At 30.2% G+C, this 57,671-nt stretch carries 58 protein-coding genes, 2 riboswitches and 2 other annotated features (1 of these 62 running past the window's edge); of the genes, 5 read left to right on the top strand and 53 right to left on the bottom strand.

Annotation, left to right across the window (positions count from 1 at the left end; translation table 11 throughout):
• Positions 1-139: 139 nt before the first annotated feature.
• From JWYL7_RS02215 to infC, 6 genes are all read right to left on the bottom strand, one after another.
• The gene (locus tag JWYL7_RS02215; RefSeq protein WP_066068293.1) at positions 140-1,150 is read right to left on the bottom strand and encodes an electron transfer flavoprotein subunit alpha/FixB family protein; all 1,011 of its coding nucleotides are present in this window, start codon (positions 1,148-1,150) and stop codon (positions 140-142) included.
• A gap of 18 nt (positions 1,151-1,168) precedes the next feature.
• A complete protein-coding gene (locus JWYL7_RS02210) occupies positions 1,169-1,951 on the bottom strand; it encodes an electron transfer flavoprotein subunit beta/FixA family protein (RefSeq protein WP_066068289.1) in 783 nt (260 codons plus the stop codon).
• Positions 1,952-1,973: 22 nt separating this feature from the next.
• Positions 1,974-3,113: an acyl-CoA dehydrogenase gene (locus JWYL7_RS02205; protein ID WP_066068286.1), complete on the bottom strand. Its 1,140-nt coding sequence runs from the start codon at positions 3,111-3,113 to the stop codon at positions 1,974-1,976.
• 119 nt (positions 3,114-3,232) lie between these two features.
• Positions 3,233-3,592, bottom strand: coding sequence for a 50S ribosomal protein L20 (gene rplT, locus JWYL7_RS02200; RefSeq protein ID WP_066068283.1), 360 nt, complete (start codon positions 3,590-3,592; stop codon positions 3,233-3,235).
• A 29-nt stretch (positions 3,593-3,621) separates the two neighbouring features.
• Positions 3,622-3,819 (bottom strand): 50S ribosomal protein L35, encoded by a 198-nt coding sequence (gene rpmI / locus JWYL7_RS02195; protein WP_066068280.1) that lies wholly within the window; start codon positions 3,817-3,819, stop codon positions 3,622-3,624.
• Positions 3,820-3,844: 25 nt separating this feature from the next.
• Positions 3,845-4,396, bottom strand: a complete 552-nt coding sequence (infC, locus tag JWYL7_RS02190; protein WP_334292119.1) for a translation initiation factor IF-3 — start codon at positions 4,394-4,396, stop codon at positions 3,845-3,847.
• Positions 4,372-4,508 (bottom strand) — a sequence feature (ribosomal protein L20 leader region). Its footprint overlaps the gene before it by 25 nt.
• Before the next feature lie 143 nt (positions 4,509-4,651).
• Here infC and ftsH point away from each other — a divergent pair.
• Positions 4,652-6,052, top strand: coding sequence for an ATP-dependent zinc metalloprotease FtsH (ftsH, locus tag JWYL7_RS02185; RefSeq protein WP_066068277.1), 1,401 nt, complete (start codon positions 4,652-4,654; stop codon positions 6,050-6,052).
• A 10-nt stretch (positions 6,053-6,062) separates the two neighbouring features.
• Here the strand turns inward: ftsH and thrS are convergent, their stop codons facing one another.
• The 27 genes from thrS to queG all read right to left on the bottom strand — a co-directional run bounded on the left by thrS (position 6,063) and on the right by queG (position 34,521).
• Entirely contained in the window at positions 6,063-7,976 is a 1,914-nt protein-coding gene (gene thrS / locus JWYL7_RS02180; RefSeq protein WP_066068273.1) for a threonine--tRNA ligase, read from the bottom strand.
• 43 nt (positions 7,977-8,019) lie between these two features.
• Positions 8,020-8,240, bottom strand: a binding site (T-box leader).
• 52 nt (positions 8,241-8,292) lie between these two features.
• On the bottom strand, positions 8,293-8,889 hold the full coding sequence (locus JWYL7_RS02175) for a DUF445 domain-containing protein (protein ID WP_149683729.1): 597 nt from the start codon (positions 8,887-8,889) through the stop codon (positions 8,293-8,295).
• A 97-nt stretch (positions 8,890-8,986) separates the two neighbouring features.
• Entirely contained in the window at positions 8,987-9,784 is a 798-nt protein-coding gene (gene ytxC / locus JWYL7_RS02170) for a putative sporulation protein YtxC (protein ID WP_066068270.1), read from the bottom strand.
• A gap of 162 nt (positions 9,785-9,946) precedes the next feature.
• Positions 9,947-10,885, bottom strand: a complete 939-nt coding sequence (locus JWYL7_RS02165; protein WP_066068267.1) for an ABC transporter permease — start codon at positions 10,883-10,885, stop codon at positions 9,947-9,949.
• On the bottom strand, positions 10,878-11,942 hold the full coding sequence (locus JWYL7_RS02160) for an ABC transporter permease (RefSeq protein ID WP_072280153.1): 1,065 nt from the start codon (positions 11,940-11,942) through the stop codon (positions 10,878-10,880). Before JWYL7_RS02160 ends, JWYL7_RS02165 begins: the two co-directional genes overlap by 8 nt.
• Positions 11,932-13,434, bottom strand: a complete 1,503-nt coding sequence (locus JWYL7_RS02155; protein ID WP_416386120.1) for an ABC transporter ATP-binding protein — start codon at positions 13,432-13,434, stop codon at positions 11,932-11,934. The genes JWYL7_RS02160 and JWYL7_RS02155 overlap by 11 nt, the downstream gene beginning before the upstream one ends.
• Before the next feature lie 230 nt (positions 13,435-13,664).
• Positions 13,665-14,684 (bottom strand): BMP family lipoprotein, encoded by a 1,020-nt coding sequence (locus tag JWYL7_RS02150; RefSeq protein WP_066068261.1) that lies wholly within the window; start codon positions 14,682-14,684, stop codon positions 13,665-13,667.
• Positions 14,685-14,887: 203 nt separating this feature from the next.
• Positions 14,888-16,069 carry a glycine/sarcosine/betaine reductase complex component C subunit alpha gene (gene grdD, locus JWYL7_RS02145; protein ID WP_066068258.1) on the bottom strand — a complete coding sequence of 394 codons (1,182 nt, stop codon included), beginning with the start codon at positions 16,067-16,069 and terminating at the stop codon, positions 14,888-14,890.
• An 11-nt stretch (positions 16,070-16,080) separates the two neighbouring features.
• Positions 16,081-17,613 (bottom strand): glycine/sarcosine/betaine reductase complex component C subunit beta, encoded by a 1,533-nt coding sequence (grdC, locus tag JWYL7_RS02140; RefSeq protein WP_066068256.1) that lies wholly within the window; start codon positions 17,611-17,613, stop codon positions 16,081-16,083.
• Positions 17,614-17,700: 87 nt separating this feature from the next.
• Positions 17,701-19,011: a glycine reductase complex selenoprotein B gene (gene grdB, locus JWYL7_RS02130; protein WP_149683730.1), complete on the bottom strand. Its 1,311-nt coding sequence runs from the start codon at positions 19,009-19,011 to the stop codon at positions 17,701-17,703.
• A 22-nt stretch (positions 19,012-19,033) separates the two neighbouring features.
• Positions 19,034-19,510: a glycine/sarcosine/betaine reductase complex selenoprotein A gene (grdA, locus tag JWYL7_RS02125; RefSeq protein WP_083528239.1), complete on the bottom strand. Its 477-nt coding sequence runs from the start codon at positions 19,508-19,510 to the stop codon at positions 19,034-19,036.
• 27 nt (positions 19,511-19,537) lie between these two features.
• Positions 19,538-20,824 carry a glycine/sarcosine/betaine reductase component B subunit gene (locus tag JWYL7_RS02115; protein ID WP_066068242.1) on the bottom strand — a complete coding sequence of 429 codons (1,287 nt, stop codon included), beginning with the start codon at positions 20,822-20,824 and terminating at the stop codon, positions 19,538-19,540.
• Between the two features lie 30 nt (positions 20,825-20,854).
• A complete protein-coding gene (gene trxA, locus JWYL7_RS02110) occupies positions 20,855-21,172 on the bottom strand; it encodes a thioredoxin TrxA (RefSeq protein WP_066068239.1) in 318 nt (105 codons plus the stop codon).
• Between the two features lie 15 nt (positions 21,173-21,187).
• Positions 21,188-22,135, bottom strand: a complete 948-nt coding sequence (gene trxB / locus JWYL7_RS02105; RefSeq protein WP_066068236.1) for a thioredoxin-disulfide reductase — start codon at positions 22,133-22,135, stop codon at positions 21,188-21,190.
• 14 nt (positions 22,136-22,149) lie between these two features.
• Positions 22,150-22,518 carry a GrdX family protein gene (locus JWYL7_RS02100; protein ID WP_066068233.1) on the bottom strand — a complete coding sequence of 123 codons (369 nt, stop codon included), beginning with the start codon at positions 22,516-22,518 and terminating at the stop codon, positions 22,150-22,152.
• Between the two features lie 110 nt (positions 22,519-22,628).
• A riboswitch (glycine riboswitch) is annotated at positions 22,629-22,733 on the bottom strand.
• A gap of 96 nt (positions 22,734-22,829) precedes the next feature.
• Positions 22,830-23,900: a DUF362 domain-containing protein gene (locus tag JWYL7_RS02095; protein ID WP_066068230.1), complete on the bottom strand. Its 1,071-nt coding sequence runs from the start codon at positions 23,898-23,900 to the stop codon at positions 22,830-22,832.
• A 55-nt stretch (positions 23,901-23,955) separates the two neighbouring features.
• Complete coding sequence (locus JWYL7_RS02090; RefSeq protein ID WP_066068227.1) at positions 23,956-24,795, bottom strand: DegV family protein; 840 nt, start codon at positions 24,793-24,795, stop codon at positions 23,956-23,958.
• 1 nt (position 24,796) lies between these two features.
• Complete coding sequence (locus tag JWYL7_RS02085) at positions 24,797-25,636, bottom strand: DegV family protein (protein WP_066068224.1); 840 nt, start codon at positions 25,634-25,636, stop codon at positions 24,797-24,799.
• A 9-nt stretch (positions 25,637-25,645) separates the two neighbouring features.
• On the bottom strand, positions 25,646-26,116 hold the full coding sequence (gene trmL / locus JWYL7_RS02080; RefSeq protein ID WP_066068221.1) for a tRNA (uridine(34)/cytosine(34)/5-carboxymethylaminomethyluridine(34)-2'-O)-methyltransferase TrmL: 471 nt from the start codon (positions 26,114-26,116) through the stop codon (positions 25,646-25,648).
• A gap of 15 nt (positions 26,117-26,131) precedes the next feature.
• Complete coding sequence (locus JWYL7_RS02075; RefSeq protein WP_066068219.1) at positions 26,132-27,274, bottom strand: DUF362 domain-containing protein; 1,143 nt, start codon at positions 27,272-27,274, stop codon at positions 26,132-26,134.
• Positions 27,275-27,283: 9 nt separating this feature from the next.
• A complete protein-coding gene (locus tag JWYL7_RS02070) occupies positions 27,284-28,147 on the bottom strand; it encodes a Cof-type HAD-IIB family hydrolase (RefSeq protein ID WP_331721874.1) in 864 nt (287 codons plus the stop codon).
• Positions 28,122-28,793, bottom strand: coding sequence for a DUF2225 domain-containing protein (locus JWYL7_RS02065; RefSeq protein WP_072280152.1), 672 nt, complete (start codon positions 28,791-28,793; stop codon positions 28,122-28,124). Before JWYL7_RS02065 ends, JWYL7_RS02070 begins: the two co-directional genes overlap by 26 nt.
• A 76-nt stretch (positions 28,794-28,869) precedes the next feature.
• On the bottom strand, positions 28,870-30,360 hold the full coding sequence (locus tag JWYL7_RS10260) for a VanW family protein (RefSeq protein WP_066068212.1): 1,491 nt from the start codon (positions 30,358-30,360) through the stop codon (positions 28,870-28,872).
• Positions 30,361-30,993, bottom strand: a complete 633-nt coding sequence (gene nth / locus JWYL7_RS02055; protein WP_066068209.1) for an endonuclease III — start codon at positions 30,991-30,993, stop codon at positions 30,361-30,363.
• 10 nt (positions 30,994-31,003) lie between these two features.
• On the bottom strand, positions 31,004-31,285 hold the full coding sequence (locus tag JWYL7_RS02050) for a DUF503 domain-containing protein (protein WP_066068206.1): 282 nt from the start codon (positions 31,283-31,285) through the stop codon (positions 31,004-31,006).
• 46 nt (positions 31,286-31,331) lie between these two features.
• The gene (locus tag JWYL7_RS02045; RefSeq protein ID WP_066068203.1) at positions 31,332-33,548 is read right to left on the bottom strand and encodes a Lon protease family protein; all 2,217 of its coding nucleotides are present in this window, start codon (positions 33,546-33,548) and stop codon (positions 31,332-31,334) included.
• A gap of 82 nt (positions 33,549-33,630) precedes the next feature.
• The gene (queG, locus tag JWYL7_RS02040; RefSeq protein ID WP_066068200.1) at positions 33,631-34,521 is read right to left on the bottom strand and encodes a tRNA epoxyqueuosine(34) reductase QueG; all 891 of its coding nucleotides are present in this window, start codon (positions 34,519-34,521) and stop codon (positions 33,631-33,633) included.
• 61 nt (positions 34,522-34,582) lie between these two features.
• On the opposite strand from queG, the gene JWYL7_RS02035 reads away from it, so the two are divergent.
• Complete coding sequence (locus tag JWYL7_RS02035) at positions 34,583-34,987, top strand: RusA family crossover junction endodeoxyribonuclease (protein ID WP_066068197.1); 405 nt, start codon at positions 34,583-34,585, stop codon at positions 34,985-34,987.
• A gap of 1 nt (position 34,988) precedes the next feature.
• On the opposite strand, the gene JWYL7_RS02030 is transcribed toward JWYL7_RS02035, so the two are convergent.
• The 10 genes from JWYL7_RS02030 to JWYL7_RS01985 form a co-directional block, all read right to left on the bottom strand.
• Entirely contained in the window at positions 34,989-35,687 is a 699-nt protein-coding gene (locus tag JWYL7_RS02030; RefSeq protein WP_066068195.1) for a ZIP family metal transporter, read from the bottom strand.
• A gap of 58 nt (positions 35,688-35,745) precedes the next feature.
• Positions 35,746-36,573, bottom strand: a complete 828-nt coding sequence (locus JWYL7_RS02025) for a deoxyribonuclease IV (RefSeq protein ID WP_066068193.1) — start codon at positions 36,571-36,573, stop codon at positions 35,746-35,748.
• A gap of 33 nt (positions 36,574-36,606) precedes the next feature.
• Complete coding sequence (locus JWYL7_RS02020) at positions 36,607-37,197, bottom strand: winged helix-turn-helix domain-containing protein (RefSeq protein WP_066068190.1); 591 nt, start codon at positions 37,195-37,197, stop codon at positions 36,607-36,609.
• Between the two features lie 83 nt (positions 37,198-37,280).
• Positions 37,281-38,198, bottom strand: a complete 918-nt coding sequence (glsA, locus tag JWYL7_RS02015; protein ID WP_066068186.1) for a glutaminase A — start codon at positions 38,196-38,198, stop codon at positions 37,281-37,283.
• Positions 38,199-38,273: 75 nt separating this feature from the next.
• Complete coding sequence (locus tag JWYL7_RS02010) at positions 38,274-39,932, bottom strand: nucleoside kinase (RefSeq protein ID WP_331721875.1); 1,659 nt, start codon at positions 39,930-39,932, stop codon at positions 38,274-38,276.
• Between the two features lie 68 nt (positions 39,933-40,000).
• A complete protein-coding gene (locus tag JWYL7_RS02005) occupies positions 40,001-40,414 on the bottom strand; it encodes a CBS domain-containing protein (protein WP_066068180.1) in 414 nt (137 codons plus the stop codon).
• A gap of 32 nt (positions 40,415-40,446) precedes the next feature.
• Entirely contained in the window at positions 40,447-41,151 is a 705-nt protein-coding gene (locus tag JWYL7_RS02000; protein WP_161937472.1) for a TIM barrel protein, read from the bottom strand.
• Between the two features lie 72 nt (positions 41,152-41,223).
• A complete protein-coding gene (gene lepB / locus JWYL7_RS01995; protein WP_331721876.1) occupies positions 41,224-41,754 on the bottom strand; it encodes a signal peptidase I in 531 nt (176 codons plus the stop codon).
• Positions 41,747-42,565, bottom strand: coding sequence for a hypothetical protein (locus JWYL7_RS01990; RefSeq protein ID WP_066068171.1), 819 nt, complete (start codon positions 42,563-42,565; stop codon positions 41,747-41,749). Before JWYL7_RS01990 ends, lepB begins: the two co-directional genes overlap by 8 nt.
• A 51-nt stretch (positions 42,566-42,616) precedes the next feature.
• A complete protein-coding gene (locus tag JWYL7_RS01985) occupies positions 42,617-43,324 on the bottom strand; it encodes a PrsW family intramembrane metalloprotease (RefSeq protein ID WP_066068168.1) in 708 nt (235 codons plus the stop codon).
• Between the two features lie 100 nt (positions 43,325-43,424).
• Here JWYL7_RS01985 and JWYL7_RS01980 point away from each other — a divergent pair, with 100 nt between their 5' ends.
• Both JWYL7_RS01980 and JWYL7_RS01975 read left to right on the top strand, forming a co-directional pair.
• Positions 43,425-44,588, top strand: a complete 1,164-nt coding sequence (locus JWYL7_RS01980; protein ID WP_066068165.1) for a glycosyl hydrolase family 18 protein — start codon at positions 43,425-43,427, stop codon at positions 44,586-44,588.
• A gap of 4 nt (positions 44,589-44,592) precedes the next feature.
• Positions 44,593-45,843: a peptidoglycan-binding domain-containing protein gene (locus JWYL7_RS01975; protein ID WP_066068161.1), complete on the top strand. Its 1,251-nt coding sequence runs from the start codon at positions 44,593-44,595 to the stop codon at positions 45,841-45,843.
• 12 nt (positions 45,844-45,855) lie between these two features.
• Here JWYL7_RS01975 and JWYL7_RS10755 read toward each other — a convergent pair whose 3' ends face one another.
• A complete protein-coding gene (locus JWYL7_RS10755; RefSeq protein ID WP_066068158.1) occupies positions 45,856-49,107 on the bottom strand; it encodes a S8 family serine peptidase in 3,252 nt (1,083 codons plus the stop codon).
• 79 nt (positions 49,108-49,186) lie between these two features.
• Positions 49,187-50,587, bottom strand: a complete 1,401-nt coding sequence (gene nhaC / locus JWYL7_RS01965) for a Na+/H+ antiporter NhaC (RefSeq protein ID WP_066068154.1) — start codon at positions 50,585-50,587, stop codon at positions 49,187-49,189.
• Between the two features lie 129 nt (positions 50,588-50,716).
• Positions 50,717-50,899, bottom strand: a riboswitch (Lysine riboswitch).
• A 165-nt stretch (positions 50,900-51,064) separates the two neighbouring features.
• Between nhaC and JWYL7_RS01960 the strand changes: the two genes are divergently transcribed.
• A complete protein-coding gene (locus tag JWYL7_RS01960; protein WP_066068151.1) occupies positions 51,065-51,781 on the top strand; it encodes a GntR family transcriptional regulator in 717 nt (238 codons plus the stop codon).
• Positions 51,782-51,800: 19 nt separating this feature from the next.
• Here JWYL7_RS01960 and rnhA read toward each other — a convergent pair whose 3' ends face one another.
• From rnhA to JWYL7_RS01920, 8 genes are all read right to left on the bottom strand, one after another.
• A complete protein-coding gene (gene rnhA, locus JWYL7_RS01955; protein WP_066068149.1) occupies positions 51,801-52,286 on the bottom strand; it encodes a ribonuclease HI in 486 nt (161 codons plus the stop codon).
• A 119-nt stretch (positions 52,287-52,405) separates the two neighbouring features.
• Positions 52,406-54,043 carry an FAD-dependent oxidoreductase gene (locus tag JWYL7_RS01950; protein WP_066068147.1) on the bottom strand — a complete coding sequence of 546 codons (1,638 nt, stop codon included), beginning with the start codon at positions 54,041-54,043 and terminating at the stop codon, positions 52,406-52,408.
• Positions 54,044-54,258: 215 nt separating this feature from the next.
• Positions 54,259-54,495, bottom strand: a complete 237-nt coding sequence (locus JWYL7_RS01945) for a thioredoxin family protein (protein WP_066068144.1) — start codon at positions 54,493-54,495, stop codon at positions 54,259-54,261.
• A 22-nt stretch (positions 54,496-54,517) separates the two neighbouring features.
• Complete coding sequence (locus JWYL7_RS01940) at positions 54,518-55,525, bottom strand: permease (RefSeq protein ID WP_331721877.1); 1,008 nt, start codon at positions 55,523-55,525, stop codon at positions 54,518-54,520.
• 16 nt (positions 55,526-55,541) lie between these two features.
• On the bottom strand, positions 55,542-55,829 hold the full coding sequence (locus JWYL7_RS01935; protein ID WP_066068139.1) for an ArsR/SmtB family transcription factor: 288 nt from the start codon (positions 55,827-55,829) through the stop codon (positions 55,542-55,544).
• A 115-nt stretch (positions 55,830-55,944) separates the two neighbouring features.
• Positions 55,945-56,463, bottom strand: coding sequence for a CDP-diacylglycerol--serine O-phosphatidyltransferase (gene pssA, locus JWYL7_RS01930; RefSeq protein ID WP_066068136.1), 519 nt, complete (start codon positions 56,461-56,463; stop codon positions 55,945-55,947).
• Entirely contained in the window at positions 56,460-57,443 is a 984-nt protein-coding gene (locus JWYL7_RS01925; protein WP_066068133.1) for a lysylphosphatidylglycerol synthase transmembrane domain-containing protein, read from the bottom strand. The genes pssA and JWYL7_RS01925 overlap by 4 nt, the downstream gene beginning before the upstream one ends.
• Positions 57,379-57,671 carry the end of an SAM-dependent methyltransferase gene (locus tag JWYL7_RS01920; RefSeq protein WP_066068130.1) on the bottom strand. 337 nt of this gene lie beyond the right edge of the window, so 293 of the gene's 630 nt are visible here — the last part of the coding sequence; its start codon lies beyond the right edge, outside the window; the stop codon is at positions 57,379-57,381. The genes JWYL7_RS01925 and JWYL7_RS01920 overlap by 65 nt, the downstream gene beginning before the upstream one ends.

Below are 57,671 nucleotides of genomic sequence, written 5' to 3'. Positions count from 1 at the left end.
CTGGCACGTGTAATAATATATCATGAAGTTTAAGAAGTGTCAATATATTTTTTTGCAAAAAGAAAGCTTTTTGCAATTTCAAAAAGCTTTCTTTGATTAAAGTCTCAAGGGCGTCTTAAATCTCCTTCGTTTGCTTGGTTTAACTTATATTTTTTTCTTTCTTTAATTCATCTATCAATGATAATACCACTTGGTTTGCATCTGCAACTATACCAACATCAGCTACTTCAAATATAGGAGCATCTGGATTATTATTTATAGCAACTATAAATTCTGACTCTTCCATACCTACAATATGTTGTATAGCTCCTGATATTCCACATGCTATATAAAGATTAGGTCTTACAGTTTTACCGGTTTGCCCTACTTGATTATTTTTTTCTATCCATCCAGCATCTACTACAGCACGTGATCCTGATACCGTTCCCGAAAGAAGCTTTGCAAGTTCACTTAATTTATGTAAGTTCTCTTTTTTTCCTATTCCTCTTCCCGCTGATACTAATACATTAGCATCTTCTATATTTATCTTATTTTTTTCTTCTTTTACTACACTTAATATTTCTACATCTATATCTTCTTTTTCTATAGAAATATCAATTTTTTCTATAATCCCACTTCTTGTTTCATCTTTTTCTGGTTTCTTCATAACTCCAGGTCTTACGGTTGACATTTGAGGTCTGTGGTCAGGACATATTATTGTAGCCATTATATTACCACCAAATGCAGGTCTTGTCATTAATATATTTGTTGTATTTTCTTCTACATCTATACTTGTACAGTCTGCTGTAAGACCAGTTCTTACTCTAGCTGCAATCCTCGGAGCTAAATCTCTTCCTATAGCTGTAGCCCCTATCAAAAATACATTTGGCTTTCTATCATTTACTAAATTTGAAAGCACCTTTGTATATGGTTTTGTCATATATATGTCTAATTTTTCATTTTCAACTACTATAACATGATCTGCTCCATAATGTATTAATTCTTCAGCTTTATTTTCTACATTATAACCAACTAATACCGCTGTAAGTTTTTCTCCTAATTTATCTGCTATTTCTCTTCCTTTTCCTAATAATTCAATTCCTACTTTATGTATATTACAATCTCTTTGCTCTATAAATACCCAAACTCCACTATAATCTGAAATTTTCAAGTTTATCCCCCCACAAAATCATATTATATATTTTTCTTTTAGCTTCTCTATAATTATTTTTGCCCCTTCTTTTGGAGTAACCTCAAATACCTTTCCTGCTGTTTTTGCTCCCTTTGTAAATGATTTTTTAACTTTAGTAGGAGATCCTTTAAGTCCTACATTTTCGATATCCACGTCGATATCTTTAAAATTCCAAACTTCAACTTCTTTTTCTCTATATGCATCAAATATGCCTCTTACAGACATATATCTTGGTGTATTCATTTCTTTTAATGTAGTTATAAGACAAGGCATTTTTACCTTTATTAGATGATATCTATCTTCAAATACTCTCTTAAGTATTAGATGATCATCTTCTTTTTTTAGATTTTCTACATAACTTACATGAGGTAAGTTTAGGTGCTCTGCTATTTGAGGTCCAACTTGAGCTGTATCTCCATCTATAGCCTGTCTTCCTGCTATTATTAAATCATAATCAAGTTCTTTTAACGCTCCTGCTAATGTAGATGATGTTGCCCACGTATCAGCTCCTGCAAATAATTTATCTGTAAGTAAAATTGCTCTATCAGCTCCCATAGCTAAAGCCTCTCTTAAGGCTGCTTCTGCTTGCAATGGGCCCATACTTATTACAGTAACATGTGCTCCAAATTCATCTTTAAGTCTTAAAGCAGCTTCTAGACCACTTTTATCATCAGGATTTATTATGCTAGGAACTCCATCCCTTATTAATGTTCCTGTCTTTGGATCTAATCTAACTTCTGTAGTATCCGGAACTTGCTTTATACAAACTACTATATTCATAAAAAACCCCCCTAGTATTTTTCTATTTTAATATGTGAGATGCTATTACCATCTTTTGAACTTCAGAAGTTCCTTCGTATATCTCTGTAATTTTTGCATCTCTCATCATCCTTTCAACAGGATACTCTCTAGTATATCCGTAACCTCCATGTAACTGTACAGCCTTTGTTGTAATTTCCATAGCTACTTCAGATGCAAACAATTTTGCCATTGCAGCTTCTTTTGAATAAGGCAATTTTTTATCTTTATTTATAGCAGCTTTATATACTAAAAGTCTTGCTGCGTCTACTTTAGTTTGCATATCAGCTAGTTGAAATTGTGTATTTTGAAAATCTGCAATTCTTCTTCCAAACTGTCTTCTTTCTTTTACGTATTTTATAGTTTCATCTATTGCCCCTTGAGCTATACCAAGCGCTTGTGCAGCTATTCCAATTCTTCCTCCGTCCAACGTTTTCATTGCTATTTTAAATCCTTGACCCTCTTTTCCTAATAAGTTTTCCTTAGGTATTTTGCAGTTTTCAAATATAAGCTCACAGGTTGACGATCCTCTAATACCAAGTTTTAATTCTTTTTTTCCTATTGTAAATCCAGGAGTATCTGCTTCAACAATAAAAGCTGATATTCCTTTAGTTCCTTTACCTTTATCTGTCATAGCCATTACTATGTAAATTTGAGCGTATCCTGCATTTGTTATAAATATTTTAGATCCATTTAATACATAATGATCTCCTTCTAAAACTGCAGTTGTTTGTTGAGCTGATGCGTCTGTTCCTGCGTTAGGCTCAGTCAATCCGAATGCTCCTATTTTTTCTCCTTTAACTAATGGAACTAGATATTTTTGCTTTTGCTCTTGTGTTCCGAATTCATATATAGGATTTGCACATAAAGATGTGTGAGCTGAAACTATAACCCCTGTAGTTGCACATACTTTTGATAACTCCTCAACAGCCATTACATAAGCTAGATTGTCCCCACCTTGACCATCATATTCTTTAGGAAAAGGTATCCCTAAAAAGCCATATTTAGAAAGTTTTTTTACAGTTTCAACAGGAAACATTTCTTTTTCATCAACTTCACTAGCATATGGCTTGACTTCATTTTTTGCAAATTCTTCATACATATTTTTAAGCATTAAATGTTCTTTTGAAAAGCAAAAATCCATTCTATCTCCCCCAAATTTTTAACATATAATATTTATACTTCAGTAAATTGTATGCTTGTACTTTTGAGTTAATTACAAAAAAATAAAGTCCCTAAAAGTTAGGAACTTTATTTGATCTATTATGCACTTATTTTTTGTTTTGCTGTTTCTACTAATTGCTTGAATCCTTCTGGATCGTTTATAGCCATTTCTGCTAACATTTTTCTATTTATATTAATTCCAGCTAATTTTAATCCATTTATGAATCTAGAATAAGATAAACCATTCATTCTAGCTCCAGCGTTTATTCTTTGTATCCAAAGTTTTCTGAAATCTCTCTTTTTAAGCTTTCTACCTACATAAGCATGTCTTAAAGCTTTCATTACAAATTCATTAGCTGGTCTAAATAATTTACTTCTTGCTCCTCTAAAACCTTTTGCAAGTTTTAATATTTTTTTATGTTTTTTACGAGCATTAACTGCTTTTTTTACTCTTGCCATTGTTGTAACCTCCTTTTTCTATACAATTATTATATATATGGTAGTAACGTAGCTATTCTTCTAGCATCTCCTGCACTTACTAATCCTGACTTTCTAAGGTTCATTTTTGTCTTAGCAGTCTTCTTAGTTAGTATGTGTCTTCTGAATGCTTTACTTCTTTTTAGTTTACCAGTAGCTGTAGCTTTAAATCTCTTAGCTGCTCCTTTATGTGTTTTCATTTTTGGCATATTAATTTCCTCCTCTCAGATATTGTTACTTCTTTGGATCTAATATTACAACTATATTATTTCCTTCAAATCTAGGTGCTTTATCTGCTACACCAGCATCTTTAACCATTTCTAAAAATCTATTTACAACTTGAAACCCTATGTCTTTATGTCCTAGCTCTCTTCCTCTGAATCTAACTTCTACTTTTACCTTATCTCCTTTTGACAAGAATTTGATAGCCTGATTTGCCTTAGTAGTTAAATCGTGTTCTTCTATAACAGGTCTTAATCTTATTTCTTTAACTGTTATAGTTTTTTGTTTTTTCTTAGACTCTTTTTCTCTCTTTGCTTGTTCATATTTGTATTTTCCAAAATCCATTATCTTACAAACAGGCGGATTTGCATTAGGAGATATTTTTACTAAGTCTAGATTCTTCTCATTTGCAATCATTTGAGCTTCTCTAGCTGACATTATTCCAAGTTGTTCTCCAGTATATAGTATTACTCTTACTTCTTTATCTCTTATTTGTTCATTTATTTGTACTTCTTTAATAACAACGCACCTCCAGTGATACGAAAAAATAAAAGCGGACAGCACAAGCTATCCGCTAAAATAAGCACACTTTAACTAAGAACATCGATCTTGAACTTAGCTATTAACCTTACAACTTTGTCGCAAGGTGAGAAGCGGATAACTTCTACTTGATTTCACATGAACTTAGTATATCATTTTATTTTTTTTGTGTCAATATTTTTTTAAACTGGAAATGGAAAAATTATTAACTAATATTTATCATAATAAGGGAAAAAATAAAGACATAATACAAATAAACCATCTAAAGAGGTGCATACAATGAAAGCTTTCAAAAACCTTATAAAAAGGTTCAAAATACCTGTATTTGCGTTTAATCAAAGTAAAATGGAAAAAGATTCTACTAGCGAAGATGCTTCTTTTACAAAGCCAAAGACTACATTTCAAGATGTAGCTGGGCTTGATGAAGTAAAAGAAGAACTAGTTGAAGTAGTAGATTTTATCAAAAACCCTGATAAGTATAGAAAAATGGGAGCTAAAGTTCCAAAGGGTATTTTATTTTACGGTCCTCCTGGAACAGGAAAGACTCTTCTTGCTGCATCTGTAGCAGGAGAAAGCAATTCAGCTTTTTTTAACACAACTGGTTCAGAATTTGTAGAAAAATACGTAGGCGTAGGTGCAAAACGAGTTAGAACTTTATTTGAAAAAGCAAGAAAAGAAGCTCCCAGTATTATATTTATAGATGAAATAGATGCAATAGGAGCTAAGAGACATTTAGAAAGTAATAACGAAAAAGATCAGACATTAAATCAACTTCTTGTTGAAATGGATGGTTTTAATAAAGATTCTAATGTAATAATAATCGGTGCAACTAACAGACTAGATCTATTAGACGAGGCTCTTACTAGACCAGGTAGATTTGATAGACATATATATATAGGTAATCCAAATTATTCTACAAGATATGAAATACTAAAGGTTCATACTAAAGATAAACCTTTATCTTCTGAAGTTGATTTAGAAGAAATTGCTCGAAAAACACATGGTCTTAGCGGTGCCCACCTTGCAAATATAGCAAATGAATCTGCAATAATTGCAGTAAGAGAAGGATGCTCACAAATAAATAAAGTTCACTTTGATAAAGCTATTGAAAGAATAGTGGCAGGACTTGAAAGTAAAAACAGTAAATTAATAGAAAAGGAAAAACGAATAGTTTCTTACCACGAAGCCGGTCATGCTTTAGTTAGTAATACATTAAATACAGATCCTATTCAAAAAATATCTATAATTCCTCGTGGTCAAGCTTTAGGGTATGTACTTCAGCTTCCTGATGAAGATAGATATATATATACAAAAGAAGATTTGATGAACAAAATAAAAGTTTTATTTGGTGGAAAAGCAGCTGAAGATTTAATATTTAACCACACTTCTACTGGTGCTAAAGATGATCTTAATAAAATAACTCAAATAGCTACTCAAATGGTTTGCGAATATGGAATGAGCTCTTTAGGAAATATGACTATAGACTCTAATTTCAAAGCTTTTATGATTGATAAAATTCAAAAAGAAATAAACTCAATAATGAACCAGTGTTATGATGAAGTTGTTCAAATTTTAAAAGACCAAATCGAAGAACTTCATATGGTATCTAATTACTTATATGAACACGAAACATTAACAAATGATGATTTATGCAAAATACTAAAAAGAGCCTTAAGTTAAGGCTCTTTTATTACATTGTTCTATCTTTATATTCTTTAACAACATTTTGTATAAATTCATCTGCTTTTACAGATCCTATTTCTCCCTTATCTCTAGAACGAACTGAAACTTCATTATTTTCTACTTCTTTTTCTCCTATTATCAACATATATGGAACTTTTTCAAGTTGAGCTTCTCTTATTTTATATCCTATTTTTTCTGATCTATCATCAAGCTCTACTCTTATTCCCTTTTCAAACAATTTATCTTTTAACTGTTTTGCATAATCTATATATTTATCTGAAATAGGTAAAATCTTAACCTGAACAGGAGATAGCCATAATGGGAATTTACCTGCAAAGTGCTCTATTAAAATACCTATAAATCTTTCAATACTTCCAAATGCAACCCTATGTATCATTACAGGTCTATGTTTTTCTCCATCTTTACCGATATAAGTTAAGTCAAATTTTTGTGGCAATTGCATATCTAGCTGGATAGTTCCACATTGCCATGTTCTTCCTAGACAATCTTGTAAATGAAAATCTATTTTCGGTCCATAAAACGCTCCATCACCTTCATTTAATTTATAAGGAAGGTTTAGTTCTTCTAAAGCTTCTTTTAATCCATTTTCTGCTCTTTCCCATTCTTCATCTGTTCCCATTGAATCTTCTGGTCTTGTTGAAAGTTCTACATGATATTTAAATCCAAAAGTTTTATAAATTTCATCTATTAATTTAGCTACTCCCTTTATTTCATCTTTAATTTGTTCTGGAGTCATGAATATATGTGCATCGTCTTGAGTAAATGATCTAACTCTCATAAGCCCATGTAATGCCCCTGAAAGTTCATGTCTGTGAACTCTTCCAAGTTCTGCTACTCTCATTGGTAAATCTCTGTATGAGTGCATTTGTGTTTTATAAACTAACATTCCACCTGGACAGTTCATAGGTTTTATAGCAAAATCTTCTTCATCTATTTTTAAAGCATACATATTTTCTCTATAATGATACCAGTGACCTGAAGTTTCCCAAAGTTGTCTATTTAATATAATAGGAGTTTCTATTTCTACATAGTTTGCTTTTGTATGAATTTCTCTCCAAAACTTTAAAAGCTCATTTTTAAGAGCCATTCCTTTTGGTAAGAAAAACGGGAATCCTGGCCCCTCATCCATTATAGTAAATAGCCCTAATTCTTTACCTAGTTTTCTATGATCTCTTTTTTTAGCTTCTTCTAGCATATTCAGATATTCTTCTAACTCTTTATTTTTTTCAAATGATATTCCATAAATTCTTTGTAGCATTTTATTTTTCTCATCTCCACGCCAATAAGCTCCTGCTACACTTAAAAGCTTTATAGCTTTTACCTTTTTAGTTGACGGTAAATGTGGCCCTCTACAAAGGTCTACAAACTCGCCTTGTTTATAAAAAGATATTACTTGACCGTCTTCAAGATCATTTATAAGCTCTACTTTATAATCTTCATTTTTATCTTTCATAAATTTTATAGCTTCATCTTTTACCATTTCAAATCTTTCTATTTCTAGATCTTCTTTAACGATTTTTTTCATTTCAGATTCTATCTTTTCTAAATCCTCTGATGTTATTCTGTAATCTAAGTCTATATCATAGTAGAATCCATTTTCTATAGCAGGCCCTATTGCAAGCTTTGCATCTTTATATAGTCTTTTAATAGCCTGAGCTAGAATATGGGCTGATGTATGCCAAAATACTTCTTTACCTTCCTTATCATCAAACTTTAAAAGATTTAAACTTGAGTCTTCATTTAATACATATCCTAAATCTACAGTCTCACCATTTACCTGAGCTGCAACAATACTTCTTGCTAACCCTTCACTTATACCTTTTGCTACTTCAAAAACAGATAGTCCTTTTTCTACTTGTCTTACAAAACCATCTTTAAGAGTTATATTTATTTTCTCCATAACAATTCCCTCCTTCTTAAATACAAAAAACCCTCGTCCAAATATTTGGGACGAGAGTTTCATTCGCGGTTCCACCCAAGTTGGCAAATATTGCCCACTCTTAGACTGTAAGGTAGTCATCCGAAAACCTTTCTTCTTTATTAGAATACTCAGCTTCTGCTCCAAGGTAGTTTTCAGTTAGTCATATATAAAAGTGCTTTCAGCCTAAGGCACTTTCTCTCTGGATATTGGGGCTAACTTACTCTTCCTTATCATCGCATAATATATATTTTTATAGAATTATATATTCTGAAAATTAAATTGTCAAGCTATCATTTTATATATATATTATTATTATTCCTTGTATTATTCCTATAAACAATCCAAGAATAGCTCCTAAAATTTCTATGTGTTTTAATTCTTTTCGAGCTATTTGTAATATTATTTCTTCTAATTTCTCTAAATCAAACTCATTTATTTTATCTTCTACCATTTTAGCAATTTTTATTCTAGAAGATGCTTTATTTATTAATTCTTCTCCTAAATTTGTTATCATTTTTTCTGCTTCTTCCTCTATAACCTTATCTATATAGTCTGTTATCATAACTTTAAATGTAGAAGGAATAAATGGTGGCATTTTTTCATCTACAACTTGCAGTATTTTTTGTTTTATAATTTTAACTAGCCTTTTTTTATCATCACCTTGTATTATTTTATCCATTATTTCCTCAACAGATAATAGCTCTTTTTCTACTACATTTCCTATTGTATATGCTATTTCTTTTCTTCTCTTTGGAATTAATCCAACTATCTTAAAGTTTATTATAGGAATTTTTACGGGATTAAGCGGTCTGAATATAAGTTTTATAGCAAGAATATTAGTTATCCATCCTATCAAAGCTCCTATGACTCCTAAAAACAGTATTCGATGCATTTTCTTCCTCCTAACTGCCATAATATAATCCATAAAAAAGATTATCATATATATTTATCTAAAATCAATATCAAAAAAGAAAAAGGCCCAACAGCCTTTAATGCTCATAATTTATTTTAACTTTTTCATCAAAAATAGCTTGTATTAATTCTGTAATTTCTCTTGAAAAATTATTGTTTAACTTGTCATATATTAATATTTCTCTTGGACATATAGTTATAAGAGTACTTATAAGAAAATCTTCGTAGTTCATATTTTCTCTTAATGCCAGTTGCATTATATCATCTACATAAATACTTTTAAAAGGTCTATCGTATTTATCACAAAGTTTGAAATTTCCGTGCTCTTCTATGTATATCTTCAAAACTTCTTCTTTTTCATCTTGTATCTGAACAAAATATCTTAAAAGCTGAATAAATTCTTTGTAATCCTTGTCTATCAAATACTTTTCTAATCCCTTATCACTTATTTCTATCATGTAATCTATAAAATCTCTTAACCTAAATCTTAAAAAACCATTTATATTCATATAATCATTTGCAGATAAATAATCTTGTATTCTATCAAACACTATTTTCTTTATTATTTCTTCTTTTTCAGAAAATATTTGTAAACAATAATTATATATATTATTTATTTCATCTAAATATATATCTTTATAACTTTGTTCTACAACTTTCCTTAAAAGTTTATTTTTTATAGTACCCATTATCATATCTGTAAGCTGATGTGCTACAGCTTTTTTACAGATATCTTTTTTTCCGTCTTCAACCATTATATCTACCTGTATAAAGTCATCATTTTTAAAAACCCTCTTTTCAAGGCCATAGTAATTTATATTTTCTATATTAAAATCTTTATAATCACCTATAACGCCAAGCGAAATATATTCCAAGTATGTCACTCCTTTCTAGTCAAGATAAACAATTCTTAATTAAATTTATTATTTCTTTTTTAATTTCTTTTAATTCAATATTTATATAAACAAAGTTTTCCTTTAGAAAATTTAGATAAAAAAACTGGCTTGTTTGCATAACATGCAAACAAGCCAGTTTTTTTATCTTTCTCCTTTTTCGTAAGGAAGTCCATTTGCAGCTGGACCATTTGAATTTCCTACAAAAGCTATAAGAACTATTAGTGTTATTATATAAGGAACCATAGATAATATATTTTCGGATATTTCAAGTCCTATATCTGGTCCTCCTAAAAATACAACAAGACCTGTAGATGCACCAAATAATAATGATGCTAACATCGCTCCTTGAGGCTTCCACTTACCAAATATAACTGCAGCCAATGCTATAAATCCTTGACCTGAAATTAAAGTAGGTCTAAATGTTGAAACTATAGCAATACTTATAGATGCTCCACCTAATCCAGCAAGTACTCCTGATAATATTACACATAAATATTTTATTTTATATACATTTATACCTAGTGTATCTGCAGCTCTTGGATGTTCTCCAACAGCTCTTATTCTTATTCCAAGTTTTGTTTTATATAATATAAACCAAGTAAGTGCAACTAATAAAAAAGCTATATAAACTGTTGCATATGTGTTTAAAGTTATATCAAGAAAGCTTCCTTGATCAAATATTCCATTTAGTGGTCTTGGCATTTTATTATTTAATGATATTGCAGGAGTCATAGTAGATCCATCAAATAATTCTCTACATATAAACAATGCAAGTCCTGGTGCTAAAAAGTTTATAGCTATTCCAGATACAACATGGTCAGCATTAAATGTTACAGTAGCAATAGCGTGTATTAACCCAAATAAACCACCAGCTATTCCTGCAACTAAAAATGCAATCCAAGGATCTCCTGTTATTACTGCTGTTGCAGCTCCTGCAAATGCACCTATAGTCATCATTCCCTCAAGACCTATATTTACAACTCCAGCACTTTCTGAGAATATTCCTCCCAAAGAAGCAAATATAAGGGGAGTTGAATACATAAGTGTTGTACTTATTATAAGAGCTATATTTTTAAGCATTAGCTTTTCCCCCCTTCACTTTATCTACTAATATCTTAACTAGTCTACTAGCTGCTATAAAATAAATAATAGACCCTATTACTATATTTATGATTTCAGTAGGTGCTCCTATTGTTTGAAGTCTACTTCCTCCATACTTTAATCCACCAAATAGCAACGCTCCTAAAACAACACCTAAAGGAGTATTGTTACCTATTAAAGATACAGCTATTCCATCAAATCCATATCCTTCCATAGCAGCTAATATCGTTACTCTTCTTGTTACTCCCATTACATGCATAGCACCTGCAGCTCCTGCTAAAAGTCCCGCTATAGCCATAGAAGTTATCATAGATTTATTTACATTTATTCCTGCATACTCTGCAGCATATTTATTAAATCCAACAGCTCTAAGTTCAAAACCTAAAACAGTCTTATATAATATATAAGCTATCAAAACTACCAAAATTAAAGATATTACAATTCCCCAGTTTACTCTAGTAGCTGGTCCTACTATATTTCTTAGCCAATCTATATTTATCATTGCAGTATCCTGAATATCATAAGAAGCCTCACTGTTTGGCTTTCTAAATCCTTCTAGCATTACTACATAGTTTTGAAAATAAAGAGCTATCCAGTTAAGCATTATAGTTGATATAACTTCATTAACACCAAATCTCGCTTTAAAAAAACCTGCTATAACAGCCCACAATGCTCCTGCTAAACAACCACTTATTAGTGTTAACGGAATATGTATGATAGCAGGAAGTTTTACAAAATATCCAACTAAAGCCGCACTTAAAGCTCCTACTATAAATTGACCTTCAGCACCTATGTTAAAAAGACCAGTTCTAAAGGCAAAAGCCACTGATAATCCTGTTAAAATTAAAGGAGTAGCTCTAATTATTGTCCATGCTATATATCTTACTTCTCCAAATATGCCATTTATCATAACCGCATATCCTTCGAAAGGATTAAATCCTGCTAAAGATAAAACTATTCCACCAACTATAAATCCTAAAAATATAGAAACTATTGTATATATAAATTTATCGCTGAATATTTTTTTACTTTTCACCTTCAGCACCTCCTGCCATCATAAGCCCTAATACATTCTCATCTGCTTCTTTAGCATCTACTATTCCTACTATTTTTCCTTCATATATAACAGCTATTCTATCCGATACACTCATAACTTCATCTAACTCTAATGATACCAAAAGTACTGCTTTTCCTTTATTTCTCTGCTCAACTAATGATTTATGAACAAATTCAATCGCTCCAACATCAAGCCCTCTAGTAGGTTGAGTTGCTATTAAAAGATCTGGATCATTAGTTACTTCTCTTGCAATTATTATCTTTTGTTGATTTCCTCCAGATAAAGCTCTTGCTTTTAATGTTTCATCATTAGGTCTTACATCAAATTTTTCGATAAGCTCTTTTGCAAATTTACTTATATTTTCTTCTAAAAGTCTAAATCCCTTAGAAAATTGAGGTTTAGCATAATTTTCTAAAATCATGTTCTCTGCTACTGTAAAATCTAAAACTAATCCTCTTTTTTGCCTATCTTCTGGTATATTACAAATTCCTGATTCAAATATTTCTCTTGGAGTTTTGTTAGTTACTTCTTTTCCATTTATATAAACACTTCCGCTTTCAGCTTGTCTAAGACCTGTTAAAACCTCAACAAGTTCTGATTGTCCATTACCATCAATCCCAGCAATCCCCAGAATTTCTCCTTTTCTAACTTCTAAAGATAGACCATCTAAAACATTTATTCCTCTATTATCCTTTGCAACTAAACTATCTACTCTTAAAACAACATCTGAAGGAATCATAGGTTTTTTATCAACTTTAAAACTTACTTCTCTACCAACCATCATAGATGCAAGTTCATCTTCTGTTGTTTTTGATACATCTACTGTATCTATATATTTTCCTCTTCTTATTACTGTACAAAAGTCTGCTGCTTCTTTAATCTCTTTTAATTTATGTGTTATTAATATTATAGATTTTCCTTCATTTGTAAGGTTTCTCATTATTTGAATTAATTCTTTTATTTCTTGAGGCGTAAGCACAGCTGTAGGTTCATCTAATATTAGTATCTCAGCGCCCCTATATAAGGCTTTTAATATTTCTACTCTTTGTTGCATACCAACAGAAATATCTTCTACCTTAGCTAGTGGGTCTACATATAAACTATATTTTTTAGATATTTCTCTTACATCTTCGATGGCTTTTTGCATATCTATTACGTTAAGCCCCTTTGTAGGTTCCATTCCTAATATTATATTTTCAGCTACGGTAAACGGAGGTATTAACATAAAATGTTGGTGTACCATTCCTATACCATGTGCGATAGCTACATTAGGATTGTCTATATTAACCTTTTTTCCATATATGTATATATCACCCGATGTCTGCTTGTAAAGACCGTAAAGTATATTCATAAGAGTTGACTTACCCGCTCCATTTTCTCCTAAAAGAGCGTGAACTTCCCCTTTGTGAACTGTTAAGTTTATATTATCATTAGCTACAAAGTTTCCAAATTTTTTAGTTATATTGACCATCTCTACCGCTTTTTGAGTAAAATCTATGCTATTTCGAGTCAAAATCCATACCTCCTTGTCTAAGAGCATATTGTCTAAACTGTATTGATTGATTTAATTTTCCAAATATTTAGCTTTTTAAAAACTTTTATTATTTGTAACCTTTATTATTATTTTTCATTTTACCTTCATAATATTCATGGTATATAATAAATAACTAAAGCCTAGAGCTATGCTCTAAGCTTTATAAATTACATTTTATCTAGTTCTTCTTGAGATGATGGAACTTTAAATTCTCCATTTATTATTCTTTGTTTTTCTTGCTCAACAAAATCTAGTATCTCTTTAGGTACATTTTTGCTAGTTGTTGGAGCTATATCAACTCCACCTTCTTTTAATCCGTAAACTATAGTTCTTCCACCTTCAAATTTTCCCTGTGATAATTCTTTACTTACCTCATATATAGCATTGTCTACTCTTTTCATAGCTGAAGTAATTACATTATCAGGCGCTAAATCATTTTGATCTCTATCTACTCCTATAGCAAACTTACCTTCTTCTTTAGCAGCTTCAATCATACCTGTTCCTGTATCTCCTGCAGCATGGAATATTATATCTACTCCACGTTGATACATTTGTTTTGCAATAGCCTTTCCTTTTGCTGGGTCATCAAATGCATTAGCAAACTGAACTTCAACAGTAGCGTCTGGATTTGCTTGTTTTACTCCTGCTATAAATCCATATTGGAATCTATTTATAACAGGAACATCCATTCCTCCTATAAATCCTATTTTATTAGTTTGTGTCATTTTTCCTGCTATAAGACCAACTAAATAAGATGCTTCTTCTTCTTTGAAAATAACTCCTATTACATTTTCTGGAGTATTTTCGTAAGCATAATCTATTATAGCAAATTTATTATCAGGATAATGTCCAGCTGCTTCTTGTATAGCATCTCCCATTTTAAATCCTACACCCCATATTAAATCTGCATTTTGATCTACTAATATTTCTATATTTGGAGCGTAGTCAGCCTCTTGATGAGATTCTTGGTATGATACCTTTATACCAAAATCTTTTTCTGCTCTTTGAAGTCCTTCCCAAGCTGATTGGTTAAAAGATTGGTCATTAACTCCTCCTACATCTGTTACCATACTAACCTTTAGACCAGATTTATCTCCTCCTGTTGGAGCCTGTTTTGGAGCACAAGCTGTAAGTGATCCTAAAAGTAAAGTTGATGCAACAAACATCGATAAAAGCTTTCTTTTCATTCTTTCCCCTCCTATTTTTATCCTGGTTCAATTTTTCCATCCTAAACATTACATTTTCTACATAAAAATCGATAATCCTTCATTTTTTTCAAAATTTTTCGTAATATCTGATTTATATTTACATAATAACCAATTTTCTATTTAATATTATTAAATATTAATTTAAATAAAGTCTTTCCTTTTTAAAGGAAAGACTTTATTTTTTAGCACTGCTCACTTTCTTGACAAGAATACCCTTCTTTATTTAATGTTTGTATAGCTTGTTTGTATTTGTCTTCACTTACAAGAACTATAGGTCCTGTACAACCCATTCCACTTTCTGCATATATTCCATTTTTCCATAAAGTTTTAACTGCATCTTCTAATTCCATTATATCTATTCCAGATATAGAAGCTGTAACTACTTCTTTTTGTGGAATAACTACTGTATCTTCACTTTTACTTTTAGCTTCTTTTTTAAACGAGCTTAAAATTTCATCTAACTTAGCATTTTTAGCTTTATTAAATTCTTCTTTAGCTATTTTATTTATATTTCCATTGACTATATCGAACGCATACTTTATAGCATTAGCAACTACTACAGCTCCTGATGCTCTTGATAGTATTAATATATTTCTATCGTAATCAAATCCAACTCCAGGACCATATCCGTATCCTAATGCTTCATAGTCTCCACCAGTACTATAAGATGAAAATATTTTCATCAATAAATTTCCAGTTAATGTATCAGTTACCATAACATCCGGGGTTCCTGTCAGAAGGTCATTTCCTCTCATTATACATCCGCCATCAGATCTTATAGATTCTGTAAAATTAATTTTATATCCGTTTGAATCTAATTCTTTTAGAGCTTTCTCAACTTGCCTTGCACCGTCTAGGTTTAATATTCCTACTGTTGGATTTTTTATTCCTATAGATTTTGCTACTATTATTCCATAAATAGCATTTTTTATCATAGCTTCTACTCTATGTGCTGAAGACGTACCTGTTGTTGTAGCTATTATCATTTCTTTTCCTTTTCCAGGAGTTACTACCCTACCAACAGTAGAAACACCTATTGGAAAATTGTAATGCATAGTAACGCAAGCACTTATATATCCACTATCTAGTAATTCCTCCATTTTTTTATGCATTTCTTCTTCAGTATTTGCTTCAAAAACTTCTAATTCTGTATCTACTTTTGGACCTATTAATACTATATCATATTGATTTGACATACTTTTAGCTATGTGTGCTCCATTAACTAAATTTTCTACTCCATGTTCACTTCCTAAAGTTGTAAGACCTATTTTTATCTTTTTTCCAAAATTACCACTTTCTATCGAATTAGCTATTTTAAGAAAGGCATCGGATAATATCTTTTTTAGATTGTTATTTTGAGTCACATCTCTCACCCCTATTCTGATAATAAGTGTGACGCTAATTTTTTCATAGCCTCTGCAATCATCTTTTTGATTTCATCTTGCGAAATGCTTTCTTCTTCTACTTTTCCAGTGTTTCTTTCCATAACAAAAGATACTCCATCAAATAAATTAGTCATACGAGCTAAGAATAAACTTCCCTTTCCTACTATCATAGCTTTATTTAGATTTCCTGTTGTTAAATCATCTATAGCAAATCCTATATAAGGAACTCCAGAAGGAATATGCCCTTGTGTCGGTGCCCATCCTGGAAGACCATGTTTATTTACAAAGCTTGTGATATCACTTCTTTGAAGTTCTCCTCTTTTTACTCCAAGAGCTGCTATCATCTTATAGTTAGCTTCTGGAACATCTCCTGCTCCTGCAGGCTTAGTTACATCTGGATTTTGCATTTCAACAGAATATATATCTACATCTGTTATTTTAAGGCCACCCTTATCAAGAGGAGTTGTTATTAAAGAAGTTATAACAGCTTGAGGAGAAGATCCTGTTCCTACAGTATGTCTTCCCACTAAATCTGTTCTTATAATTGGATGTATTCCATCATTTTTTGTAATAAGTACAGCAAAACCTCCTAAAACGTCTTCTAAAACAGGTATTCCTTTCTTTATATGATCCTTAGCATTCATACCAAGTTTTGCTGTAGCTCCACCACCTACTACGATTATATTTTCATAAACACCAGCTTTAACTAATGCTGATGCTTTTATAAGAGCATGAGCAGGTCCTGCACAGAATCCTCTTGTATCTGATCCTGTTGCATTATTAAGTCCTATGGTTTCTGCTATAGCCTTTGCAAAGTTTCCTCCACCTCTTTGATTCATATCTCCACATGCTTCTTCTGAACACTCAATTACATAGTCTATAGAAAGTGTATCTATATTGTGGTTAGAAAGCAGATGTTTAACAGCTAAAACTCCAGATGCTTTAACTACTAGGTTTTCAAATATTACATGTGCATTTAAGTTTGGATCTACTTCATGAGCTCTTTTTACACAACCTACCAATTTTCCAAGATGATATAACGGCTCAGCATGTTGCTCATTTATAAGTTTTTGTATAAACTCTAAGTCTTCTCCATCTTTTATTTTGCTTAAATCTACATCACTTATTAGTTTATGATTTGATAGTTTATCCTTAACTTCTTGTGAAAATTCTTTTGTAAGTTTAACTAAATCAAATGCATCAGATATTTTCATAAGTCCTATAAATTCATCTTGAGGCATTATCTCTCCAAACTTACCGTATCTTTTTTGTTCTGCTTTTTTGTCATACCACGGCATTTCAAAATTTTTAAGTTCTTCTGGTCTTAAATTGCCTATATAAACTTGGTTTGGAGGATAAGAAACTACCTGTTCATATTTTCTTAAATTATCATTTATTTGTTTTAAAAATTCTGACTCTGGATTTGCTTTTCTTTCTAAAGTACAAGTTGTTCCATTATGTAATATCATATCTGGAGCATGAACTAAAACATAACTACTAGCTTTAGCAACAGCAAAAGACATATTAGCACCCCCACAAATTAATATAAATTATGTAATGTTAAATATTTTATTCTGTGTTACAAAATAGATGGGCTAAAGCCCATCTATTTAATCTTCAAATACAGTTTGACCTTCTACTTCTGTACTTAAGGCCTTTAATGCTTTTTCTACTAATTTTCTTCTTAAAGCTTTTTCATCACTTTGTTCTAAAGAAGGATTTCCTAATGGATGAGGTATAGCTATTGCAGGAACTATTCTGTTTGCTCCAACTGTTAATGATATTGGAACAACAGTACAAATGTGAACTACAGGTATTCCTGCTCTTTCTATTTCTTTTACCATCGTTGCACCGCAACGAGTACAAGTACCTCATGTAGATGTTAAGATAACAGCGTCAACACCATCTGCTAAAAGCTCTTTTGCAAATTCAGATGCAAATTGTTTAGAATTTCCAACTGAAGTACCATTTCCAACAGTTGTATAGAAATATCTATGAAGCTGCCCTATTACTCCTTCTTTTTCTAGATCTCTTAAAACATCTACAGGTAATACTCTATTTGGATCATTATTTGCATACACTGGGTCATATCCACCATGAGCAGTCTCATGAGTGTCTTTTGTTAAGAATTCAAATTCAGATATATCATATTTTCCATATTTTGATGCAGAAGATGATTCTATTCTATCTGGATTTCCTTTTGGAACTATTCCTCCTGAAGTTACTAAAGCTATTTTAGCTTTAGATAAGTCTTTTACTGCTGGATTAGGATCTACTCTATCAAAATCTGGCATAGGATATTCAGTTTCAAAGCTTTCTCCTTTTATTTTCTTTAAAAGCATATCTACTGCTCTTTTTGATCCTCTTACATCTGAGAAGTAATTTACTCTAACTCCTCTTTCTATATATCCTTCCTCTTTAGGAGATCCTATTTTTTCGCCTTTGACAAGCTTTAACGAAAGACTTGCAAGGCTTGGAAGAGCTTTTCTCATCCCAGCTGCAGAATCTGATGTAGAAACTATATAAATATCCTTTTTAAACATATCTGCACCTGGATTTTCTATATACATTGCAGTTACTGCTGGTATATTTAATTTCTCTTTTACTTCTTTAGTTATAGTTCCAGCTGCAACACCATATCTTCCAGCATTAAATGCAGGTCCTGCTATGAATAAGTCAGGATTAAACTGTTTTATCATTTCTAAAACTTCTTTTTTAGCAGTTTCTATATTTTCATTAAAATATGAATCTCCACATACTACTGTAGCTACAACCTCAGCTTCTTCCCCCAATAATTTATCTAAATTCTTACTTATAGGTGGTAGCTGCTCCATTACCATAGGTTTTGTATCTGCCTTTTCTTCACCACCTATACCAGCAAAGAACTGGTTTACATAGTGAACAACTTTAAATTTACTCAAAACTTTCCCTCCTTCCGCATAATTAGTCGTTGAACTTACAGAATTGTTCTCTCATATTTTTCATTTCTTCAGATATAGCATCAACATCTAATACCATTTCCATCATACCAACTTGTTCTTCATAAACATCACTGTCTACATTTTCTTTAAATTCACTTTCTACGGCATGATAAACTCTAAGTCCAAGTTCAACTCCTGCAAGTGGTCCTGCGAAAGTTGGGTCTCCTGCAGTTACAGTTTCTGCTGCTAGACCAGCAGCTTCAGCTTCAGCGGCACCTAGAATAACAACAAGATTTTCTGCACCATATTTTTCAGCAGCATCTTTAACTCTTTGTTGATTTTCTAGGTCCATAGCTCCTGCAGCAGTTCAGACAAAACACTCTGTAGCTGAAAAAATTACTTCTGCTTGTGTAGTTTTTAAACATTCTTCGATAGCTGGACCTGGTATTCCATCTCTATCGCCTATGATGATTACTTTTTTACCATCAAATAATCCCATATTAACCCTTCCTTTCCTAAATTTTAATTAATAAGTTTTAGCTGTTAAGTATCCAAATCCTGTTTCATTAGTAGCTCCTGTTATAGCTTGAATTTCAACTTCTATACTTCCATCTTCTCTAAGACTTCCAGCAAATCCTCCTGCTATTGTATCTACATATTCTACATGACCTATAACCTTTTCCATAGGAGGAAGAACTACAACTTCATTAGCATTACCACCTGTAACAACTGCATTTGCTCTTACATCTGCATCTGCTAATGATTGAGAAGCTCCATCTCTTCCTGCATATTCATCAGTAACTATAACAGTTTTAATTCCTTCCATTTCTATTTTCTTACAATTCATTATAAGGTCAGTATCTGGATTTCCAAATCCTTCTTGAGATATAATAACTGCATCTAATCCTAAGTATTTAGCAAGTTTTGCAGTCATATTTGAAGATCTTTCTTTATCTGCTAAATAAACGTTTTCATTTGTTATTATAACCCCTACAAAATTTATATCTTTTCCATGTCTTTCATATAAATCTTCAATTATAGGGTTGTTTAAGTGAACATAAGTTGGATTTTTATCACAAGCTGATACACAGTTTCCACTTATAATTGCTCCATCCATAACTTCTGTTGGATAAAGAATTGTAGGAACTATTTGCTTTGCATCTACTCCATAAACATAAGTGTCATGTAGTAGACCTTGTGTCTGAAGCATATATACATATCCTACTCTCGGAAGGTCTGGATATTTCTTCATACCTTCTAATAAAGTTTCAGTTTCATAAACCTTAACTTCATCAGGAGTTAAGTTTCTAGCTACTTCTCCTAAATATTTTGCTGCTTTAAACCCTACCATTCTTACTGCTTTTTCATGTTCATGTTGGCTTAATCCATCAACTGGCTCTGCTATTACTACTATATTAAATAACTTAGAAAAAGGAGTATAGTCTGCTCCTGGTCCAGTCATATCAATTATACCTTCCTGGAATCCTACTATTTTACCTGTAGTAACAACAGCAGCTCCTTTAAGAACGTGAGTTCTTCCTTGCCCTACTGTATCAACTTTACTTAAAACTCCAGGAAATATACCTCCTGGGCCTTCAACTTTAACTCTTGGCTCTATAACATCTTTTACAGGAGTTATTCTAACGCTTTCACCAGGACGAGCTATTTCGATATCAATTGATTTTATGTGTTCATCGCCACTTAATTCTTTGATTAGCTCTTCCTTGTTAACATACAATACATTAGATTCTACCTTTGTTTCAGAGCCAAACTGAACATCTTTTATAAAGATGTTTCCTATTTCTAAACGCATACAGTCACCTCCATTTAAATTTATTTTTATTTAAATATACTTTTTAAGCATATTTTCTACATTTTCTTTAGTTGCTTCTTCTTTTGTTACTTCATCTATTTTTTTACCATCTTTATATATAGCTATTGTAGGAAGCCCTAAAACTTTTTCTTTTATAGCTAATCTTCTAGCAGCTGTAGTATCTAACTTACAAAATTTCACCTTATCTGAATATTTTTCAGCTAATTCTTCAATATCTGGCATTAAAGCCTTGCAAGGCTCACATCCTTGACTCCAATAATCTACTAATACATATCCTTCAGACTGCAATACTTCTTTCTCAAAAGTTTCCTTACTAATTTCTAACATAATTTAACCCCCCTTTTAGTCTTCAAAGTTTTCTTCAATATATTTTTCTGCTCCTATAGCTGCTATTGCTCCATCAGCTGTAGCAGTAACAACCTGTCTTAACAATTTATCTCTGCAATCTCCTGCTGCAAATACACCTTCTACATTTGTTCTCATCTTATCATCAGTTATTAAGTATCCTTGTTCATTCATATTTAACTTTCCTTTAAATATTTCTGTTTGAGGTGTATATCCAACAAACACAAACAGCCCCATTGTTCCATCTTCTTCATCAGCTACATATTCCCAAACTTCTCCAGTTTTTATATTTTCAAATACTATAGATTCTAAGATTCCATCACCTTTTATTTCTTTAACTACTGTGTCATACATAAACTCTAATTTTGGATTTTTAAATGCCTTTTCTTGTATAGATTTAGCTGCTCTTAAGGTGTCTCTTCTGTGAACTACAGTTACTTTCCTTGCAAACTTACTTAAAAACATTGCTTCTTCAACAGCTGTATCTCCTCCACCTATTGCAAATACTTCAAAATCTGTAAAGAAAGCTCCATCACAAGTAGCACAATAAGAAACTCCTTTTCCTGTAAGTTCCTTTTCTCCTGGAACTCCTAGCTTTTTAGGTGTTGCCCCTGTTGCTACTATTACAGCTTTTGCTCTATACTCACCTTTTTTTCCTTTTATAACTTTTATTTTTTCATCAAAATTTACATCAACTATATCATCTTTAATTCTTTCACAACCAAATTCATCACATTGTTCAACCATTCTAGCTATTAAACTTGGTCCTGTTGCATTTGGTATAGACCCTGGATAGTTGGCTACTTCTTCAGTAGTAACTATCTGTCCTCCTGTTTTGTCCTTTTCTATAACAAGAGTCTTTAATTTAGCCCTTGCACCATATAGGCCTGCAGAAAGGCCAGCTGGTCCTGCCCCAATGACAATCAAATCATACAAATTATCCATATGTTTTCACTCCCCTATACATTTTTTTCTATTGCATTTTTTATCAAATCCAAGTCTACAATTTGAAAATCTTTTAGTATTTTTTCACTCCAATTGGGTGTTTTAAAGTTTCTATTAAACTTATTAGTAGTTTCTATACTCTTTTCTATAATCAGTAAAGAATCTATATCTAATTTACCTATATTTTCTATAAGTATAGACTTATATGGAGTTTCATTAGGTTTTATACTTCCTGATAAAGGATGAGTCAATATTTTAAATCCTTTATGTATATAATCTCTACATTTTGTTAATACTGATATATAGTTACAATCTAAAAACTCTACTTTGATTTTTCCTTCAAATGTATCTTTAACTAATGGATTGTTAGTTAGTAATATCATAACTTTCCCTTTCTTTTTTGTTATTTTTAAAACAATATATACTCATACAAATAAAAAACAGAGAAAACACCAGCCCCTGACCAATGTCTTCTCTGTTTTATCCAGAGTTCTGTCCAGATATGGTTCTTTTGCCTGAGAATTTCATTTTATTCTTTGGGTAAGAATAAAATTTGTCCCTTCGGCGACCTTAAAAGGTTCTCTCCCATATCCTTCTTCCAGGAAATCTATTCCTTTTACTTATATTATACTTGAGATTTGCTAACAAGACAATTAATTTAATTCTAAATTTTTCGACATATTTTTTATAAATCTTATATTATTTCTACAAGTTCGTAATTTTGGCTTCCCATTCCTAAACTTTCACAATAATCAAATATATTATTAGCATTTACATTTGGATAAAGTTCTTTAAAGACATCTTTTCCTGCAGCTTTAACTACTAAATCATAACTTGCTTTATCTAATGCAACTGGATCAGTTGATGCTAATATCCCTATATCTTGTGCTATAGGTCTTCCAGACCACGGAACACAATCACACATAGGAGTTATATCCTTGACAAAATTTATATAAACTACTTTGTCTTTTTTATTCAGTATAGATCCATAAGCATATTCTCCCATTTTTTCTATAAAAACATCATTGTCAGTTTCCCACTGTATACTAATAGCTCTAACTGGACATCTTGTAATACATTCTCCACATCCATAACATACCTGTTTATCTATAATGGCTTTCTTGTTTTCCATTTTAATAGCCAATACAGGACAGTCTTTTATACATTTTGTACAACCAATGCAATTTTCAGCTTTTACTGTAGGTTTTGCATCTGAATGTTGCATTTGTTTTCCTGAAGCAGTTGCACATCCCATAGCTAAATTTTTTATGCATCCCCCAAATCCTGCCATTCCATGTCCTTTGAAATGACTAATAACTATCATAGATGATGAGTTGTATATTTCTCCTGCAATTTTTACTTTTTCAAAATGTTTTTTATTTATAACAACTTCTACAACATTTTTACTGTAAAGACCATCTGCTATTATAATAGGTGCACCTACAACTGAATATGCAAATCCATTTTCGATTGCTGTTACAATGTGATCTACTGAGTTAGTTCTTGAACCTGAATAAAGAGTATTTGTATCTGTCAAAAAAGGTTTTCCTCCTGCTTCTTTTACTTTATCTACTATTTGTCTTATATATACAGGATGAATATATGTTGTATTTCCCTTTTCTCCAAAATGAAGCTTTAAAGCTACATTATCTCCTTCACTTATGATATTTTTAAATCCTGCTGCCTCAAATATTTTTTTTATTTTATTTGGAATACTTGTTGATTTAGAATTTGAATTTAAATCTGAAAAATATACTTTGCTCATACTTTCCTCCTTCGTTATTTTTAGAATAAATAAGACTGGATTTTACCAGTCTTATTTATCTTAAATAGAAAATTGCAACAGTCCCAGGACCAGCATGTGTTCCTATACCTGCTCCTATTTCTCCCATTATAATTTCTTTTGGATTTAGTTCACTTTCAACTGCTTCTTTAAGCTTTTCGGCAAGTTGTATATTTTTAGCGTGATAAATCATTACTGTTTTGTTTTCAAAACTTTGACCTCTCTTTTTAGAAAGTTCTATCATCTTTTCTATTACTTTCTTTTTACCTCTTACCTGATCTAACGGTTTTACCACCCCATCTTCAACAGTTAGTATAGGCTTTATATTAAGAATAGTTCCTATTGCAGCTTTAGTCGCTGACAATCTTCCTCCTTTTTGAAGATACTCTAATGTATCTACTGTAAATACATGATCTATCTTTTCTTTCATTTCTTTAAGTTTTTCTATAATTTCATTTATACTCTTTCCTTCTTTAGCCATTTTTCCAGCTTCTATAACTAGCATCGCTATTCCACCACATAATGCCATTGTATCGAATATATGTATTTTTTCGCTTTCTAACATATCCTTTGCTATAACTGATGATTGGTATGTTCCTGAAGCTTTTGAAGATGCACCTATATATAGAATTTCTCTTCCTTGATCTAAATATTTTTTAAATATATTCTCAAACTCAACAGGAGTAACTTGAGAAGTTCTTGGTAATGTAGATGATGTTTTTAACTTTTCATAAAATTCATCTACAGATATATCTACTCTATCTTTATACTCCCCATCTTCGAATATGATAGTTAATGGAATTATATCTATGTCATACTCCTTTATTAAATGCGACGGAATATCAGATAGACTATCGGCTATTATTTTTATGCTCATCTTAATCCTCCTTTTCAAAATGCACAGCAACTGCACTAAGTCCTGAGTAAGCAGCAACAGCACAACCTACATTAGATAGTATAATTTCTTTAGGTGAGTGCTCACTTAAAATTGCTTCTTTTAATTCTTCTAGGTAATCACTATCATTAGCGTGATTTATTCCTATTACTTTTCCATCTAGTTTTATATTTTTATCTTTCATATAATTTATTATCCATTTAATAGCTTTTTTCCTTCCTCTAACTTTATCTTTTACTACCATTTCTCCATCTTTTAAAGTTATTATTATCTTTAAGTTCAAAACATTTGAAAGCATATATTGAATTTTGCTTATTCTACCGCCCTTATAAGCATATTCTAGTGTATCAAATATTATAAATTGCTCCATTTTATCTATTTTTTGTTCTATTACCTTCTTTATTTCATCTAAATTTTTTCCTTCTTTAGCCATTTTAGCAGCTTCTATAACTAGCATTCCCTGCGTTAATGTTATTGCCTTTGAGTCTATAACTTCTATTTTTCTATCTAAAAGCTCTTGTTTAGCTATTAATGCTGACGAATATGTTCCGCTTAATTTAGATGAAAGCAAAATAGCTAATACTTCATCACCTTCTTTAGATAACTCATCAAATACTTTTATAAAATCGTGAGGATTTGCCTGAGAAGTTTTAGGAAGATACCCTTGTTTTATTTTGTCATATACTTGTTCAGTAGTTATATCTAACCCATCTTTGTATGTATTTTCATCGATTATTATATTTATTGGAACTACTGTTATATCGTACTTATCTAAATAATCCTTAGGTATATCACTAACGCTATCTGTAACTATTTTTACCAAATTTATCACCTACCTCATATTAGGATATTTCAGCTGTCTTAATGCTTCATAGACAACTATCGCAACAGAGTTTGCTAAATTCAATGATCTAGCTTCTTTTATATCTACCATAGGTATTCTTATACAATGATTTTTATTTGCATTTAACAATTCTTCTGGTAAACCTTTAGTTTCTTTTCCAAACACTATGAAAGTATTTTCATCATACTCTACATCGCTGTGAGTTTTATTAGCTTTAGTTGTTGCATAGTAAAACAGTGCATTTTTATTTTTTTCTTTTACTTGCTCGAAACTATCGTAATATTGGATATTAACTAAATTCCAATAATCAAGACCTGATCTTTTTAAATATTTATCTTCAACTGAGAATCCTAAAGGTCTTACAAGATGAAGATTACTTCCTGTAGCTGCGCAAGTTCTAACAATATTTCCTGTATTTTGAGGTATTTCTGGCTCTACTAATACTATATTTAAAGGCATTTAAAAAATTCCTCCCTACTTAAATATTCTAAAAAGTAAAGGTCTTTTTATATCTACTGCTTTCTTAGGACATAATTCATGACAGCAAAAACATCTTATACATTTGTCTAAATCAACTTTTGGTATATTACTATTCATGGTTATTACTTTAGGCGGGCATACTTTTTCACATTCTCTACAAGCTACACATTTAGATTCGTTAAATACAGGTTTTGGCCTTAACATTGCATTTAATGGTCTTTCTATAACTTTAGGAACTTTTCCATTAAACAAGTTTATACTCTTTATATTTGGAACCTTAAAATCAAGTACTACTAAATTGTCTATACAATCTCCACTAACTAATATATCAGAAAAATCTTCTTTTAAAAAGTTCCTTTCTACAGTTCTTTGGATTGTAGGCACTTTCATAGGATCAATATTTATTATCTTACATCCTATAACATCAAGAGCATATGGACTTTCAGATCCTATAAGTACTCCTACTTTTCTTGGATTTCCTGCAGATGGTCCTTCTCCTTCCATACCTATTATTCCATCCATAATTGTTAATGTAGGATTTACATAATCACATATATCAACTAATAAATCTGTAAACTCCTTTACCTCAGGCATTTTGAAGTGATATTCTGCTTTTAAAAGTCCAGGAATTACTCCAAATAAATTCTTAACTCCTCCAGTAAACAATGCCATTCCATGAGTTTTAAGTTTACATAGTGATATTACATGATCAGCTTCTAATACTGGATTTATAACTTCTATTGATTTTACTATTTTTCCATTTTCACATTTTACATTTGTAGAAGATACATCATAATTTAATTTTATATTCAAATCATTTGCTACATCTTCAACCCCAGTAGCCCTATAAACAGCTCTTAGCACCTTAGGAGTATATACTCCTCCAGGACTATCAGCTACTATAACTTCACAGTTCATATCAAGGAGTTTCTCTGCTAAAACTTTTAAGACCATCGGATGAGTAGTAGTTGCATCTTCAGGTCTTTTTTTCATAAGTAGATTCATTTTTATCAAAACCTTACTGGAAGGAGTTATATACTTTTCAAGTCCCCCTAAATCACTTATTAATTTTTCTAAAGACTCTTTTACATTTTCATAAGAATAGTCATTACATTTTCTAACTGATACTTTTTTCATAATATCCCCCTAGGTTAAATTCAATAAATTTTCTAATGCATAAGCAACTCCGTCTTCATCATTAGATTTCGTTATATAATTTGAATTTTCCTTTACTATTTGTTCACCATTACCCATAGCTACTCCCATTCCTGCGTATTCTATCATGCTAAGATCATTATAATTATCGCCTAACGCTATTATTTCTTCTCTTTTTATATCAAGATATTGAGAAAGTCTTTTAAGTGCAAGTCCTTTACATACTCCCTTATTCATAACTTCAATATTATTTTTCCATGATTTACTTACTTCTAAAGTTGGTATTTGTCTTAATTCTTCCATCAAATCATTTAATTTATTTATATCCTCATCTATTATTAAAAATTTTAAAGGATCTACGTTTGCATTAATAATTTCTTTGCCATCCTTAATTACCCTTATATCTACTCTATTTTCTTCAGGTTGAGTTTTATTCCACTTTTCATAGTATAGTGATGAATAGCCTAATCTTTTGCAGTAAAAACTTTTATCATCATAAAAATGATAATATACTCCATACCTTTCGCATAAGTTTATAATCTCGAAGGAATTTTCTTTATCTAGTACATTTTTGTATATTTCCTCACCAGTTACTTCATCTCTTATTATAGCTCCATTACATGCTATTATAGGTGTTTGTATTCCTAAAAGCTTAGCATAATATTTAGCTGATGTATATATTCTTCCTGTAGCTATACCTACCTTTATTCCCATATCCTGTGCCTTTTTTAAAGCATCTTTATTTCTTTGACTTACAGTTTGTTTAGAATTAAGCAAAGTTCCATCCATATCCGTAACTATTAGTTTATAATTCATTTTCTTCACCTCTTTAAATTGCATTTTTATATTCTTCACTTGCTAATCTCCACTGGTCTCTTGTTAAATTTTCTATATTTCTATCATTTTTTATCCTATTGTCCTTTAATGCTATTTGAAACCAGTTTATAGCTTCTTTATAATTTTTCAATCTTCTGCTTAGTTCTCCTATAAGATATGCTAGTATGTACGTTTTATCCTCATAATTTTCATTATAAAATGCGTACTCTAAACAATCTAGAGAATGTCTTAAGAATTTATCTTCCATTTTTTCATCTGATATATATCTATAAAGCCACGCTATCTTAAGACATATGTTTCCTATGTAAAATTTATCTTTACAAAGCAAATCTGCTTGATAAAGAGCTAGCTTATGAGTAACTATAGCTTCATCTATACCTCTTTCACCACCAAAGTCCCTATATGTCCATTTAAGCATTATATTATCTTTTATTATATCAATTTCAGCTCTTTTAATCGATAAAAATCTATTTTCTGTAGCTGCATATCCACACTTAGGACATACAAACACTGCATAAAAATAAGGATTTACAGTTTTATAATGAATACAAAGGTCTGAATCTCTTTTTAGTGTTCTTATAGCCGATGTTCTAACCTTCTTTGTTGTGAAAATATTACTACATATAGGACATTTTACCTTCTTGTCATATAAGCCACTTTGCATCAAATCACCCCATAAAAAAGTAGACCATAGGAACTATATTTCTATAATAATCCCCATAGCCTATAATGTCAAAATTTTATTCTGTTTTTTGACTATCACCTTGCTGTGTATCTTCTTGTGGTTTTTCCTCTACTGGTTTTTCCTCTACTGGCTTTTCCTCTACTGGTTTTTCTTGTGGTTTTTGCTCTTGTTTTGGCTTTTCTTCTTGCTTAGGTTTTTCTTGTGGTTTTTGCTGTGGCTGCTGTACTGGTTTTACTGGCTTTGTTCCTCTAACAACTATCATTGTTTTAGCTGGATAAAAGCTTCTCGATACTAATTCTCTTTTTCCATCTGGATATACTCTATATGTTTCTACTCTATATCCATCTCTTCCTTGATCTTGTATTATTTCTTTTCCAACTTCTAAAGTTGGATCATTTTTTACTTGAACTTGTTTTGGAATAGTTTGAACAACTTGACTTACTATACTTATTTGTTTTTTATCTTCTCTACTTCCATATATTCTAGATGTTATCTTATTTCCACTTACGAAATTATATATATATATTGGATTGTTATAGTTGTTTTTGAATTTAAAATCTATACTTCCATAAGCTACTGTTGCGTCTCTACCTAAATCTACGTATGAAGATGGTATAGAATGATTTCTTCTATCTGTTATAGTAAGACCTGAATAAATAGCTGCATTAAACATTGTTGAGGATACTTGACATACCCCTCCACCTATACCTTCTTGAAGCTCTCCGTTTACTATAACAGGGGCTAATTTAAACCCTTCCGTCAGTCCTCTTTTTCCTGTTGCCTTATTAAATGAGAATTCTTCTCCTGGATTTAAAACTATCCCACTAGTTCTTTGAGATGATAATCTTATATTTTCTGTTCTTCCAGGTACAGATGCATTAAACTGTGTAGTATATTCTCCTAAAAGAGTATCTATTTTTCTTAAATATTCATACTTAAATTTAGGCTCTTTTTCTATCATAGGAATTTTAATATCTTCAAACTCTTTTCTTTTTTCAAGCTCATTAAATATAGCCTCTTTTAAATTATCAACATCTACTACATATCCTATTTCATGTTGTGTAACATTTATATTTCCATTTACTATTGATATAGTAGCATCTTTAGGTTCTTTATTAAGTTCGTTTTCTATACTTTCAAGTACTTCATATATTTTTTCATCATTATATTCTCTGTAAATATTTATAACATGGATACTTCCCTGTCTTAAACTCATTATCTTTTTAAGGTCTTTAAAATAGTTTCCACTTCTTCCAATACTATATGCATCTTCTACTGCTTTTTTTATGTCGTGTTTAAAATTTATATCGTCTAACTTTATCTGCCACAGTTTGTCTTCATATACTAAATTAATATCTTCATATTTATATTCTTCTTTCAATAGCTCTAGCGCTTCTTGTTTTGTTAAGTTTTGTACATTTATATCTTCTATATATATGTTTTCATATATTTTATCGTGATTTTTTATACTATGTCCATATAAAATAGAAGCAGATAAAATTACAAATATTATTGAAAAAGCTATCAAAATAACACTTTTTTTCAATTATACTTCCCCCTTTTTTTCCTTAAAGTACTTACAATAATTACTTATGCTACAGTTACTACAATCAGGCTTTTTAGCTTTGCATGTCCTTCTTCCATGAAATATTAAAAGATAATGCGACTTTGACCATCTTTGTTTAGGAATTATATTCATAAGTTTAAACTCTGCATCTTTAGGATCTTTACTTTCTATAATTCCAATTCTATTAGATACCCTAAATACATGTGTATCAACCGCTATAGCATCTATATTATAGGCATTGCTTAACACTACATTTGCTGTTTTTCTACCCACACCAGGAAGATTAACTAGTTTTTCTATTTCATTAGGAACATTTCCTGAATATTTCTCAATCAAAATTTTACATGTTTGAACTATTTTTTTCGCCTTACTTTTATATAATCCACAACTTTTTATGATCTCTTGCAAGTTTTCTTCACCTAAATTAACAATATCTTCTGGAGTATTATATTTTTCAAATAGATCTTTTGTTACTTTATTAACTCTTTCATCTGTACATTGAGCAGATAATATTGTAGCTACCAAAAGTTCAAATGGAGTTTTATAATTTAATTCACACTTTGCATCTGGATATGTTTTTTCTAATATATCTAGAATCTTATCTATATCCATGTTTTTCCTCCTACAATATTTCTATTTCTATATTAGTAATTTCTATTCTTTGATCATTTTCTATAAAATTTATCACTTTATCAATTACTTCATTTGCATGATTCTTTGAATTAGATACACAAGCAAAACCTATTTGAGACCTTTGCCATTTATCGTTCATTCCAATTTCAGCTATTGAAATATTATATCTTGACTTTAATCTTTCCACAATACTCTTTACAACATGTCTTTTTTCCTTTAGGGTACTTACATCATATATAGTAATCTCTATTATACAGCTTCCTATTATCATCTAATCACTCCTGTAAGTTCAAAATACAAATGCCAAAATAGCATAGCTATTTTGACATTTCATAAAACTTTTTAAGTCTTTTATTTATTCTATCACATATTTGTTCAAATGTTGTATCTGTTAATATTTCCATAGCCTCTTCTATTCTATCAACTGGATATATTTTAAACAAGCCATTTTTTATAGCGTTTTCAATTTCTTCTGTTAATACCAAATTATCTAAATTATTTTTCGGAATTATAACTCCTTGATCTCCAGTTAAACCTTTAATTTTACATATATTAAAAAATCCTTCAACTTTTTCAGTTACTCCTCCTACTACCTGAATATCTCCTTTTTGGTTTACTGATCCAGTTACTGCTATATTTTGTTTTATCGGAACTTCGCTTAAAGAAGATAATAATGCATAAAGTTCTGCACTTGATGCACTATCTCCATCTATGCAGCTATAACTTTGTTCAAAGCATATGTGAGATGTTATAGATACTGGAACTTCTTTTGAGAAGTTTTCTAGAAGATATCCTCCTAAAATTAATACTCCCTTATCATGTATTGCTCCACTTAACCTAACTTCTCTTTCTATATTTATTACCCCTTTATGTCCTGGGCTAGTTGTAACAGTTATAACAGCAGGTCTTCCAAAAGAATACTCTCCCATACTTATTACAGATAAACCATTTATAACTCCTATTTTTTTACCTCCAAGAGAAATTAAAAGTTTATTATTCTGATACATCTCATCTAATTTTTTCTCTATTTTATTTATTCTATTAATTTTTTCATATATAGCATTTTTTACGTCTTCTTTATCTACAAATTCACTATTTCTTCTATCTGCAAACAAATTAGATTCTATTATTAATTCTTTTATTTTATTAAATCTTGTAGAAAGTTTTTTTCTATTTTGTGCTAGCCTTGAGCTATGTTTTAAAACTACCTGTACTGCATCATATGTGAAATGCTTTAAGTTCATTTTGTTACAATAATTTGATATGAATCTTGCTACTTTAAGCTCATTTTCTTCATTTCTTGCCATTTCAGTTGAAAAATCTACTAATACCTTAAAGTATTTACTGAATTCTTCGTCGTAATAATAAAGAAGATCGTATAAGTACTGACTTCCTATTAATACTATTTTTATATCTAAAGGTATTGGTTCTGGCTTCATAGATGTAGCAGTATCTATTTGTATTTTTTTAAATTGTAGTGTTCTTTTTAATAAATCCCACGAGTAAGGGCTTTTCAAAAGCTCATTTATATAAAGCACTAAGTATCCTCCATTAGCTTTATGAATAGATCCTGGAATTATTTTTGTAAAATCTGTTTTTATTACTCCCTTGTCATTTTCATATTCTACTTTTCCAAATAAATTTGGATATATAGGATTTAACTCTAATACAACAGGAGCATTTTTTATATTTTTTTCTTTTCCATTATCTATAAATAAGTTTACTTTGTATTTTAAAAAATATTCTCTTTCATCTATACTTTGAAGTTCTTCATCATCCATATAAAATATATAAATATTATTTAATATATCTTCTCTCATATTCAATAAGTATTTTTTTACCTTGCTATTTTTGCCATATTTTTTTATAAGTGACTTTATATAAGGATCTACTACTGATATTGCAATACTTTCTTCTAAACTTGCTATTTTATTTTTTGCATCTTCTTCTAATTGCTTTATTTTAGATATTATTCCTATTGTCATATTTTCTATCTCTATCTTAGATTCCAAAAATTCTTTTGAATTAGAGTCTACATTCTCATCTATAGGAATAAAAACTATTCCGCTTTGAGTACTTTTAAAGTTAAATCCTTTTTCTTTTCCATAATCCTTTATTTGTTGAATTAACATCTGTTTTTGTATTTCATAGTTAGTTAATATTTGATTTCTTTCTTTTTCGTATTCTTCACTATTTAAAATATTTCTAAAATCACTTAAAATATTATCCGCTAAAGCATCTACATCTTTTTTAAATTTTCTCCCAACACCTCTTTGAAAACTAAGCGCTATCGGCTCATGAGGATTTTCAAAATTATATACATAACACCAATCTAAGTGACTATCTTTTTGTCTACTATAATTTTTTAATGCCTCGAGTGCATATGTGGTTCTCCCTGTGCCTGTTTCACCGCTTATATATATGTTATATCCAATATCATCTATACTTAATCCAAATTCCATAGCATTTATAGCCTTATCCTGCCCCAATATTTCTTTTAATGGTTCAAGTTCTGCCGTTGTCTTAAATTTCATACTTTCGCCCACCTCCCTATTAATACATACTATGTATAATATGTTTATTTGTTAGCACAAAAAAAAGAACTACTAAAGAAAATTATTTCTCTAGAAGTTCTAAATTTCTAAGTAATATTTTTTTTCCTCTCCAAGCAAAAGATCTGTCTTTATAAACTCTTTTAAACTCTTTGTTAGACATGTTTAAAATTTCTTCATAACTAAGGTTTAATATTAAATTTTGTTTAAAATCTAATATGTTTGTATGTTCTATATTTTTATTATGATAGCATACATCTTGACATATATCACAACCAAATACAGTTTTATTTTTTATTATCAACTCTTTTTCCTTATCAGAAAGTTCTTCCTTTTTTTGAGTTATATAAGAAAGGCATCTGTTATAATCTATTTCATAGTTACCTAAAATAGCTCCTCCTGGACAACTTTTTATACAGTTTCCACATTTTATACAAGTTTTTTCTAATGGGCTATCACTTTCAAAGTCATAGTTATTCACAATATAACCTATAAAAACATACGATCCATATTTATCATTTATTATACTATTATTTACTCCAAAATATCCAAGTCCTGATATATATGCTAAATATCTATCTACTAAGGGACCATTATCTACGAACGATTTGTAGTTAAAATTTTTTATGTTTTTCTTTAAAAAATCTCCAATTTCATTTAACTTATCTTTTATTATTATATGATAATCTATAGAATGTGTATATTTGGATAAATTAGAATCTTTGCTGTAACCTGAAAAGTACGGAAATAAACAAACTATTATTGATTTTGCATCCTCTATAATTACCGTCGGATCTACTCTTTTTTTTATATCTTTTTCTTCAAGTCCACAATTATATCCTTTATCAGTTCTTTCTTTTAATATTTTTTCAAGGTCTTTATATATCCTAACCTCAGCTATACCTATACAATCTATACCTATACTTTCACAAAAACTTTTAAGTATATGTTTCATAATACACTCCTAATCTTTACAAGTAAGTTTAACTCCTGTACAATGTCTTCGAGGTGATTAAATGATCAAAATAACTGTTCCAGGTAGACCTATCAGTAAATCTAATTTTAAACTATACAATATTCATGGTCAAGCTTGGATGCCTAAACAAGGGAAACATTCTAAATATGTAGCATACGAAAATATGATAGCAGGATATATAAACAAATCTTATCAAGGACCTATAATAGAAGAAAACCTTATAACTATAATAAAATTATATTTCCCTAATAAAAGAATTGGTGATATTCATAACTATCCAAAAAGTATTTGTGATGGTATTGAAAAAAGTGGAATAATAAAAAATGACAAGCAACTAAAGCCTGTCCTTATCCTAGACTATATAGATAAAGATAATCCTAGAGTAGAAATAGAACTTTATAAGTCTTCAGAATATAATCTAAGCTTCTCTTTAGAAAAAAAGTAGCCTATTTTATTATATTTTCTAAAACTATCATAAATATAAATCCTGCTATAAAGCTAAAGGTCGCAATTTTTTCATTTCCTCTTGAATGTGTTTTAGGGATTATTTCGTTTGATACTATATAAAGAACAGATCCTCCCGCAAACGCCATAGAAAAAGGTATCAAAAATTCTATTCTCTTTAAGAAAATTATTCCAATACCTGTTGCTAATGGCTCTCCTAACCCTGTCAAAGTAGTGTATATTATAGCCTTTAACTTTGACATATTTTGTTTATTTAATATATTACATATAATAAAACCTTCTGGCATATTGTGAACTCCTATAGCTACTGCAAGAAGTAATCCAGTAGCTTTTCCTTTAGCTTCTGATGCAGCTCCTATAACCAATCCTTCTGGTATGCTATGGATTATATGACCTAAAACCAAAAGCAAGTCTGACCTTGACCTATCTTCAGGCATAAAAATCTCTATTAAGTACATAAATATTGCTCCAAGCAAAATACCTATTACAGTTTGCTTTAAATGTCCATCTTCAATACACGGATGTATTAAGCTATATGCACCTACAAACACCATAACTCCTCCAGCAAATCCTAAAAGCATATCCTCTATTTTTACATCTAAATTTTTTATAAATATTATTGGAAAAGCTCCTACTCCAGTACAAAGCCCAGAAATTATACTAGCTATAAAAACATTCACTTTCTCACCTCTAGATAAATGCTTTTATATTTATAATTTCCAGAACATATTTTCATTATTACATACATCTGTCTTTTAGTAATTTTATTTCTTCCTTATGAATATCTAAATCTGCTGGGGTTTCCAAAAATAAAGGTTTATCTTTAATAGCTGGGTTGGTTATAAAATTTACTATAGCATCTAGTCCTATATATCCTTTCCCTATTATTTCATGCCTATCCTTTTTAGAATTTAATTCTTTCATACTATCATTCAAATGAACTACTTTTAGTTTTTCTAATCCTATTATATTATCAAACTCTTTAAGTACTTTTTCTAGATTATTTACAATATCATATCCAGCTGAAAATACATGACATGTATCAAAACATACTCCTACTTTTTCTTTTATATCTATCTTATCTATTATTGCTCTTATCTGCTCAAAAGTATATCCTACTTCTGTTCCTTTTCCTGACATAGTCTCAATGAGTAAAGTTACATTTTTATCTGGTGTTAAGATACTATTTAATGCACTTGCTATTTTATCTATTCCTTTGTCTATACCTTGCCCTAAATGGCTTCCTGGATGTAAACACACATACTCTATTTGTAATTTATCTAATCTATCTAAATCTTCTTTCAAGACAATTTTACCAAAGTCATATACATCTTGTTTACTACTAGCTAAATTAACTGTATAAGGAATATGAGCTAATAATGGCCCTAATTTTTCTTTTTTTCTAATGTCAAAAAATTTTTGCATATCTTTTTCATCTAGCTTTTTTACAGTTGATCCTCTTGGATTTCTAGTAAAAAATTGAAATGTATTAGCACCTATGCTTAAAGCATCTTTTGCTGCATTAAAAAAACCCTTTGTTATAGAAATATGCGGTCCTATTATCATATTTATTCTCCTTTTCAAGCAGAAAAAAGTCTTCTACTTAGAAGACTTTTTTGAAATATTTTTCTCTTTCCTTACATCTGGAACTGCAATTAGCGCTATATTATAAGGCCTTACACCTTCTTTGTCTTTTCTATTCTTATTTTCTAATATTTCATATAGCTTTTCATTTAAAATATCCATAATCTCTTTTGCTTCATCTTCAGTTAAATAAAATTCATTATAATGTCTTAAATGCTTTGACCTTATTTCGTTATTCTCAGCAGCCCTATAAAAATCATCACTTATTTTCTCAAATAAGGATATAGATGCTTGATTTAAAGTTTGAACAATATTATCATTGCTTGAATTTAGTATACTCTTATCTATAACTATCATTCTAGCAACTGGAAGATAGTATTTTTCAATTATTCCTGATTTTATTTTTTCCTCTACAAGCTCAAGTATTCCTGCACTTAATAAAGTTTTTATGTGATAATTAATCTTTGCATGAGGCTCTCCTAGAATCTCGGCTAACTGTTTTGCACAAAGTGGCTCTTCCTTAAAAGATTCTAGTATCTCGACTCTATAAGGATGAGATATTGCCTTAATTTGTTCTAAATCTCTTAAAACTATTACATCCTTCATTTTATCCCCCTGTTTTATCTAAAATATAATATACTATTATAATAATATAAGTTTTAACTGTCAAAATTTTTGAATTATTTATATTAAAAAATGCTAAGTGATAATTGTTTTGATATATCTTTTAAAACTCTAATCCCCGCTATACTATTACCTTTTTTATCTAAAGCTGGTCCAAAAACTCCTATTCCCATTTTTTTAGGAACTGAGGACATTATACCCCCACCTACCCCTGATTTAGAAGGTATTCCAACATTTATGGCAAATTCTCCTGAAGCATCATACATACCACATGTAACCATAAAAGTTTTTACAGTCCTTGCTATATCTTCTGGTATAATTCTTTGTCTATGTAACATATCAAATCCATACGTAGCAAGATTAGCTCCCATTCTAGCTAAATCTTCAACTGTAACTTCTATAGAACACTGTTTAAAGTAAAGATCTAAAATTTCCTCAACATCACCATCTATTATACCTTCACTTTTAAGTAAATAAGCTATTGCTCTATTTCTATCACCTGTCCTTTTTTCTGAATTATATACATCTTCATTTATATTAAGCGTTGGATTGCAAGACAAACTTCTAAAAAAATTTAACATTCTTTCTAATTTTTCATCGTTATCCTTACCCTTTATCATAGATGTTATTACTATAGCTCCTGCATTTATCATCGGATTATAAGGAATCGATGGCTTTACAGTTTCTAGTTTCATAATAGAATTAAATGGATCACCAGAAGGCTCCATCCCAACTTTTGCGAATACGTTTTCCTTTCCATTATCAATAAGAGCAAGAGCTAAGGTTATAGGTTTTGATACACTTTGTATAGTAAATTTTTTCTCGTAATCTCCAGCTTTATATACATTATTTTCTATATCTATAACGCAAATAGCCAAATCATTTTTATTAGCCTTTGTTAGTTCAGGAATATAGGTTGCTAAGTTTCCTTTCTCTGTATATTTTCTGTTTTCTTGTATTATTTTTTCTAATAGATCTTGCATGAAATCACTCCTTGTAATAAGTTTAGAATATTCTATATTCTAAACTTATTACAAGTTATATATTAAGTCAATACATTAATGAACTAATCTACTTCCACCTATAAATTCTCGTAATATCGATGTAGGAGGAATGTCTTGTTCATCTTCTATTGGAACAAAATACTGTAAAAATTTTAGTAACCTTTTTGCTTCTATATATTCAACACAACTTTTATCTATTTCATTTAATAAAGGTTCTACATATTTTTTAAGAACTGCAAGTTCATAAACTAAAGCTGAATTAAACATTACATCTGCCTGTTCTTGATATGGAAATATATTTTTTTCTTCTCCCTTTCTTACATTTTTCCAAAGTTGAAGTGTTTTTAATGCATTATGGCCCCTATGTGTATTATCTCTAACCATTCTCCTTATAAGTCTTAGATCTGTAGTTGGGATTCTATTGTGTTCATCTAAATTAAGCTGAGTTAAAGCACTTATATATATTTTAAATTTATTTCCTTCAGGAATTGATTTTGTAAGCAATGGATTAAGTGCATGTATTCCTTCTATTATTATAGGTTGATCTTGTGTAACTTTAAGCTTATTTCCTTTGTATTCTCTTCTTCCACTTTTAAAGTTAAAATGTGGAATTTCAACTTCATATCCTGCGAGTAATTTTTCTAAATGCTCATTAAACAACTTCAAGTCAACTGCATAAATAGACTCAAAATCATAATCTCCATTTTCATCTTTAGGTGTATCTTCTCTATTTACAAAGTAATCATCTATAGATATAGAAACCGGTCTTAATTTATTTACTTTAAGCTGAATAGAAAGTCTTTGTGCAAAACTTGTTTTACCAGATGACGATGGGCCTGCTATTAAAATTATTCTTCCTTTTTCTCTATCAGATACTATCATATCAGCTATTTGCGAAACTTTCTTTTCATGCAAAGCTTCAACAGTTCTTATAAGATCTGGATACTCGTTTTTTACTATAATATTATTGAGAGCTCCTACTTCTCCAACCCCCATTATTTTTGCCCATTCTTCAGCTTCTTTAAATATTGCTCTTAGCTTTGGATGAGGCTTAAATTCATTTGGTATATTTGGGTGCTTTGTGCTAGGACCTAAAAGTACTACTCCAGGCTGAGAATATTTTAGATCAAATACATCTACATATCCAGTAGATGGAACCATATATCCATAAAAATAACTTTCACAATCGCCACACCTATATATATTTATATACTCTGTAGGTTTATACTTAAATAAATCTACTTTTGTAGTATCCCCTCTACTTTTAAACATTTCTATAGCATCTTTTATTAGCACTTTGCTTTTTTCAAAAGGTATATTTTTTTGTACTATTTCTCTCATTTTTGAGTATATCTTATCTACATCATCTTCATTTATCTGTCTTTCAAAATGAACCTCACAATAAATTCCTCCACCTAATGAGTGTTCTACTACTACCCTGCAACCTGGAAGCACTTCTTCACACGCCTTTATAAATATAAAGGACAAACTTCTCATATAAGTTCTCATTCCATCATTATGAGTTAAATCTATAAATTCGATATTACAATCTTCGTTTAGTGTATAGTTAAGTTCTCTTAAATCATTATCTACAACTGCAAGTACTATCTTGCTTTTAAATAGATACTCAAAATCTTTACTTATTTCAAGTAAACTAACCCCCTTAGGATATGTTCTTTCTTCGTTCATAATCGTAGCCTTTATTATACTCATATAATCACTCCCCATGACATTTTAAAAATAGTATATGTATTAAAAAGGGAGCGCATGCCCCCTTTAAATTACTCTTTTGAAATATCACTTAAAGCATTACCTGCTTCATCTACGTGAATTTTTTCAACAGCCAAATCTCCTAAAGAAACTATTCCTACTAATTTTCCATTTTCAACAACAGGAAGTCTTCTTATTTGATGTTTTGCCATAAGTCTTGCAGCTTCGTGAACATCAGTATCAGGAGATACTGTAACAATATTGCTGCTCATTATGCTTCCAACATTTTCATTTTTGTGAACGTTATTTGCTACACTTCTTAACACTATATCTCTATCTGTTACAACTCCAACTGGACTATTTGCTTCATCACATATAGGTACTGCTCCTACATTTAACTGCCTCATGATATTAGCAGCTTCAAATATAGACGAACTTGAGCTTAAGTATGAAACATCTGTAGTCATTACATCTTTAACCTTCAAATTTAAAACCTCCTTTATAAGCTTAATCCTTATTAGTTTTTCTTTTTCAGGAGGGTTTTATTTATAATTTTTTTGGTAGATTCAAAATATTTTTTATCCATCTCTAAAATTATGTATTCTAAACTTTCTAAACTAAATAGTTTGCTTAGTTTTTCTAAAGGAAATATTCCTTTTCCTAAACCTAAATGTAAATCTTCTTTCCCATTGTTGTCACTTACATGAATAAGTTTTGTATAATTACTTAATAACAAATAATCTGAAGGATTTATTAGATCATGACCTGTATCATAACAAAATCTAAATCTATCATCGTTTATATTTTCAAATAGATATTTAAAATCTTCATAACAATTTCCAATACTAATTATTTCACCTAATTTTGAATATACATTTTCTATATAAATATCAGTATTATCTATCAAGTTAAGTAGTCTTTTAAAAAATATTATAGAATTATTTAAGTATTTTTTTTTATTATTTAATACTTTGTTTTTAAATCCGTATCCTAAGTGCATATTATAATATTTAACATCTAATACTTTTTTCCATTCATGTAGATCCATTATAAAACTTATCCAAGAATTTTGTATATCTTGTATATTTTCGCAAGTGTTTATCTCAAGTGGTAGATGAATCCCTATACTTATGTTTTGTTCTTTTATTTTATGTAAGTTTTCGTATACTAAATTAAAATCTTCCTTGCTATCTATACCAATCTCTATATGATTAAAATTCATTTCTTTACATATATATATTTTTTCACACAACTCAACCGGCATTGAGGGGATTCCAATCCTCAAAACTTTCACCTACTTTATCAGTTGAATTTTGTTGAAAGGATATAATCTAATAAAAACTTTTCCAACAACTTCATCCATACTCACAAAACCTACGCTATCATGCCTACTATCCATACTATTTGGCCTATTATCACCTAAAACAAATACATATCCATCTGGTACTACCACATTTACATAACCTTCTGTATAATCTCCATTTATATAATCTTCTATCAATTCTTCATTGTTTACATATACTATTCCATTTACTATTTCTATCTTATCACCAGATATACCTATAACTCTTTTTACCAAATCTTTTTCTTTTCCATCATCACCTGGAATGTGTGATTTAAAAACTACTATATCACCTCTTTGAGGCTCATCTGATCTATAGGCCATTCTATTTATCAAAAGGTAATCATTTTCTTCAAGCGTAGGATACATTGAATATCCTTTTACTAAAGTAGGTCTTATAAAAGTAGTAATAATCATAGCTAATATAAAAGAAATAACTATAGTCTTTATCCATTCTATAATCTCTTTTTTAAAATTACTCATAATATTCATACCCTTCCTTGACTTTATATTTACTTATAAGGTCTACAATTATCTTATTTATATCATCATACTTATTTATCTTAGTTTTAAGATCTAAATATTCACAAACTTTTAAGAAATCTTTTATAACTTCATATCCATCTACATATATTTCCTCTATATCTACTCTGCTTACTCCTTTAAATCCATGACCAACAGGACTATCATGTCTTAGTTTTATAAGCTTTTCCATTTTATCACTATTTAGTATATTAAGAACACTTTGAATCCTTTTGTCCTTATTCATATATTTATTTATATATTGAGTGATCCCATAGGTCAAATTATTTGTATAAATTTTATATTTTTTCCTAAGAATACTTAATATATTTTTCTTTGACACCATATATCCTATCATAGAAACTCTATTTTTACTAGATTCATTACTTACAAACATATATTTAAAGAGGGCTTCTTTTAACCTATATATCCTCCCTAAAAAATCTATATACTCTTCATTTATAAGCTTTATTTTTATATTTTCTATAAACTCTGAAAATATAGCTTCTGGTTCTCCATTTAATAAATCTATAAGATTATTTCTAAGTCTTTTTATTTCTTTTGTATTTTTTATATTAGGATTTAGTGAATCTATTCTCTTAACAGCTGTTTTAAAATCAAAATTTATAGCATATTCACATGAATTTAAAAGTGTATATACATCAGTTTTATCTATCCCCAGTTCTCTTAAAATATCTGCTACTCCATCATAATCATATCTTTCTAAAAATTTTAATATAACAAACTCATTTTTTTTATCTATATGACCCATAAAAATCACTCCATATAATAAAATCTTTTTTATAGATATTTTATTATATTTTCATTCTCCTCTTTGTATTCTGTTAAATCTATCTCTAGAATCTTTTGTATATATATTTAATTTTTTTAGGTTTGTAATCCATAGATATATCACATAAGGTATAAATAAAATCATAAGAAATGTTATTCTAGACATTAATATAAAATTGAATATTCCATGTAAAACAATAGGAACTAGTAAAGATTTTAGCATATACTCTTTACACTTTCTATAGTCACATGTACAGTATTTTGCTAAAGACAGGTAATACCCCATAGTTATTCCAAACAACATATGAGCAGGAACAGATAAAATACCTCTATAAAAACCTACATATGGATTTGCTGAGTATCTAAACACAACATACATTATATTTTCTATCGTTGCAAATCCAAGTGCTGAAAATGTACAATACACTATACCATCTAGTTTTTCATTAAAATGCACACTTTTGTAAGCAGTTTTCAAAACTACAAGACGTTTTAAATACTCCTCTACAAGACCTGCCACTAAAAAAGATGTGTAAAACGCCCATAAAACTCCTGTAAAAATATTAAATCTCATTATAAACTTTTGTACATATACAGTAGGAACTACTGATAAAGCTCCAAGAAAAAATACTTTTAAAAGAAGGCTTAACGGCTCTTTATCATACCTATCTATTAGATAAATACTAAGTCCTAAGGCTATCGAAGGTGCAATAGCTATAACAAAAAGTGTATTATCCATATCTTAATCCTCCTAAATCATTTATATATATGTTCCCAAAATATTTAACAAAATATCCTGTTTTTCATATTATATAATAGCTTGATATAGGAGGGATAAAATGGAAATATATACTGTCAAAAACGAAGATACTCCCCAAAGTATCTGTGATCTTTATAATATACCTTTAGAAAAATTAATAAAGATAAATGACCTTCCTTATACTGATAAGTTAGTTACTGGAATTAATCTATTAATTCCTTATTATTCGTCAAATAAAGATAATTCACCTACTTTATCTGAAAATTATCAAAAGAAAAATAAAATGAGAACAATCTGTTTTTTCAGACACTCAAATGACTATTCAAGACATTTCAAATATATAAAAAAATTATCCCCCTTGATAACTTATATTCCTATATTTGATATTAAAATAACAGATTCTGCAAACCTAATATACAATATCGACGGTAGGTTTTTAACTTTTCTTAAAAAAAACTATATAAAACCACTTCCTGTTATAACAAACTTTGATGAAAGCAATTTTAATACCGAAGCACTAAGAAATGTTTTATCTAATAATCCTGATAAGTTAATCGGCAATATACTTAATTTTTGTGTAATCAATGGGTTTAAAGGTGTTTTTTTAGATTTTCACGGTCTTTGTAAAGAAGATAAAGATATTTATAGTGATTTTATAAAAAAATTATCAACTAGACTTAAAATCAGAAACAAAATCTTAGGATGCATAGTACCCCCTAAATGTAGTGATACATCCGAAAACTCTTGGTCAGAGTTTATAGATTATGAAGTTTTAGGAAATTATGTAGATATTATATTTTTAATGGCTTACGGATGGAAATTCGAAAATAATAGCTTAAAGGCTGTATCTCCAGTTCCATTAACAGAAGATATTATTCGATATTCTATATCAAAAATTCCTATAGAAAATATTTTTGTAGGTTTTCCTATGTATGGATGTGACTTTTCTCTATCTGAAGATAGTACTTGTAAAATAATCAGTACAAAACAAGCTTATAAATTAGCTATAGATAATCAATGTAGAATATTTTGGAACAACTATTCTAAAAGTTCTTATTTTAGATATAAGGATGATAATAACATCGTTCACGAAGTTCACTTTGAAGATGCCTTAAGTCAATACAATAAACTAAAGCTATTAAAAGAATATAATATAAAAGGAATTGGGTATTGGATGCTAGATACTAAACTTACTTGTACTTGGTATTTATTAAATGATTTATTTAACATTAAAAAGGAGTGATATAATGCCAGATCGCGGAAAGTTAGTAGTTGAGGTTTTAGACTCAAGAACTCAAGCCCCTATACAAGGTGCTAGAATAAATGTATATACAAAAGACACTCCTTCTCAAGAAACCGTTGCTCAAAATCTACCTACTGATATCTCAGGGCAAACAATGGAAATAACTCTTCCTGCTCCTGATTTTAAATACTCTCAACAACCATCTGATGTTAAACCATACAGTGAATATGTAGTTGAAATAATCTCCGAAGGATATAGAGAAGTAATAGTAAATGGAGTTCAAATACTTCCTGAATCTACTGCTATTCAACAAGTTACCCTATCCCAGCGAGAAGGTACTAGAGCTTTAAGGCAAGAACCCGATATTATAAATATACCACCTAATACTTTATACGGAGATTATCCACCCAAAATTCCAGAAGAAGAATCAAAGCCTATTCCACCTCCAACAGGATTTGTAGTTTTAGATTATCCTCAAGTGCCAGAATTTATAATTGTTCACGACGGACACCCTGATGATCCTTCAGCTCCTAATTACTGGGTAAGATATAGAGACTATATAAAAAATGTAGCTTCTTCTGAAATATATTCCACATGGCCGCTTCCTACACTTTATGCTAATATATGCTGTATAATTTCATTTACTTTAAACAGAGTATTTACAGAATGGTATAGAGGAAAAGGGAAAAATTTTACTATAACATCTTCAACTGCATTTGACCAAAAATATGTTCATAGAAGAAATATATACGAAAGTATTAGTAGAGTAGTTGATGATATATTCAATTTATATATTAGAAGACCTTCAGCTAGGCAACCTCTTCTTGCTCAATACTGTGATGGAAGTCAAGTTCAGTGCCCTGGATGGCTAACTCAATGGGGAAGTAAATTCTTAGGAGATCAAGGAATGCCTTTTGATCAGATACTAAAATATTTTTATGGAACTAATCTTGAATTTAGCAATGCTCAAGTTGTATCTGGAGTTCCTCAATCTTTCCCAGGATATACACTTTCAATAGGCTCTAGCGGAAATCCTGTGAGAACCGTACAAACATTTTTAAATAGAATAGCTAGAAATTTCCCTGCAATACCTACTGTTAGAGTAGATGGAATATATGGGCAGGAAACTGCGGAAGCTGTTAGGGTATTCCAAAGGGTATTTAGACTTCCTGTAACTGGAACAGTTGATTTTGCTACATGGTATAGAATTTCTGATATTTATGTAGCTGTAACAAAAATAGCAGAACTTAATTAAAAAGGAGAAGATTTAAACATCTTCTCCTTTTCTTAGTTCAATTGGATAAATCCAAGCTTCAATTCCCCTTATCTGCTCAAAAGCTCTTCTTAGATTTAATGTTCCATATCCCCAAGATACATTAGGATATTCTTCTCCAGCTCTTCTTTCCGTTCCTCTAGTCAAGTAAGTCTTTACCTTTTGAATATACATTGTAGGATCATTATTATTTAATATTCCCCACTCTAAAAGTAAAGCCACTGCTCCTGCTACATGTGCAGCTGCAACACTTGTTCCTGTAAAAGTCCCATATCCTCCTGGTATTGTAGAAGTTATATTTACACCTGGCGCAACTAAGTCTGGCTTTATCTTATCATCTCTTGTAGGCCCTCTTGATGATGCTCTATATAAGCTATTATCTATATGGTTATATGCTCCAACAGTTATAACACTTTCTGCAGTTGCTGGCGTTACAATAGTTCCTAATGGATCTGCTCTTAAAAGCCTAGTTTGCTCGCTAAGTAATGATTTATTAGGCAAATAAACATTATACCTACCATCGACTATATTATCCCCATGAAGCCTTACTATCCAATTTCCAGGCTTTATATCATCAAAATGTATTTCTATAAGTGTATCTCCAGTTAATTCTTCTGGATACCTATATCTAACTAAAGCTGATGTATCTTCTAATATAAATCTTACAAATTCTTCTTCTCCTAGCTTAGCTGGAATTTTCTCTACAAATTCTCCAGTAGGAGAAACCATCGAAACAGAAACCTTATCTGGCTTTCTTGCCCATATCATAACATCTAATTGCCTTTGATTAGGTCCTACTATTATCTCAACATCCTGAATTTCTCCTGTATTATTGAAAATTCCTGATAGTTTTGTCATTTTGTCTGCTTCATTACCTGCTGCTGCAACAAATATCATACCTCTGTCTCTACTTATTTCATATATATAATTTTCAAGTATACTCATTCCATCATGACTTCCCTCATTAGTTCCTAAAGAAATATTAAAAACTAAAGGCATTCTCATTCTTCTAGCTACTTCGTATGCATATTTTATCCCTAACATAAGATCTGATGACTTATAGTATCCACCTTGATCTCTTAATTTTACAACTATGAATTCACTATCTGGAGCAACTCCTACATAATTGCTATTCAGTCCTCCTCTTCCCCCTATTATTCCAGCAAGCATTGTTCCATGCCAAGTATCATCTCTATGATCTAAACGCTCATTTGTAAAAAGCGCTTCATTTATTTGCTCATTCGTAAACTCTTTTCCGAATATAAATCCATCTAGTGGGTTTCCCTCAAGTGTTTGATCCCATATACTAACTATTTTTGAAGTTCCATCTTCATATATAAAATCTGGATGAGTATAATCTATTCCTGAATCTATTATAGCGACCAAAATCCCTCTACCCGTTAATGGTATATAAGGATGATTATGAAAAAAAGTTCCTCCTACTTTATCTACACTCGTATCTATTAAAGGAACCATTCTAAATGGCCTTTTGTAATAAGTTACTTCAGGTATTGTATTTAGTATAGATACATCTAATCCATCTAAATATACTATTGCATATTTTCTATCTATTATTTGTACTTTATCTATTCCTTTTTCATTTAACGCTGATATTATGTCTCCTTCATACATAATTATAAACTCTTGTGTATTTTCTTTTCTATAAGTTTCATTTAAAGTCCTTGTATTAATTCTACTCAGATCCAATTTACCATACCCCCAAGCTTCATCAGGATAATTTATAAAACCTATATCTCTTCTTGCTTCTCTTAATAACATAGCCTTTAGCCTTTGCCCATATAAAAAAGGGTCATTTCCATCTACAATACCCCACTGCATCAAAAGTGCTGCACTTCCAGTAACATGAGGAGCAGCCATACTAGTTCCAGATAATGCTCCAAATCCACCAAAAGGCAAACTTGATACTATATTTTCTCCAGGCGCAACAATATCTGGCTTTATAACTTTTAATCTTCTATCTCCTCTTCCTGAAAAAGAAGAAATAGCATTTATACTGTGATTATAACTTCCAACAGATAATGCTCTAGAAGAAGTTGCAGGTGTTGTAATAGTTCTTATTACAGTAGGATCTAAAAATTTTGTATCAGGACTTAATCTTTCTGATATTGGAAGGTATATATTTACATCTCCTTCTACTATATTTTGAGATTCAAATTCTATACTCCATATTCCTGGTTGTATAAAATTATCACCTCTTAAAATCACTACCGCTCTTTCATTTAATGAATATGGAGTAGCACTAGAAAAAAATGCAGTTACATTTGTATTCCCTAAATTAATATCTACAACTCCTGAATTTCTATCTATTTTTTGTGTTCTCACTCCTGATGGATTTATTATAGATATACTAAAATCATCTGAAAATTTTTTCCATATTTCTACGGTTATTTCATCTTCTCCTGATCCAACTGAAAATTCTACAGGCCTTACCATATTATTTAAAAGTCTTAAGTGCCTATGTTTAGATTTATCTCCTTCATTCCCAGAAGCTACTACTACAAGAGTTCTTCCTCTTAAAGACATGTCATCTATATATTGCTCAAATAACGTACTTCCATCCTTTGGCCCTTCATTACTCCCATAACTTATATTTATAACTAATGGTTTATTAAGCTCTGTTGATACATCTATTAAGTACTTTATAGCCCTCATAAATTCAGTACTTCGTCCAAATGACTCAAGCCCTCTAACTCCCACTTTTACAACTACAATCTGAGCATTAGGGGCTATTGTAGAAGCTATTCCTGCTACATGAGTTCCGTGACCTATATTATCAAAAAAAGGTATCTCTTCTCCTTTTAAAGCATTATCTATATCTTCCTTAGTGTATTCATATCCTCCTTTGAATCCTTCCGGAGGGTTTCCTTCTCTTGTTTGATCCCATATTCTTATTATTTTGCTAGTTCCATCTTGGTTTATAAATAGAGGGTGCCTAAAATCAACTCCAGAATCTATAATTCCTATAAGTACCCCTTCTCCCGAAAGATCAGTTCTTACTTTGAAAAGGTCTATTCCACTTGCTTGAAAACTAGTTAAACTAGGCCCTAATATAAAAGGCCTTTCTATATACTCTATTTGTTCATACTCTAGTAATCTATCTATAATAGATTCATCTAACAAAGTTAATATAGCAAATTTTTCATTTAATATCTCAACTTCAACTTCTAGTTCATCTTCTAATCTTGTTAAATCCGAATGATATTTTACTATCACTTCAAAACTCACCAAATCACCTCCTTTAACTATCTTATGAATGTTCGTGTAAAAAAGATAAAAAAATAATCAGGGAATTTTCCTGATTATTTTAGACCTCTTGAGCTTGAACATTTTCATCTATATATTCTATCGTAAATCCTGTATATCCATAAATTATTGCTATTAAAGGATTTAATATATTTAAAAATGCATAAGGAAGATATGCAAATGGATGCACTCCTAATGTAGTCCACATATAAGCTCCACATGTATTCCAAGGAATTAACGAAGATGTTAGTGTTCCTGCATCCTCTAAAGTTCTTGATAGATTTTTAGGATGTAATTTTTTCTTTTCGTAACTTTCCTTGTACATTCTCCCTGGAACAACTATTGCTAAGTATTGATCTCCTGTAACTAAATTCGTAAATATTGCTGATAGTATTGTAACTAAGATAAGTGATCCTGTTGTAGATGCAAATTTTAGTACGCTCTGAGCAATAACTTGTAACATACCTGTACTTTCTAGTATTCCACCAAAACTAAGTGCTGTTATTATTAAAGATACAGTCCACATCATACTGTCAAGTCCTCCACGACTTAGAAGACTATCCACAAGTTCAACTCCTGTCTCAGATACAAACCCATAGTGAGCAACCTCTATTATCTCACTTAAACTCGCTCCTTGAAATAATGCTGCAAATACTCCACCTATAACTGCTCCCCCTACAAGACCAGGTATAGCAGGGACTTTAAATATTACAAGCATAATAACAAGAGCTGGTGGAAGTAAAAGTATAGGATTTATATTAAAGCTAGATTTTAAAGTGTCTAATATAATATTTATCGACTGCGGATCAACATTTCCTCCTGAATATCTAAGTCCTATAATACCATATAAAATCAAAGCAATTATATATGCTGGTATAGTAGTATATGCCATATGTCTTATGTGATCAAATAAAGAAGCACCTGACATTGCTGGAGCAAGGTTTGTAGTATCTGATAACGGGGACATTTTATCTCCAAAATAAGCTCCTGAAATAATAGCTCCTGCTACTATATAAGGTGGTATATTAAGACCTTGTCCTACTCCTAAAAGTGCTATACCAACTGTTCCTGCTGTAGTCCAAGAAGAACCAGTTGCTAAAGATACTATAGAACAAATAATAGTTGTTGCAACTAAAAATATAGATGGCGATAACATATTAAGTCCATAAAATATCATCGTTGGAACTACTCCACTTAGTATCCATGTCCCTATTATAGTTCCTATAATCATAAGTATTAGCATTGCTTGCATACCCATGTTTAAACTTTTAAGTATTCCTTCTTCTATCTCACTCCATTTATATCCTATCTTTATAGCAATCAAAGATGCAACTACAGATGCTGCAATTAATGGAATATGAGGAGATGCATCGTATTTAAATACAGCTACTGATAAAAATATTATTAAACTAAGTATAGGAATTATTGCCATAGTTAAACTTACTCTTTTTGTATTATCCATATTTTTCTGCCTCCTGTTATAAAATTTTGAATATTCCGTAAAATAAAATGAGTAATAAAAAACATCTAAGGTTGTCCTTAGATGCTATTATCCTGTCATCAGCATAAAGGCACCCCTCTCTTTCCCCTAAAGTAAGATAGCTCTCCATTTAAGCTCCGGGTAAGCTTAAATGACAGTTCTACACCTATTCGATGTAGACCCAGCATATAGTTTTGCAAGAACTATATACTTCGGCGGTCTTCCTTTCATTTAAACTCATCGACTTGCAATCTCCTTTAAACTACTCATAATACCCGCACCTCTACCTCACCCCTTCTTGAGATGAGGCACTATTAAATTGTGCATTAATATGTTAAATATTTTATAACACTCAATTGTATATGTCAATATAAATTCTCAATAATATATTCGTAGTTGAAAAAAGTAAATAATTAGATTATCCTTATTTTGTAGCAAAATAATAGGAGGAAAACTAATATGAAAAATTCATCTCCACTTTATAAGCAAATTGCAAACAAGATAAAACAAGAAATAATCAAAGAAAATCTCAGTTCAGGAGAGGCTATTCCTTCTGAAATTAAACTTTCTCAAATGTATAACGTAAGTAGAGTGACAATAAGACAAGCAATAGATACACTAGTAAGTGAAGGGCTTTTGTATAAAATCCAAGGAAGTGGAACATATGTTAAAGAATCTAAGATAGAGCACAACATATACAATCTTCAAGGTTTTACAGAAGAAATGAGAAAGTTCAATAAAACTCCCGTAAATAAAATTTTAGAATTTAAAATGATAAAACCAGACGAAAACATTAGAAAAATTCTTAAACTAAAAGAAAATGAAAAAACTTTCTTCGTAAGCAGGTTAAGGTTCATAGATAATGTGCCTGTAGTTTTAGAAAATACATATCTTCCAGTAAATATCTTTTCTGATCTTTCATACGAAGTTATGCTTTCATCTAAATATGAATATGTTGAGAAAGAAAAAAAACTGAAAATAAAGGAAAGTTTTCAAGAAATAATTCCTATAACATGTAATGACAAACTAAAGGAACTATTTAATCTTAAAGAATACATTCCAATCCTTAAAGTCAAGCTGTTCTCTACACTAGAAGACAATACAATATTTGAATATACAGAACTTTATTTCAAAAGTGATGAATATAAGTTTACACTTATAGCGAAAAGAACCTAGATGATAAATATATTGTCATCTAGGTATCATGCCTTACATCTAAAGGTAAATTGTCGCCAAGTGCTGCCTCTTTTGCTAATCTATCGCATGTCTCATTTCCCCAATTCCCAGCATGGCCTTTTACCCATTCAAATTTGACATTATGTTTACTAATTACATTTAATAATCTTTTCCAAAGATCTACATTCTTAGCTTTCTCCTTCTTCTTTGCATCTTTATACCACGAATTTTCTTTCCATTTTTTTACCCATCCAAGATTTATAGCATCGACAATATATTTTGAATCCGAATATAGTATTACATTGCAAGGCTTTTTTAGAGCTTCTAAAGCTACTATCGCCGCCATAAGCTCCATTCTATTATTTGTTGTTTTATCAAATCCACCAGATATTTCTTTTTTATACTCTTTATCTCCTATTTTACAAACTAAAACAGCACCATATCCTCCAGGTCCATCTGGATTTCCTAGACACGCCCCATCTGTATATATTATAACTTCATTCATAGCATCCTCCTATTTATCATCAATGAATATCTTTTTTATAACACATTTGTTAATATTATAGACATTTTTAATAATATTGTAAAATTATAATAAAAATGAAAGTAGAGGTTAATTCACCTCTACTTTTTAGTAGCTTTATAAAACTTATGTCCACCCGATAGATTATATACTTTCTTGAATCCATGATTTATTAATATATTTTGAGCTGCATTTCCTGTTACACCTTTATTACAATAAGTTACAGTAACTGTGTCCTTATCTAAAGAATCTAAGTTATCTCTAAGATTAGCATGAGGTATATTTATAGCATTGTCTACATGAGATTCTTCGTACTGTTTTGATACCCTAGCATCAACTATCTGTATTTTTTCACCTTTACTTACTAAACTTTTTACTTCATTTGATGTAATAATTGGCCTATCATTACTTATAGAATTTTCTAATATCATTCCTGTATAATGAACGGGATCTTTAGTAGTAGAAAATGGTGGAGCATATGCAAGATCCAAGTGGAAAAGCTCGTCAACTTTCGCACCATAAGTTATTAAAGTTGCAAATACATCTGTTCTCTTATCTACTCCATCGAAACCTATTATTTGAACCCCTAAAATTTTCTTTGTATTTTTGTCTGCTACTGCTTTTATAATCATTTCCTTGCCATTGAAATAAGTAGGTTTATCTGGCTTTATATTATGACACACAACAACATCGTATCCTAATTCAGCTGCTTCTTTTTCTGTTAACCCTGTATTAGATACAGCTATATCAAATAATTTAAATATTCCTGTACCTAAATTACCTCTATACTCTAAGTTTCCTCCAGTTAAGACATCTCCTGCAATTCTACCTGTTTTATTAGCAGTTGAACCTAAAGGTCTATAAACAGGCTTGCTAGTAATTAAAGAAAATGTTTCTATACAATCTCCACAAGCGTATACATCAGCTATATTGGTTTGCATTTTACTGTTAACTTTTATAGCTCCAGTAACTCCAAGCTCTACACCTGCTTCTTTGGCAAGTTTTACATTAGGTCTAACCCCTGTTGCCATAATTACCATATCACTTTTTATTTCTTTTCCATTATCTAAAACAACTTTATCATCTTGTATTTGAGATATAAAGCTACCTTTAATAATTTTTATGTTCTTTTTTAAGAGCATATTTTCTAAGAAAAGTGCCATATCTTCATCAAGATTTGGAGTTATTTTTTCTTGTTTTTCTATTATAGTTACATCAATGTTTCTTAAGATGAGATTTTCTAACATTTCAAAACCTATAAATCCTGTTCCTGCGATTACTGCATGTTTTGGATGCTTTGAGTCTATGAAGTTTTTTATATTTTGTGCATGTTTTACATTTCTTAGGAAAAATACATGCTCTTTATCTACTCCTTTTATATCAGGTATAAATGGGCTAGCCCCCGTTGCAATAACTAATTTATCATAATTATCTTCAAATATTTCATCTGTACTTAAGTTTTTAACAATTACCTTTTTAGATTTTGTATCTATTTTTAATACTTCATGTCTTGTAAATATATCTATATTGTACTTTTTCTTAAAAAACTGAGCATCCCTTGGTGTAAGCTGTTCAATATCTTCTATTTCTCCTCCAATATAGTAAGGAAGACCACAACCTGAATAAGATATGTCTCCATCCTTTTCATATATTACTATCTTAGCACTATCATTATTTCTTCTAGCCTTTGCAGCTGCAGATGTTCCTGCTGCTACAGCACCAATAATTATTATTTTCATATTTCCACCTCTTCACCCATGTTTTGTTTGAGCTATATAATAATTTATATAGATGTATATCTATGTATAAATATAGATCATTATCTATATGTTGTCAATATATTCCGCCCTAGATTAGTATGACTTACTAAATGAAAATTTATGAACTGTGTTATAAATTAAAAGCCATGTAAAACTTATCATAAGTTTTACGTGGCTTTTAATGATATTTTAATCTATTTGTTTTTTAAAAGCTTAACTATTTCTTTTGTTTTTAAAACCTTTCCATATGAAACTACTTTCTCATCAACTACAAGAGCTGGAGTCGACATTACTCCATAAGCCACTATATCTTTAAAATCTTCAACTTTAATTATTTCTGCTTGTATTCCCAACTCTCTTAAAGCTTCTTCTGTGTTTTCCTTAAGTGTAATACAACTTTTACACCCTGAACCTAAAACCTTGATTACCATAATACCACCCCTTTAATTTATTTTATATAAATAAATAGCCAAAAGCATTAAATAAATACCCAATTAAAAGAATTCCTACGGTTACAATTCCTATAAAAATTCCTAAAAGCTTTGGTTTTACAACTCTTTTTAACATAATCATAGATGGAAGCGAAAGTGCCGTTACACTCATCATGAATGCTAAAGCAGTACCTATTCCTACTCCTTTTGTAACTAGAGCCTGAGCAATAGGTAAAGTTCCAAAGATGTCTGCATACATAGGTATTCCAACAATAGTTGCTAATAAAACAGAATACCATTTATCTTGACCTAGTACTGCTTCTATCATATTTTGAGGAATCCAGTTATGAATACCTGCTCCTATTCCAACCCCTATAATAATATATAACCAAACCCTCTTGATTATATCCAACACCTGATCTTTAGCAAAATTTATTCTCTCACGAGTAGTTAATTCTTGTTCATCTACCTCAGCAACCTTAGTATCATAAACAAAAGACTCCACATATTTTTCAAGACCTAATTTACTTATTATAGTTCCTGCTACCACTGCAAGTATAATACCTACTACTACATAAGCTATTGATGTTTTCCAGTTAAATATACTAGCAAGTAATATAACAGATGCTAAATCTACAAGAGGAGAAGATATCAAAAACGAGAATGTAACTCCAATAGGAAGTCCTGCACTTGTAAACCCTATAAATAGTGGTATAGATGAACATGAACAAAACGGAGTAACAGTTCCAAGCAATGCTCCTAATATATTTGCTGTAATTCCTTTATAATTTCCTAATATTTTTTTAGTTCTCTCCGGTGGGAAAAAACTTTGAATATAAGAAACTGCAAAAATAAGGACTGATAATAGTATAAATATTTTTATAACATCATATATAAAAAAGTGAATACTACCTCCAATCCTAGTATTTATATCTAACTTAAATACATTTTCTACAAATACTTTGACAAGATCATAAAGCCATTGCATTTTTAACAATTGATTATTTAACCACTGAAATACAATCAACATTAACACCCCCCAAGTATTATCCATATATTTTAAAACTAATATCATCAAAAAATTGTTTTATCTTATCTAGGTTTTCTCTATTTATACTATACTTCATCCATACCCCATCTCGTCTACTATCGACAATTCCACTTTCACACAAAATTTTCATATGATAAGAAAGAGTTGGCTGAGTTATATTAAATTCTTCAAGTATATTACAAGCACATTTTTCTCCTTCTGAAAGCATATCAAAAATTTTAATCCTAGTTTCATCTCCTAAAGCTTTCATAAGTAAAGCATATTTACTGTAATCTTTCGTCAATTAGGCTACCTCCTTTTATATAGAGAAATCTCTATATCCATTATATTCCTAGATATAGAAAAGTGTCAATATATCTTTTGTACAAAAAAACAAAGCAGTTTTAGGTAAACTGCTTTTATATCTTCTTGAATTGAAATTTCATAACCATTAAAACAGATAAAAATAAAGTTAAAGTTACTGTAAAAAATATATTAATTTCGTTAAATCTATCTAGTGATAAGCAATGAAGTAAACAGTTTAATGCTAAAATAAATCCTGCAATAGTAATTGGAAGTCCTACGCACATATCCTTTATATTTAATATATTAAATCTTGCTAGTCTAAAAGCTCCACAAAGAATAAATAGTATCACAATTGCATAACCTGCAAAGCCTAATTTAAATAAATTTAACCTAAATACTAGTATAGCAGGAGCTATTCCAAAAGATACAATATCTGAAAGAGAGTCTAACTGTTTTCCAAACTCACTTTCTGCTTTTAAAGCTCTTGCTACTTTTCCATCATACCTATCGAATATAGCTGCTAATAATATAAAGGAAGAAGCTAACATAATATCATCTAATAAAATAGATGTTATTCCTAAAGACATATTTATAAATGTAAGAATATTAGGAATAACTTTTCTTATATTCATACTAAAGCCTTCTCCTTTCTCCTTAAAACAATGTATTTAATACCCAGGTATATACTACTTAATAAAAATACAAACCAAAAAGTTACAAACCTTAAAATAAGAGCTATGGCAATTCCTAAAGAAGATGATATTCCAACAGGTGATAATAAAAGCATCATACTAGCTTCAAAACTTCCAAGTCCACCTGGTAAAAGTGGCAGCATCCCTATCATATAGGTAAGATAAGTAACTGATGCTGCTATAGTAAATTTTACAGTATTACCTAAAGAAAACATGATATAATAAGTCTTTACGGCAAACAAAATCCATATCCCTATACTTAAAATTATATGAAACATAAAACTTGTTTTATTATTAATTAATCTTTGTATACATTCATCAAAACTGATTAAAAATGTATTTAACTTAGATTCATATTTTCTTAAAAAAGGGATGTAGGAAAAAAATCTACCTAATGTACCCCTATATACTACTATTAGTATCATAACTAGTACTACAATTAGTAAAAATAAGAAACTAAATAATATTAATTTTTTGCAATCACTAGATAGACTAGGCTCAAGTAAAAACATAAAAAGACTTAAGAGAGTTAAAAATAAAAAACACACCATACTTATTATTTTTTGAAAACTTACAACAGCACTTGCCTCTCCAAGAGAAAATCCTAGCTTTGATTTTAAAAACATAACTTTTGCAACTTCTCCACCCGTTTTAGCTGCAGGAGTTATGCTTTCAAAAAATGTGCCGGTCATATTCATATCAAAAGCATCTATAAATTTTATCTTAAGTCCTATATCGCTAGAAATCTTTATCCACTGTATATTAATAAGAACTATTGTTATAATTTGAAGTATACATAGTATCCAAATATCCTTATACGATAAAGTAGATATTTGTACAAATACACTTTTAAAATCAGCTAACAGCAATAGTGCTACTACAGATATTATTCCTATAAAAATTAAAGCTATCCTTTTCATCTAACTCATTCTCCTTACTTTTTACTAAAAGACAAGTTTTTGTTATAGTAGCATGATTGTGGTTTATATACTTTATATTTTTATTAAATTTTCTTTCATCTACAATAGAGTAAAACTTATTTAAATTTTTTTTAGGCTTTCTTATTAGAATCTTAGTTCCTAAAGGACTATTTTCCCATATATTTTCTAAGATTTTATCTTTAGGAGTAACTTGCAAAGCTATGTGTA

Origin of the sequence: Alkalithermobacter thermoalcaliphilus JW-YL-7 = DSM 7308 (assembly GCA_001584565.1) — a bacterium.
GTDB lineage: Bacteria > Bacillota > Clostridia > Peptostreptococcales > Peptostreptococcaceae > Alkalithermobacter > Alkalithermobacter thermoalcaliphilus.
Note: the sequence above shows the minus strand (reverse complement) of the source record. Positions and strands in the feature narration are given on the sequence as shown.

What these genes read in the sequence shown, in the direction of transcription:
- JWYL7_RS02020 (WP_066068190.1), bottom strand. Translation starts at nt 37,197, where the DNA reads ATGAAGGATGTAATAGTTTTAAGAGATTTAGAACAAATTAAGGCAATA.
- JWYL7_RS02115 (WP_066068242.1), bottom strand. Translation starts at nt 20,824, where the DNA reads ATGCGTTTAGAAATAGGAAACATCTTTATAAAAGATGTTCAGTTTGGC.
- JWYL7_RS01990 (WP_066068171.1), bottom strand. Translation starts at nt 42,565, where the DNA reads ATGGGTCATATAGATAAAAAAAATGAGTTTGTTATATTAAAATTTTTA.
- rpmI (WP_066068280.1), bottom strand. Translation starts at nt 3,819, where the DNA reads ATGCCAAAAATGAAAACACATAAAGGAGCAGCTAAGAGATTTAAAGCT.
- nhaC (WP_066068154.1), bottom strand. Translation starts at nt 50,587, where the DNA reads ATGGATAATACAAAAAGAGTAAGTTTAACTATGGCAATAATTCCTATA.
- trxA (WP_066068239.1), bottom strand. Translation starts at nt 21,172, where the DNA reads ATGTTAGAAATTAGTAAGGAAACTTTTGAGAAAGAAGTATTGCAGTCT.
- JWYL7_RS02210 (WP_066068289.1), bottom strand. Translation starts at nt 1,951, where the DNA reads ATGAATATAGTAGTTTGTATAAAGCAAGTTCCGGATACTACAGAAGTT.
- pssA (WP_066068136.1), bottom strand. Translation starts at nt 56,463, where the DNA reads ATGAATATAAGAAAAGTTATTCCTAATATTCTTACATTTATAAATATG.
- JWYL7_RS02150 (WP_066068261.1), bottom strand. Translation starts at nt 14,684, where the DNA reads ATGAAAAGAAAGCTTTTATCGATGTTTGTTGCATCAACTTTACTTTTA.
- JWYL7_RS02155 (WP_416386120.1), bottom strand. Translation starts at nt 13,434, where the DNA reads ATGGTCAATATAACTAAAAAATTTGGAAACTTTGTAGCTAATGATAAT.
- grdC (WP_066068256.1), bottom strand. Translation starts at nt 17,613, where the DNA reads ATGTCTTTTGCTGTTGCTAAAGCTAGTAGTTATGTTTTAGTTCATGCT.
- ftsH (WP_066068277.1), top strand. Translation starts at nt 4,652, where the DNA reads ATGAAAGCTTTCAAAAACCTTATAAAAAGGTTCAAAATACCTGTATTT.
- glsA (WP_066068186.1), bottom strand. Translation starts at nt 38,198, where the DNA reads ATGCAAGATCTATTAGAAAAAATAATACAAGAAAACAGAAAATATACA.
- JWYL7_RS02065 (WP_072280152.1), bottom strand. Translation starts at nt 28,793, where the DNA reads ATGCAAAGTGGCTTATATGACAAGAAGGTAAAATGTCCTATATGTAGT.
- JWYL7_RS02175 (WP_149683729.1), bottom strand. Translation starts at nt 8,889, where the DNA reads ATGCATCGAATACTGTTTTTAGGAGTCATAGGAGCTTTGATAGGATGG.
- trxB (WP_066068236.1), bottom strand. Translation starts at nt 22,135, where the DNA reads ATGGATAATTTGTATGATTTGATTGTCATTGGGGCAGGACCAGCTGGC.
- queG (WP_066068200.1), bottom strand. Translation starts at nt 34,521, where the DNA reads ATGAAACATATACTTAAAAGTTTTTGTGAAAGTATAGGTATAGATTGT.
- JWYL7_RS01980 (WP_066068165.1), top strand. Translation starts at nt 43,425, where the DNA reads ATGGAAATATATACTGTCAAAAACGAAGATACTCCCCAAAGTATCTGT.
- JWYL7_RS02075 (WP_066068219.1), bottom strand. Translation starts at nt 27,274, where the DNA reads ATGAAAAAAGTATCAGTTAGAAAATGTAATGACTATTCTTATGAAAAT.
- JWYL7_RS01945 (WP_066068144.1), bottom strand. Translation starts at nt 54,495, where the DNA reads ATGGTAATCAAGGTTTTAGGTTCAGGGTGTAAAAGTTGTATTACACTT.
- JWYL7_RS02035 (WP_066068197.1), top strand. Translation starts at nt 34,583, where the DNA reads ATGATCAAAATAACTGTTCCAGGTAGACCTATCAGTAAATCTAATTTT.
- JWYL7_RS02050 (WP_066068206.1), bottom strand. Translation starts at nt 31,285, where the DNA reads ATGATAATAGGAAGCTGTATAATAGAGATTACTATATATGATGTAAGT.
- trmL (WP_066068221.1), bottom strand. Translation starts at nt 26,116, where the DNA reads ATGCCTTTAAATATAGTATTAGTAGAGCCAGAAATACCTCAAAATACA.
- JWYL7_RS02045 (WP_066068203.1), bottom strand. Translation starts at nt 33,548, where the DNA reads ATGAAATTTAAGACAACGGCAGAACTTGAACCATTAAAAGAAATATTG.
- JWYL7_RS02095 (WP_066068230.1), bottom strand. Translation starts at nt 23,900, where the DNA reads ATGAGCAAAGTATATTTTTCAGATTTAAATTCAAATTCTAAATCAACA.
- rplT (WP_066068283.1), bottom strand. Translation starts at nt 3,592, where the DNA reads ATGGCAAGAGTAAAAAAAGCAGTTAATGCTCGTAAAAAACATAAAAAA.
- JWYL7_RS02165 (WP_066068267.1), bottom strand. Translation starts at nt 10,885, where the DNA reads ATGCTTAAAAATATAGCTCTTATAATAAGTACAACACTTATGTATTCA.
- JWYL7_RS02100 (WP_066068233.1), bottom strand. Translation starts at nt 22,518, where the DNA reads ATGATATTACTAACTAACAATCCATTAGTTAAAGATACATTTGAAGGA.
- thrS (WP_066068273.1), bottom strand. Translation starts at nt 7,976, where the DNA reads ATGGAGAAAATAAATATAACTCTTAAAGATGGTTTTGTAAGACAAGTA.
- JWYL7_RS01960 (WP_066068151.1), top strand. Translation starts at nt 51,065, where the DNA reads ATGAAAAATTCATCTCCACTTTATAAGCAAATTGCAAACAAGATAAAA.
- JWYL7_RS01925 (WP_066068133.1), bottom strand. Translation starts at nt 57,443, where the DNA reads ATGAAAAGGATAGCTTTAATTTTTATAGGAATAATATCTGTAGTAGCA.
- JWYL7_RS02090 (WP_066068227.1), bottom strand. Translation starts at nt 24,795, where the DNA reads ATGAGCATAAAAATAATAGCCGATAGTCTATCTGATATTCCGTCGCAT.
- JWYL7_RS02205 (WP_066068286.1), bottom strand. Translation starts at nt 3,113, where the DNA reads ATGGATTTTTGCTTTTCAAAAGAACATTTAATGCTTAAAAATATGTAT.
- nth (WP_066068209.1), bottom strand. Translation starts at nt 30,993, where the DNA reads ATGGATATAGATAAGATTCTAGATATATTAGAAAAAACATATCCAGAT.
- JWYL7_RS01950 (WP_066068147.1), bottom strand. Translation starts at nt 54,043, where the DNA reads ATGAAAATAATAATTATTGGTGCTGTAGCAGCAGGAACATCTGCAGCT.
- rnhA (WP_066068149.1), bottom strand. Translation starts at nt 52,286, where the DNA reads ATGAATGAAGTTATAATATATACAGATGGGGCGTGTCTAGGAAATCCA.
- JWYL7_RS01985 (WP_066068168.1), bottom strand. Translation starts at nt 43,324, where the DNA reads ATGGATAATACACTTTTTGTTATAGCTATTGCACCTTCGATAGCCTTA.
- lepB (WP_331721876.1), bottom strand. Translation starts at nt 41,754, where the DNA reads ATGAGTAATTTTAAAAAAGAGATTATAGAATGGATAAAGACTATAGTT.
- JWYL7_RS01975 (WP_066068161.1), top strand. Translation starts at nt 44,593, where the DNA reads ATGCCAGATCGCGGAAAGTTAGTAGTTGAGGTTTTAGACTCAAGAACT.
- JWYL7_RS02025 (WP_066068193.1), bottom strand. Translation starts at nt 36,573, where the DNA reads ATGATAATAGGACCGCATATTTCTATAACAAAGGGTTTTTTTAATGCA.
- JWYL7_RS02010 (WP_331721875.1), bottom strand. Translation starts at nt 39,932, where the DNA reads ATGAGTATAATAAAGGCTACGATTATGAACGAAGAAAGAACATATCCT.
- JWYL7_RS01940 (WP_331721877.1), bottom strand. Translation starts at nt 55,525, where the DNA reads ATGTTGATTGTATTTCAGTGGTTAAATAATCAATTGTTAAAAATGCAA.
- JWYL7_RS02000 (WP_161937472.1), bottom strand. Translation starts at nt 41,151, where the DNA reads ATGAATTTTAATCATATAGAGATTGGTATAGATAGCAAGGAAGATTTT.